The sequence below is a fragment of the Raoultibacter timonensis genome, from assembly GCF_900240215.1.
GTDB classification, from domain to species: Bacteria; Actinomycetota; Coriobacteriia; order Coriobacteriales; family Eggerthellaceae; genus Raoultibacter; species Raoultibacter timonensis.
The window spans coordinates 736741-794411 of sequence record NZ_LT964679.1 but is presented as its reverse complement, the minus strand read 5'-3'; the positions used below and the strand labels follow the sequence as shown (position 1 = coordinate 794411).

At 61.4% G+C, this 57671-nt stretch carries 45 protein-coding genes (1 of these 45 running past the window's edge); 12 read left to right on the top strand and 33 right to left on the bottom strand.

What is annotated here, in order from left to right; genetic code table 11:
* From C1722_RS03425 to C1722_RS03415, 3 genes are all read right to left on the bottom strand, one after another.
* On the bottom strand, nucleotides 1-702 hold the 5' end (the start) of the coding sequence (locus tag C1722_RS03425) for an AAA family ATPase (protein ID WP_102377998.1). 798 nt of this gene lie to the left of the window's left edge; only the first 702 of its 1500 coding nucleotides appear in the window; its start codon is at nucleotides 700-702; its stop codon lies beyond the left edge, outside the window.
* A gap of 61 nt (nucleotides 703-763) precedes the next feature.
* Nucleotides 764-2419 (bottom strand): vWA domain-containing protein, encoded by a 1656-nt coding sequence (locus C1722_RS03420; protein ID WP_180995019.1) that lies wholly within the window; start codon nucleotides 2417-2419, stop codon nucleotides 764-766.
* 5 nt (nucleotides 2420-2424) lie between these two features.
* Entirely contained in the window at nucleotides 2425-4323 is a 1899-nt protein-coding gene (locus tag C1722_RS03415) for a leucine-rich repeat domain-containing protein (RefSeq protein ID WP_425319362.1), read from the bottom strand.
* Nucleotides 4324-4573: 250 nt separating this feature from the next.
* Between C1722_RS03415 and C1722_RS17535 the strand changes: the two genes are divergently transcribed.
* Nucleotides 4574-6760, top strand: coding sequence for a sigma-54-dependent Fis family transcriptional regulator (locus tag C1722_RS17535; protein ID WP_180995018.1), 2187 nt, complete (start codon nucleotides 4574-4576; stop codon nucleotides 6758-6760).
* Between the two features lie 175 nt (nucleotides 6761-6935).
* On the opposite strand, the gene C1722_RS16665 is transcribed toward C1722_RS17535, so the two are convergent.
* The 8 genes from C1722_RS16665 to rpoN all read right to left on the bottom strand — a co-directional run bounded on the left by C1722_RS16665 (nucleotide 6936) and on the right by rpoN (nucleotide 15297).
* Entirely contained in the window at nucleotides 6936-7268 is a 333-nt protein-coding gene (locus tag C1722_RS16665) for a hypothetical protein (RefSeq protein WP_146040592.1), read from the bottom strand.
* A 54-nt stretch (nucleotides 7269-7322) separates the two neighbouring features.
* On the bottom strand, nucleotides 7323-7586 hold the full coding sequence (locus C1722_RS03405) for a hypothetical protein (protein WP_102377994.1): 264 nt from the start codon (nucleotides 7584-7586) through the stop codon (nucleotides 7323-7325).
* 75 nt (nucleotides 7587-7661) lie between these two features.
* Nucleotides 7662-8006, bottom strand: a complete 345-nt coding sequence (locus C1722_RS03400; protein ID WP_102377993.1) for a 4Fe-4S dicluster domain-containing protein — start codon at nucleotides 8004-8006, stop codon at nucleotides 7662-7664.
* A 1-nt stretch (nucleotide 8007) separates the two neighbouring features.
* Complete coding sequence (locus tag C1722_RS03395; RefSeq protein WP_102377992.1) at nucleotides 8008-10347, bottom strand: molybdopterin-dependent oxidoreductase; 2340 nt, start codon at nucleotides 10345-10347, stop codon at nucleotides 8008-8010.
* A gap of 43 nt (nucleotides 10348-10390) precedes the next feature.
* Nucleotides 10391-10561: a hypothetical protein gene (locus C1722_RS16840; RefSeq protein WP_180995017.1), complete on the bottom strand. Its 171-nt coding sequence runs from the start codon at nucleotides 10559-10561 to the stop codon at nucleotides 10391-10393.
* Nucleotides 10562-11012: 451 nt separating this feature from the next.
* A complete protein-coding gene (locus C1722_RS03385; protein WP_102377990.1) occupies nucleotides 11013-12242 on the bottom strand; it encodes an MFS transporter in 1230 nt (409 codons plus the stop codon).
* 43 nt (nucleotides 12243-12285) lie between these two features.
* Nucleotides 12286-13530, bottom strand: a complete 1245-nt coding sequence (locus C1722_RS03380; RefSeq protein ID WP_102377989.1) for an MFS transporter — start codon at nucleotides 13528-13530, stop codon at nucleotides 12286-12288.
* 381 nt (nucleotides 13531-13911) lie between these two features.
* Nucleotides 13912-15297 carry an RNA polymerase factor sigma-54 gene (gene rpoN / locus C1722_RS03375; protein WP_102377988.1) on the bottom strand — a complete coding sequence of 462 codons (1386 nt, stop codon included), beginning with the start codon at nucleotides 15295-15297 and terminating at the stop codon, nucleotides 13912-13914.
* A gap of 218 nt (nucleotides 15298-15515) precedes the next feature.
* Here rpoN and C1722_RS03370 point away from each other — a divergent pair, with 218 nt between their 5' ends.
* The 3 genes from C1722_RS03370 (at nucleotide 15516) to C1722_RS03360 (ending at nucleotide 18215) form a co-directional block, all read left to right on the top strand.
* On the top strand, nucleotides 15516-16775 hold the full coding sequence (locus C1722_RS03370) for a deoxyguanosinetriphosphate triphosphohydrolase family protein (protein WP_102377987.1): 1260 nt from the start codon (nucleotides 15516-15518) through the stop codon (nucleotides 16773-16775).
* A gap of 55 nt (nucleotides 16776-16830) precedes the next feature.
* Nucleotides 16831-17379, top strand: coding sequence for a phosphodiesterase (gene yfcE / locus C1722_RS03365; protein ID WP_102377986.1), 549 nt, complete (start codon nucleotides 16831-16833; stop codon nucleotides 17377-17379).
* Between the two features lie 131 nt (nucleotides 17380-17510).
* On the top strand, nucleotides 17511-18215 hold the full coding sequence (locus tag C1722_RS03360; protein WP_102377985.1) for an aquaporin: 705 nt from the start codon (nucleotides 17511-17513) through the stop codon (nucleotides 18213-18215).
* A gap of 252 nt (nucleotides 18216-18467) precedes the next feature.
* Here C1722_RS03360 and cydC read toward each other — a convergent pair whose 3' ends face one another.
* The 10 genes from cydC to C1722_RS03310 form a co-directional block, all read right to left on the bottom strand.
* A complete protein-coding gene (cydC, locus tag C1722_RS03355; protein WP_102377984.1) occupies nucleotides 18468-21983 on the bottom strand; it encodes a thiol reductant ABC exporter subunit CydC in 3516 nt (1171 codons plus the stop codon).
* 167 nt (nucleotides 21984-22150) lie between these two features.
* On the bottom strand, nucleotides 22151-22633 hold the full coding sequence (locus tag C1722_RS03350; protein ID WP_102377983.1) for a YbaN family protein: 483 nt from the start codon (nucleotides 22631-22633) through the stop codon (nucleotides 22151-22153).
* 264 nt (nucleotides 22634-22897) lie between these two features.
* Nucleotides 22898-24895 carry a heavy metal translocating P-type ATPase gene (locus C1722_RS03345; RefSeq protein ID WP_244902429.1) on the bottom strand — a complete coding sequence of 666 codons (1998 nt, stop codon included), beginning with the start codon at nucleotides 24893-24895 and terminating at the stop codon, nucleotides 22898-22900.
* An 87-nt stretch (nucleotides 24896-24982) separates the two neighbouring features.
* A complete protein-coding gene (locus C1722_RS03340; RefSeq protein WP_102377981.1) occupies nucleotides 24983-25282 on the bottom strand; it encodes a DUF6110 family protein in 300 nt (99 codons plus the stop codon).
* Nucleotides 25283-25638: 356 nt separating this feature from the next.
* Nucleotides 25639-27396, bottom strand: coding sequence for an ABC transporter ATP-binding protein (locus C1722_RS03335; protein WP_102377980.1), 1758 nt, complete (start codon nucleotides 27394-27396; stop codon nucleotides 25639-25641).
* A gap of 10 nt (nucleotides 27397-27406) precedes the next feature.
* Nucleotides 27407-29335, bottom strand: coding sequence for an ABC transporter ATP-binding protein (locus C1722_RS03330; protein ID WP_244902428.1), 1929 nt, complete (start codon nucleotides 29333-29335; stop codon nucleotides 27407-27409).
* Nucleotides 29336-30471: 1136 nt separating this feature from the next.
* Nucleotides 30472-31134, bottom strand: coding sequence for a TetR/AcrR family transcriptional regulator (locus tag C1722_RS03325; RefSeq protein WP_180995016.1), 663 nt, complete (start codon nucleotides 31132-31134; stop codon nucleotides 30472-30474).
* Between the two features lie 362 nt (nucleotides 31135-31496).
* On the bottom strand, nucleotides 31497-31718 hold the full coding sequence (locus C1722_RS03320) for a hypothetical protein (protein ID WP_102377978.1): 222 nt from the start codon (nucleotides 31716-31718) through the stop codon (nucleotides 31497-31499).
* Between the two features lie 166 nt (nucleotides 31719-31884).
* Nucleotides 31885-33297, bottom strand: coding sequence for a uracil-xanthine permease family protein (locus C1722_RS03315; RefSeq protein ID WP_102377977.1), 1413 nt, complete (start codon nucleotides 33295-33297; stop codon nucleotides 31885-31887).
* Between the two features lie 193 nt (nucleotides 33298-33490).
* Nucleotides 33491-34237: an HD-GYP domain-containing protein gene (locus tag C1722_RS03310; RefSeq protein ID WP_219724270.1), complete on the bottom strand. Its 747-nt coding sequence runs from the start codon at nucleotides 34235-34237 to the stop codon at nucleotides 33491-33493.
* Nucleotides 34238-34597: 360 nt separating this feature from the next.
* Between C1722_RS03310 and C1722_RS03305 the strand changes: the two genes are divergently transcribed.
* A complete protein-coding gene (locus C1722_RS03305) occupies nucleotides 34598-35251 on the top strand; it encodes a DUF3793 family protein (protein WP_102377976.1) in 654 nt (217 codons plus the stop codon).
* Nucleotides 35248-35670 (top strand): flavodoxin, encoded by a 423-nt coding sequence (locus C1722_RS03300; RefSeq protein ID WP_102377975.1) that lies wholly within the window; start codon nucleotides 35248-35250, stop codon nucleotides 35668-35670. Before C1722_RS03305 ends, C1722_RS03300 begins: the two co-directional genes overlap by 4 nt.
* 62 nt (nucleotides 35671-35732) lie before the next feature.
* Here the strand turns inward: C1722_RS03300 and C1722_RS03295 are convergent, their stop codons facing one another.
* From C1722_RS03295 to C1722_RS03275, 5 genes are all read right to left on the bottom strand, one after another.
* A complete protein-coding gene (locus tag C1722_RS03295) occupies nucleotides 35733-37466 on the bottom strand; it encodes an ABC transporter ATP-binding protein (protein WP_102377974.1) in 1734 nt (577 codons plus the stop codon).
* Nucleotides 37456-39264 carry an ABC transporter ATP-binding protein gene (locus tag C1722_RS03290; protein WP_102379508.1) on the bottom strand — a complete coding sequence of 603 codons (1809 nt, stop codon included), beginning with the start codon at nucleotides 39262-39264 and terminating at the stop codon, nucleotides 37456-37458. The genes C1722_RS03295 and C1722_RS03290 overlap by 11 nt, the downstream gene beginning before the upstream one ends.
* A gap of 298 nt (nucleotides 39265-39562) precedes the next feature.
* A complete protein-coding gene (locus C1722_RS03285; protein WP_102377973.1) occupies nucleotides 39563-40204 on the bottom strand; it encodes an MptD family putative ECF transporter S component in 642 nt (213 codons plus the stop codon).
* Nucleotides 40205-40258: 54 nt separating this feature from the next.
* Complete coding sequence (locus C1722_RS03280) at nucleotides 40259-41794, bottom strand: ABC transporter ATP-binding protein (protein ID WP_102377972.1); 1536 nt, start codon at nucleotides 41792-41794, stop codon at nucleotides 40259-40261.
* Complete coding sequence (locus tag C1722_RS03275; protein ID WP_102377971.1) at nucleotides 41791-42570, bottom strand: energy-coupling factor transporter transmembrane component T family protein; 780 nt, start codon at nucleotides 42568-42570, stop codon at nucleotides 41791-41793. The genes C1722_RS03280 and C1722_RS03275 overlap by 4 nt, the downstream gene beginning before the upstream one ends.
* Before the next feature lie 41 nt (nucleotides 42571-42611).
* On the opposite strand from C1722_RS03275, the gene C1722_RS03270 reads away from it, so the two are divergent.
* From C1722_RS03270 to C1722_RS17290, 3 genes are all read left to right on the top strand, one after another.
* Nucleotides 42612-43652, top strand: coding sequence for a helix-turn-helix domain-containing protein (locus C1722_RS03270; protein ID WP_102377970.1), 1041 nt, complete (start codon nucleotides 42612-42614; stop codon nucleotides 43650-43652).
* Between the two features lie 196 nt (nucleotides 43653-43848).
* Nucleotides 43849-44838 carry a helix-turn-helix domain-containing protein gene (locus C1722_RS03265; RefSeq protein ID WP_102377969.1) on the top strand — a complete coding sequence of 330 codons (990 nt, stop codon included), beginning with the start codon at nucleotides 43849-43851 and terminating at the stop codon, nucleotides 44836-44838.
* A gap of 168 nt (nucleotides 44839-45006) precedes the next feature.
* A complete protein-coding gene (locus C1722_RS17290) occupies nucleotides 45007-45810 on the top strand; it encodes a cysteine peptidase family C39 domain-containing protein (protein ID WP_244385800.1) in 804 nt (267 codons plus the stop codon).
* Nucleotides 45811-45926: 116 nt separating this feature from the next.
* Here C1722_RS17290 and C1722_RS03255 read toward each other — a convergent pair whose 3' ends face one another.
* Nucleotides 45927-46784 carry a type III pantothenate kinase gene (locus C1722_RS03255; RefSeq protein ID WP_102377968.1) on the bottom strand — a complete coding sequence of 286 codons (858 nt, stop codon included), beginning with the start codon at nucleotides 46782-46784 and terminating at the stop codon, nucleotides 45927-45929.
* 136 nt (nucleotides 46785-46920) lie between these two features.
* Here C1722_RS03255 and C1722_RS17285 point away from each other — a divergent pair, with 136 nt between their 5' ends.
* Nucleotides 46921-47820: an OPT/YSL family transporter gene (locus tag C1722_RS17285; protein ID WP_244902427.1), complete on the top strand. Its 900-nt coding sequence runs from the start codon at nucleotides 46921-46923 to the stop codon at nucleotides 47818-47820.
* Entirely contained in the window at nucleotides 47789-48652 is an 864-nt protein-coding gene (locus C1722_RS17280) for an OPT/YSL family transporter (RefSeq protein WP_425319361.1), read from the top strand. The genes C1722_RS17285 and C1722_RS17280 overlap by 32 nt, the downstream gene beginning before the upstream one ends.
* A 153-nt stretch (nucleotides 48653-48805) precedes the next feature.
* On the opposite strand, the gene C1722_RS03245 is transcribed toward C1722_RS17280, so the two are convergent.
* Complete coding sequence (locus C1722_RS03245) at nucleotides 48806-50905, bottom strand: sodium-translocating pyrophosphatase (protein ID WP_180995204.1); 2100 nt, start codon at nucleotides 50903-50905, stop codon at nucleotides 48806-48808.
* 330 nt (nucleotides 50906-51235) lie between these two features.
* On the opposite strand from C1722_RS03245, the gene C1722_RS03240 reads away from it, so the two are divergent.
* Nucleotides 51236-53293, top strand: a complete 2058-nt coding sequence (locus tag C1722_RS03240; RefSeq protein ID WP_102377966.1) for an LTA synthase family protein — start codon at nucleotides 51236-51238, stop codon at nucleotides 53291-53293.
* A 69-nt stretch (nucleotides 53294-53362) separates the two neighbouring features.
* On the opposite strand, the gene ribF is transcribed toward C1722_RS03240, so the two are convergent.
* The 5 genes from ribF to C1722_RS03215 form a co-directional block, all read right to left on the bottom strand.
* Nucleotides 53363-54286, bottom strand: coding sequence for a riboflavin biosynthesis protein RibF (gene ribF, locus C1722_RS03235; RefSeq protein WP_102377965.1), 924 nt, complete (start codon nucleotides 54284-54286; stop codon nucleotides 53363-53365).
* On the bottom strand, nucleotides 54270-55346 hold the full coding sequence (gene truB / locus C1722_RS03230) for a tRNA pseudouridine(55) synthase TruB (RefSeq protein WP_102377964.1): 1077 nt from the start codon (nucleotides 55344-55346) through the stop codon (nucleotides 54270-54272). The genes ribF and truB overlap by 17 nt, the downstream gene beginning before the upstream one ends.
* The gene (locus tag C1722_RS03225) at nucleotides 55319-56353 is read right to left on the bottom strand and encodes a DHH family phosphoesterase (RefSeq protein WP_102377963.1); all 1035 of its coding nucleotides are present in this window, start codon (nucleotides 56351-56353) and stop codon (nucleotides 55319-55321) included. Before C1722_RS03225 ends, truB begins: the two co-directional genes overlap by 28 nt.
* Before the next feature lies 1 nt (nucleotide 56354).
* Nucleotides 56355-56768 carry a 30S ribosome-binding factor RbfA gene (gene rbfA, locus C1722_RS03220; protein WP_102377962.1) on the bottom strand — a complete coding sequence of 138 codons (414 nt, stop codon included), beginning with the start codon at nucleotides 56766-56768 and terminating at the stop codon, nucleotides 56355-56357.
* Nucleotides 56769-56872: 104 nt separating this feature from the next.
* The coding region (locus tag C1722_RS03215; RefSeq protein WP_244902425.1) for a translation initiation factor IF-2 at nucleotides 56873-57671 on the bottom strand (799 nt) is incomplete at its 5' end.

Genomic DNA, 57671 nt, shown 5'->3' with positions numbered 1-57671 from the left:
GTCGTCCCAGCCGCGCGCGGTGACGAACGACTTCCCTTCGAGCGACGCCTCGATGGAGTAGAAGCGGTTCTTCTTGATCTCGAGGAACGTGAGGACGGCAGGATGCGTGCCCTTCGACACGGCATAGGTTTTCCATGCCCCGAAATCGGGCTCGACGCTGATCTTCTTGACGCGGTCGAGCGTGACGATGTCGAACTCGTGCACCGATTTGTTGTACTCGGGCGGATTGCCCGCGCAGGCGATGATCCACCCGTCAGGAACCGCATGGCGCCCGAACGTCTTGAACTGCAGGAACTGCAGCATGGAGGGATAGAGCGTCTCGGATACGCAGTTGATCTCGTCGAGGAACAGTATTCCCTGTTTGACCTGGGTATTTTTCATGTACGTATACACCGAGGCGATGATCTCGCTCATGGTGTACTCGGAGGCCTCGTATTCGGTGCCCTCGTACTCTTCGTGCACGATGAACGGCAGGCCGAGCGCGCTTTGGCGTGTATGGTGCGTCATGGAGTACGACACGAGCCCCATGCCGAGCTCCTGGGCGATCTGGGCCATGATGGCCGTTTTCCCGATGCCGGGTGCGCCGACGAGAAACACCGGGCGCTGCCGTGCGATGTCCAAAAGGGGCCGACCGTGCGCATCGGTGGCCAAATACGCCTCTATCGTATCTTTCACCTGCTGTTTAGCATCTGCAATGTTCATCGTCTGCTCCTCGTATCCGTCTGCCGTCGTTCTTGCCGCCCGCTGTTCGCACCGCCATCCGTCACGGCAGCCCCCTTTCGTCCAAGATGACCTTCAGCGCCCACGGGGGTACGACCGGATCGGAATAACCGTCGTCGAGGAATACGAACACCGCTTCGTAGGCCGGCTTTCTCGACGGGAACGTGCCCTGCCCGTCGGTGAAGTAGACGAGCCCCCGCAGATCGGAGAACACGCGTTTTTCCACCAGCAGGTTGACGTATTCGAACACCGGGCGAAAGTCGGTTCCGCCGAACCCCTTGAGCTCCATCGTGTCGATGTAGAGGTCAAGCTCGTCGAGCGAGGTGATCACCGTATCCTCCTGAACCCGCGCGTCGCACTGGATGATGTGGATGTTCACGCGGTCGGCGAAGCTCTCGACCTGCTTCAAGATGTTGTAGGTCTTGCGGATGAAAGCCTGCACCAGATCGCCCGAAACCGATTCGGAGGTGTCGATGGCGATGGCGAAATCGTGCACCGAACGCGTCTCCTTGTATTCGAGCGGCTCGATCAGCGGCATGTTGCCGTATCGGTTCAAGCCGTAGGTGTAGTAGATGTAGTCGAACTCGTCGGGGTTCACGCGCATGCGCTCGTGCAGCGTGGCGAAGCGCTTGAGGAACTCGGCGTAGTCGTAGCGTTCCCGATTGACCGCTTCGAGCGCGGCGGCGAAGCTTCCCGCGCCGTCGCCCTGCCGAAGCATATGCGCCTCGAGCTCTATCTGGATGCGCCGGCTGATATCCTCCCACGCCTCCATGAGCGCCTCGTCGGGTGCCGGTGCGTCCTCCGCGCCGCCCTCGTTTTCCGGGGCATCGCTTTGCTCCCGCTGGTCGGCGGCCTCGCTTTCGTCTTGCGGGTCGTCGGCCTTTTCGCCATCCCGATCCCCACCCCCCTCCCCTTGCGAGGAAGCATCGAACGCGTCGTCGAGGGATTCGCTCCCCTCGGTTGCGGGCAGCTCGCCGCCCTCGCGATCCTCCGGCATCTGGCGCGCGGCGCCCTGGGCGCCCCCCACCGCACCGTCTTGCCCCTCGCCGTACCAGAGGCCGTGGGAGTCGTGGTAGAACAGGGGCGCAAGCGAGCGCAGATCTATCTGGTTGCCCTCGTTCGCGAAGAAGCGGTACAGCCGCTCGGCTGTCACCACGCCGCCGAGCTGTGCTCCGATGACCTTGAGCGATTCTTTGGCGCGCCTGTCCATGTTGCAGGGAAAGGAGTCGCCCACCAGGTCGAGCAGCAGCGCCTCGATGGCTATGTCGCACGCGACGTCCCACGGCTGGCGCAGGACCGAGTACAGCATGAACGGGTGGCGGAATATGCAGTGGAACAGGCAGTGGATGACGTCGCGCACCACCTCGTTCGGCGAAATCTTGAACCGCGCCACCACGTACTCGGGATCGAAGTACAGCTTCGCGCCGTCGCTCGCAAGGCCGTAGATCTCGAAGCTCGGCACGAGCGGCATGCGCCACAGCGCGCGGTCGAGGAAGCGGAAGCGCACCGCAAGCGATGCGCGCGCTTCTTCCAGGATGTCGGCGGCCACCGGCAAGCAGCGCTCGTAGCGCTCGCGCTTCTCGGCCATGCGCTTCTCCGAAGACAGGCCGACCTTGGGCGCCGGGTCGCCTTGTGCGCGCCCGAGCTTTCGCTCTTTGAGCACCACGTCTCCCTCGGCTATGGGTGTCAGGTCTTTCATGCGTCTCACAAGCTGAAGTCCACGCCCGCGTTCGGCGTCGATCGGTGCCGAAGCTCGAGCAGGCATGCCGTAGCTTGCGTCCTCCCCTCTCGCATCGCCGCGTCCAGCTCGGCCCCGACGCTGTCGGCGTCGAGCAGCCCCCTGCCGTCCAGCCACAGCAACGATTCCAGATCGCCCCGCTCGGCGAAGTGGCGGCACACGGGTCGGTTCTTCCGCAGAATGATGCCCTCGTACAGCCCGCGCGTATGGTCTGCGAGGCGCATCGGATGCCTCAGACGTTCGAGGGCCGCCGAGGCGAACTGGCCGACGTCGGCCGCATGGGTCGCCCACGAATCGTAGTAGTCGAAGTCGAAGACGGTTCCCGCCGGGCCCGCATCGAACAGGTAGGACGGCGATCGGTACCGCGAAGAGAGGTCGGGGACCGGGAAATCGCCCGACGCGTAGCCGTCGACGGGCTCGGGAAACTCCACGTGCACGAGCGGAATGGTGCGCGCCGTCGAGAAGGCACCGATGCAAATGCTGCGCAGATGGCCGTGCAGGTAAAGCTCGTCTACGCCGGACGTACCGCAGAATGCGAGGCCGGCGATGTGCACCACTCGATCGGGAATCCTCACGACGGAATCGGGGCCCACGTACAGGATGCACGCGTCGCCGCCCGCCTTCGCCCCGCCCCGCTCGCAGAGAAGCCCGCTTTCCACATAGAACACGGGATTTTCCGCATCGAGGAGCAGCGATCCGAGGGGATCCCGCGGCATCAGCTGGTTCGAGCCCTGGACGAGCAGGGCACCGTCCCCGATGCGCCGCACGTTCTTCGAAAGGCGAAGCGATCGGATGGAGGTGTCGAGAAACGCGCCGTCACCGATGTGCGCAAGGCTTTCGGGCAACCCGACGTGCTGCAGCTGACGATTGCCCCGAAACGCCTCACGTCCGATTTCGAGCACGCCTTCGGGCAGCTCGACCGCGCGCACCTTCCCGTGGCGCTTGAACGCCTCGTCTGCGATCGCACGGGTGCCGGGGCGCACGCAGTAGCGCCCAACCGGCCCAATAAGCTCAAGGAACGTATCGCGGCGATACAGGCCGCCTTCACCGTCCAGCTCAAGCAAGGGATTGCCCGCGTCAACGCGCAGGCACCCATCGGCTACGCGCTCTTGCGCAGGCGTGTGGTCGAACGCGCGAAACCCCAAGCGCTCCAAGGCGCATGGCAGTTCGGCGCGCAAGACGGCGGTGAAAGCGAACGCCTCGGGGCCGATCTCCCTCAACCCGCTCGGCATCTCGACGTGCTCGAGCTTCGAACAGTGGAAGAACGCCTTGCTCCCGATCGACTCGAGCGAAGCGGGCAAGCGGACCTTCGCCAGGGACGTTTTCGCGAATGCCATCCTGCCGATGCGGGTCAGCGTATTCGGCAGGGTCACCTCCCTCAGTTCCGAAAGCGAATCGAAAGCGCGCTCGTCGATGACCTCGCATCCCTCGGGCACCTCGTAGGCCTCGCCCGCAACGACAAGGCGGTAGAGACGGCGGCGGTCTTTCGAGACGAGCGCCCGCCCATCGGTGACGAAACGCTTGTTTTCGGAGTCGACCCGTATCCTCTCGAGATGAGGCAGACCGAGAGGCTTCGCGTCGAGGGTCTCCACGAGCGGACCGAAGGCAACGGTTCTGACGGGAGCGCCGGAAAACGAGTTGCCCTCAAGGCGAACCACGGGGCTGGTCAGGGTGACCTCGACGAGCGCTGGGCAGTTGAGAAACATCGTGGGGTTCACATCCGCGAGCGCCGCCGACAGCCTGACGCTCTTCAGGTTGGTACAACCGTCGAACACGTGGTTGCCTGCATGTTCGATCGAATCGGGCAGCGAGACGCACTCGATCTCCTCGTGGTCTCTGAAGATGTTGGTCGCAAGCGAAACCACGCTCACGCCGTCGATGCGCTCCGGCACGTCCACGCTGGCAGCGCAACCGTCGTAGGCAAGCAGCCGGATTGCACCTGAACCGTTGATGCGGTAGCGGTACNGCCCGACGGCGCCGCGCAACGGCGACTCGCACGTCGGCGGGTTCTCGCCCTTGAGGCTTTTCTCAAAATGATCTTCTACTTTAGCTTGAACCACAATGATATCCTATAATGTCATGAAGCACTTTTATTGCCAGCGCACGGAGGCTCTTATGGACAACGCCGCAGGTACCGTGGACTCTGATTACGTGGAAGACCTCCAACTCATCAGATCCATTCGAGAAGACGATTCATTTTGGGACTGCATCTTCGAGGCTAAGCTCGACTTCCTCAACAACGATGCCGACCCCTTCCAAGCAAGCTGCGTGCGACCCGAAATAGCCGACTCGTGGGTTCGTTCGTACAGCAGCGGGCTCAAGCCCGACGACTCCGACCTCGGGGAGCACATCACCGAGGATGAGCTTCAGCGCGTTCTCGCCGAAAACGCCGAGATAGCGGATACTGCTCGCTCGCTCATCAAGAACGTCGAATCGCTGAACCTGCAGAACGATTACATTTTCGAACTGCTCGACGCAAGCGGCATAGCGCTCGTCCAGATCGGGAACCTCGACCAGCATCAGTTCGTCGGCCCGCTCTACCGCTGCGACGAAGGGAACGTGGGAACGAACGCGCATACCCTGTGCATGCGCTACAAGAAACCGTTCGTCGTCGTGGGACCCGAGCACTACTGCTTCGCCCTGCAGGGCCTCATAGCCTGCGCCGCGCCGGTTATCGACCAGTCCGATACGAGCATCGCAGCGCTCACGCTCACGCAATCCATACCGGAGGGTCCGCTTTCGCCATCCGACGAAAAGGTTCTCGTCCATGCCATGAGCCTCGTGTCGTCGCTCGCCATCGCCCTGAGCGACCAGCTGCGCATCAACCAGCAAGAGGTCAAGCTCGCCGAAACCGAGCAGAAGTACAGCCAGGCCTCCCTTGAGGCCCAGCGGTTCGAGAGCATCTCGCGCACCGTCATCAACGCGGTGAAGGACGGCGTTTTGATCTGCAACGCCGAAGGATCGATAACGCTTGCCACCCCCGAAGCCGCGCACCTGCTCAAGATACCGCCCGAGGATCTGATGGGAACCAACGCACGCTCGCTCGTGGGCGACGGACGCTCCTTCGAAGAGATAGTCGAACAGGGCGGTTCGACGACGGTCATCATCGACGAGGAGCTCCACGAAACCAAGATCTCGCAGATATTCGGCAGTAAGAGCGAACTCGAAGGCTTCATCATATCGCTCAAGGAAGCCAAGCGTACGACGCTCGGAGCCTCGCGCGGCAAAGTCGGCGACACCGCCGACATCCTATTCAAAGATATACTCGGGGAAAGCACCCAGATCAACAAGGCGAAAGCCCTTGCCTCGCGATTCGCCCGATCGACCGAGAACATCCTTCTCATGGGCGAGAGCGGCACGGGTAAAGAGTTGTTCGCCCAGGCCATTCACAATCAAGCATGCCCGAACGGCCCCTTCATGTCGATCAACTGCGCGGCCATTCCCCCCCGCCTCATAGAAAGCGAGCTGTTCGGCTACGAGAGCGGAAGTTTTACGGGTGCCGAGAAGGGTGGCAAGCCAGGCAAGATAGAGCTTGCCGAGGGCGGCACGCTTTTCTTGGACGAAATAGGCGACATGCCCCTCGAACTCCAGGCCACGCTGCTGCGCGTCCTGGAGAACAAGCGCGTCATCCGCGTCGGCGGGAAAACGTACAAGCAGATAGATTTCCGCCTGATAGCCGCAACGAACCAGAACCTTCCGAAGCTCGTGAGCGAGCACCGGTTTCGCGAAGACCTGCTCTACCGCATATCGGTGCTCACCGTCAATCTCCCCCCGCTGCGCGACCGAATCGGCGACGCGCTCTACTTCGCGAGGTTCTTCCTCAACGAATGCCAGATCAGAACCGGAAACGGCAGAGTCACGCTCTCCGACGAGGCCGCGCATTTCGTCAGCGTCTACGCATGGCCGGGAAACGTTCGCCAGCTCAAACACGCTATATATTCCGCGTACTACACCTGCGAGAACGGCGTGATCAACATAGACGATTTCCCCTTGTACATCGCGCAGAACCTCAATCACCGCGCCCCAGCGGAACATCTCGGCTCCGAACCTTCCGGGGCCTTGACCCAAAATGAATCGTCTTCTTCTGTCAAGGTACAGGACGGCTGCGCTCCCGCATCGAACACCGCGAGCGAACCGTTCTGCGTCGCGCAGGATTCACCTTTGCCGACGCTTTCCCTCAGCGACCTCGAGCGCATCGCCATCAACGAGGCGATCAGGCAGGCTGACGGCAACATCGCCGCAGCTGCAGCCATCCTCGACATCAGCAAGGCGACGCTCTACCGTAAGCTCAAAGACTCGTAAACGTCTTCCCGCCTGCGGCGATCGCCGCAAAATCCCAGAACGGCAAAGGGCTGGAAACATGTGGCAACCACGTCCCAGCCCGATAAACCTTTTCAGCGCGGTTCTACGCGCCCTGCCCCGCTTCGATATCAGGCTGCGCCTCGACGCCGTTCGAGCTTACGCCCAGCAGATCGCCTCAGAATGCATGCCCGCATTTCTTGCATACGGTCCGCGTTCCCAACACGTAGCTGCCGCATTCCGGGCAGACTTTCGTGCGCCCCTTCTCAACGCATTCGTTGCACAAGGGCCTCTCGAACGGCGTACAGAAGAAGCAGGATTTCTTCACCTCGGCGTTGAGGTGGGTTACCGCCTTCCCTTCGTTGTGGGGGACCGGTGAGCCGCACTTCTTGCACGTTTCCCGTTCGTAGGGGTTGTACCACCCGCATTCCGGACACTCGACGGGGAACTTGTACTCCGCCTTTTTATGGCAACGACTGCACCACGGACTGCATGTCCTGCAATTAGGCATGGCTGCTTCGCCTCATCCTGAAACATCCGGCGTACGCCGTCGAACCCGACGACCCTACGGCGTCGGCGGTTTCGGGGCGCCGGGTGCTTTTGGGGCCGAGGGAGCTCCCGGTGCCTTGGGGGCGCCATCGAGGCCCTGCGGCGTGAGGGAAATCTCTTTGGGCTTGCCCGCGGGGGGAGCCACGGCCTCGTCTGCCGCCTTGCGGGACTCGTTCAGATCGGCTCCGCATTTCGAGCACGTCTCGTTCGTGGGTTTGTTGAACGCACCGCACTCGAGGCATTTGACGATAGTGACGGTGTTGGCTGGTCTGTAACACATGGCAATCTCCTTACTGATACGAATTCTCAGATTCGGCGCTCCGCTGAAACACGGAGCGCCGATGAGACTCGATGCTTACTGCTCGGGTACGTAGACCCAGGTACGGGGCATTTCCTTGGCCATCTCAGCCAACTCGTCCACGGTACCGTACTTCATGCAAGCCGACTGGCAATGATGCACGCAGGTCGGAAGCTTGCCCGCTGCGGTGCGGTCCGCGCACAGGTCGCACAGCGACGTCATAACGGGCAGGTAATTGTACTCGAACTTGCCGTTCGGCATCTTGCGCGGGCCGTCCTCGAACAGCTGGATGCCGTTGGCTTCGCCAGCTTCCCAGCCATGTTCGACCTTGCAGGCCATCTCGCAGGAGTGGCAGCCGGTGCACCACGTATAGTCGATCAAAAGACCGTATTTCTCCGCCATCTTAGAAACCTCCCTTGCGAGTCACGATCTCGCTGGGCGAGCAGTCGTTCTCCTTCGTGACCGGATATATCTTGCAAATCTGGTTGGCGTACGGAGCGCCGTACAGCGTAGGCCCGGTAACGCCCTGAACCGTCAGGTTGTTGATGTTCGAATCGAATACGCCGAACAGGTTGGGCTCTGCGCCGTCCGTCTCGGGGAACCACCAGCCGTGCTCGGAGCGCACGGTGTCGGGCTTGAGCGACGCGTTGAAGCGCACGCGCTGCTTGCACTTGCCGCGCATGTTCTCAACCCAGATCCAGTCGCCCTCGCACACGCCGATCTTGGCGGCGGTGTCGGGATGCAGGTCGGTCAGCGGATCGGGATGCGACTCGCGCAGACGTGCGACCTGGCGCTCCTCCGAGTGGAAGTACTCCCACGTACGGGCGCCGGTAGTCAGAACGTACGGGTACTCGGCGAACAGCTCTGGCGTGGAGATCGGGCTCTCCGGCGGCTCCTCGTAGTACGGCAGCGGATCGAATCCCCATGCGTCGAACAGGGTGTTGAACAGCTCGCACTTGCCGGTGTTCGTGTTGAAGCCGGGCTGTCCGTCGTCGCGCAGCCATCCGAGCTCGTGCTTGCGGTACGCCCAGTCGTCCGGCCAATCAATGACCTTCTCGGTCAGGTCGAGGAACGTCTGGTCGGTCTTGTGCGGCCAACCGGCATGGAAGCGGTTGCCGGACTGGATCCACCACGTCATGAGCTCGACGTCGGTCTCCCACGGGAACAGCCGGGGATTGAGCCTCTTGCCGAGCTCGAGGATGATCTGCTCGTCGGACTTGGCCTCGTAGTAGTCGGCGACCTTGACGATGGAGCGCAGCGGCCACCACCACACGCGGGCGGAGTTGCGCTCGCAACTCATGCCGCAGGGCAGCACGATGTCGGCGCAGGCAACGGCCGTCGGGGTCATGAACACGTCGACGACGACGTTGTAATCCACCGAGCGCATGGCGCGGTACACGCGGGGAGCGTCGGAAGCCATGTTGGCGATCGGGTTGGTGGACTGGATGAACAGCATGCGGATCGGATAGGGCTCGCCGGTCTCGATGGCCTGGAGCACGGTATCGCCGTTCGCCGTCGGGTCGAATCCGAGCGCGTGGAGCGGCGAGGTGTCGACGCCGAGCATCTTGCCGAGCATCTCATCGGAGAGGTTCCACATGCCGCAACCGTACGAGTCGGGAATGTCGTAGGCGCAGCGCGGGATCATCATGCCTCCGGGAACGTCGATGTCGCCGCAGATGGCACCCAGGGAAAGCAACGCCTGGGCCAACGGGATGCCGCAGACGGTCTGGTCGACCTTGAGGCCCCACTGGATGGTGGAGGGATTGCCGCTCGCATAGGCGCGGGCAGCGGCGCGGATGGCTTCGGCGTCGACTCCGGCGATCTCAGCCGCCTTCTCGGGCGGGTATTCCCTGCAGCGCTCGGCCAGCTCGTCGAAACCGTAGCACCAGTTCTCGACGAAGTCGTGATCGTAGAGATCCTCTTCGATGACGACGCCCAGCATGGAGATGACGACTGCAGCATCGGTGCCGGGGCGAACCTGCAGCCAGTGCTCGGCCTTCGAAGCGAGCCAGGTGCACGAGGGATCGAGCACGATCAGCTTCGTGCCGCCTTCCTTCATGACGTCGACGATCCAGTGGCCGAAGAATCCGTCGCCGTTGGAGATGAGAGCGTTGTTGCCGCAAATCAACATGTAATCGGGGAACACGTACTCGGGGTCGGCGAAGCGCTTCTCAAGGTGCTGCGAGCAGTCGGCTACGAAGAAGTCGCCCATGAAGCAGTGGCCGATGGTGGTACGGGGCAGGTAGCAGGCATCGCCCGAGAGGAAGCCGAGAACGAAGTTCGGGCTGCCGAACGCGGCGTAGCTCAGATACGGGGTCTGCCAGCAGATGTTACGGCCGGTGCCCTGCATGGAAACGATGCTCTCCGGGCCGTACTCGTCCCAGATCGCACGAACGTGCTCGGCGATGTCGTCGTACGCTTCGTCCCACGTGATGCGCTCCCACTGGTTGTCGCCGCGCTCGCCTACGCGACGCAGGGGGTACTTCAGGCGGTCGGGATGGTAGAACGTCTCGACGACGTCGAGGCAGCGCATGCAAAGACGGCCCTGGTTGTAGGGCGAAAGCGGGTCGCCTTCGATCTTCTCGACCTTGCCGTCTTTGGTGTAATACAGAACGGAACAACCGTTATGGCAGCCGGGGGCGGTCCACATGTTCGTACGCGTGACCGTGTACTCGCCTTCCTGCCACTGCCAATCGGTTTTGTAGACGTCTTTGTTGACGCCTTCGAGTTCATTGGTAAGCATAGCTTGCTATCCCTCTCTCTCAAATTCTCCTCGTCTGGCCGATCTACACTTCCCCGTCTTTCAGCGTCGGACGCCGAGGCTTCGTCCAATCGCGTCCAGAGGCGTCTTGGGCTTTCTGCTCCCAAGCCTCTTTGTTCTTGTTCGGATCAGCCATGTGCTTGGCTTTCCTGTCCTGCTGGAAATCCTTGTCCAAGTCCTTTCTTTCATCTGCCATACCAAAGTCCTCCTTCCGAAAAACCTGCGCCATGTTCTATGGCATACAATGAAGTTCAAAGCTCGTTCGACTTCGACTCAGCCGTTCGGGCCTTTCGCTATAGGTAGTTGCATGCACCGTGCCAACTTCAAGGAACATGGTGGTAAATTTACTGTTCTACCTGATAGATTGATTAATTTTTCTTTTTTGCGAATTTGCCTCCAGCGGTTGGGAACCGTTGGCGCGGTCTTTCTCGCACCGCTTCTCGGTTCGGCTCTTCTCGATATGCGAATGACTCGCATATTGAGAACGCTCGGTAAAGCGCAGGCGCTTCAGGATGCGAAACGCTTCCCGGCGGATACAATACGCCGCATCGGAAAGGCAAAGCGGGCACCCGTGCTCGGATGCCCGCCATACCCTCGGGATTCGGCGCATGCGACGTCTGGAAGCGCTGTCGCCGTAAACGATTTCGCTAAAGCGCCGAAGGAACCGTTCGCTCGGCCCCTTCGTGCTCGGACGCGCCGTCGGCGCTGTAGAGCTTCGTGAACAGCAGGACCACCGCGCCGAGTACGCAAGAGGCGCAGATGGCGATGGCGCCCGCATGCCAACCGGCAGCCTCGACGATGGCTCCGATGATCGGGGGGCCCAGCAGCACGCCCACGTTGAACCCGATCGACACGACGCCGAGCGCCACGCCCGCAAGCTCCGGCTTCTTGACCGTCTGGGCCGCCATCGTCCACAGAACGCACGGAAAGCCCGCATCGACGAAACCGTAGACGATCACGAAGCCGATAAGGAAGCTCGGGTTGTCCATGAACATGCCGAACACCGAAGCCGCGCCGTAGGCGATGAGCATCACGACGCCGAACAGCTTGCGGTTCTTCACGCGGTTGAGCAGCGCGCCGATGATCACGGCGGCCACCACGCCGAAGATGGAGAAGTAACCGACCCACATGTTCGCCTCGCCCTCCCCCCAGCTGAACGTCTGCGCCCAGCAGGTGGCGATCCAGTTGACGAATCCGAAGCAACCGATGCAGAACAGCATGGTAGCGAGCGATAGAATCCAAGCCGACGGCGATTTTATGCCCTCGGCAATGGATACATCGTCGCTCTCGACGTCCGCGTAGCTGTCTTCGGGCCGCGGACTCTTCACGCACAGGATATAGAATACAAGAGCGACAACGCACGCAGCGAGCCCGAACCACCAGACGCCCTGCCAGCCGAAGCTCGACGTGAGCATTGCGCCCAAGAAGAACATGACCGCCTGCGCGCCCATCTGATACGCTGCCCAGATGCTCATGGGCAGGCCCCGCTTGGCCTCGGGAAACCACATCGCGATAAGCGACGGGCCGATGACCGACATCAGGCCGACGCCCATTCCCTCGATCACGCGGCTCGCCATGAGGATCGCGACGCTGCCGCCGGAGAGCACGCCGATAAGGGAGCCGACAACGGCGCACGCTAAGGCGATGATGCCGCCCTTCTTCGGACCCACCTTGTTGAGAATGACTGCCGTGGGGATGGCGATCACGATGCCCACAAGCGAAAAAAGCGAACTCAACCAGCCGGCCGTAGCCATATCGATGCTAAAGGCATCCATCAAGGTGGTCATGCTGGGTGCTACTTTGTTCTGCACGAGCGCCAACGACACTCCGGCAAAGATGGTCGCAAACGCGACGATCCAGGCCCGTTTCGTTTTCATAAATCCCAATCCTTCCGATTACATTGACGATTCAGGGCTATCGCTAGCCGTTGCCCTGCCCGACGCGAGCGTCCGCCTTGCTCGAATCGTGGTCGTACGTTTTAACGAAAATGAACAGCACTGCGCCGATGACGGACGCTACAGCCAGCGGTACCGTAGCGGTCGCCCATCCGTAGTACTCGATAAAATACCCGGTCACCGGGGGTCCGAGCAGCGTTCCGATATTCAATCCAACGTTCAGGATGCCGATAGCGGTACCCGAGTACTCGGGCTTCTTGGCCGTCGAGGGGCACAGCGTCCAGTACACGGTCGGGATGGAGCCCTCGAGGAACGGATAGACGAGTATGAACGGAATCAGCAGGCCGGGTTCGTTGAGCCTGAAGCAGATGAACAGGATGAACGTGTACAGTGCAAACCCCACCGTGCCGACGAAGCGGCGGTGGTTGAGCTTGATGTGGTTCAAGAACCAGCCGATCAGGATGACGACCGGAATCTCGATGGCGTACATGATCGATACCCACCAGTTGGATTGGTTCATGTCCCCGTTGAAGAACGTCTGCGCCCAGTACAGCGAGATGTAGGTGGCGAACCCGAAGCAGCAGAACGTGAAGATGGTGCCGGCCAACGTGAGGATCCAGGTCGAAGACGACTTGAATCCGTCGCCGAACCTGAACTCCTCCTCGTCTTCGCCCTCGGCGTAGTTCGGCGTGCCCGCGGGCGGCGCGTCGACCTTCCACATGTACAGGATTAAAACGACGACGCAGAACGCCACGCAGAACCACCAGACGCCCTGCCAGCCGAACGCGGTGGTCAGGCCTCCCGCAATGAAGAACAGCAACGTCTGCGAGCACATCATCCACGAGCCCCACAGGCCCATGGGCAGACCGCGCTTCTCCGCCGGGAACCACATCGAGATCACGGCGGGCCCGACGACGGCTATCATGCCGACGCCCACGCCTTCGAGAACGCGCGTCGCCATGAGCACGGTGAGATCGGTAGCAAAAGCCCCGATGATACCGCCGATGGCGGCGCATGCGAGCGAAATGGCGCCGATTTTCTTCGGGCCCAGCTTGCGCATGAGCATCGATGCGGGAATGGCTGTAACCATACCCATGATAGTGAAAACGGACGTGAGCCAACCTGCGTCCGTTTCGCCGATGTTGAAGTACAGCATGATAACGTCGAGGCACGGTGGAGTCTTGTTTTGAACGTTGGCAAGTGCAAAGCCGCCGAAGAACGCGATGATCACAACGACCCATGCGGCCGCCGTCTTCTGTTTTTTAGTCAATCCGATTCCTCCTTATTCCGGCAATACCCGTCTATGCATGAAACCGGTTCCTAAAACGCTCTCGCTTAGAACGGATGCAGGGATAACAGCTTCGCGATTCCCCCGAGAAGCTGCGCGCCCGTTCGTGCGGCTGGTCCCTTCCAGCCAAGCCAAAGACGCCTCGTATGTATCGATGCAAGAACCATGCCACTTTCCCGCTTCACGAATAGGGCAGGTCAGGAAGGATTCCTTCGAAACGGATGAAAGCAGTCCGTCACAATATGAGAATGTATGAGAATGATTGAGACGCGGGGATCAGTCCGCGCTCAGGCAAAGCGGATCATGCGAAAATCCGCTCGGCGCCTTTGGGCGAAGAGCGGCCGCTTCGCTCGAAAGCAAGATCTAGCAGCGCCGACGGGCGGCGCGGGCGGGAATGCCCAGTTCGTCTCGGTACTTGTTGACCGTTCTGCGAGAAACGGAAACGCCTTCACGCGCAAGCAGGTCGGATACCGCTTGATCGCTGAGCGGCGCCGAAGCGTCCTCGTTCGCAATGAGCTCGCTTATGCGGTGTTTGACGCTCACCGACGACACCACGCGATCGGCCGCCCGATAGGCCGATGAGTGAAAGAAAAACCTCAGCTCGAATACGCCGCGGGGGGTTTGCATGTAGTTGCCGCGGACGATGCGGCTCACCGTTGACTCGGACACGTCGGAAGCGTTGGCCACCTGGGCCATAGTGAGGGGCCTCAGGCAATCGTAGCCCCTCACAAAGAACTCGATCTGCATCTGCACGATGCAGCATGCGATCTTATACAGCGTAGCATGCCTGAAGTTGATGCCGTCGATAAGGCTTTCGGCTTCTTTGAGCTTCTCGGTAAGATACGCCTTCGCTTCGCTTTCCTTCGCAGTCGAGGCCAACGTGCGGTATGTGGGGTTGATTTTCATATGGGGAAGGTAAAAATCCTGAAGGCTCACCGTATATTCACCGTCCGCGCCCAGCTCCACGACCACTTCGGGCCAAATGGGGCGCGACGGCTGGCCGAACTGCGCGGCGGGACGCGGGTTGCACGTCCGAATCACATCGAGCGCCTCGTTCAGCTCCGCAAGCGTGACTCCCATGTCCCGGGCAATCGAAGCGGGGGTTCGCGTTTCGAAATCAGCGAGATAGTTTTTTATCAGACGCTCGAGCATCGGAGTCAAATCGCCGCTCTTCCTCAGCTGCAGCTCGAGGCATTCGGCAAGATTTCGTGCGGCCACCCCGGTCGGCTCGAACTGCTGGACAAGGGACAACACCCGTCCGACCTCCCCCTCGGAGATTCCCAAGGCGGCTGCCACCTGATCAACGGACATGCAAAGATAGCCGTTCGAATCGAGGTTGCCGATAAGGTACTTGCCGACAACCATCGTCCTCGTACAATCGGACTGAATGCGCAGCTGATCGCTCAAGAACGCATCGAGCGAATCCGTCTCTGTCAGGTAGCGGTCGATCGAGAAGGATCGCTGCGACATGTCGCTTCGCTCTCTGTCGAAACTCTCCGGACTGCCGTGCCCCCGCTTTTCGAAGAGCGCATCGGCGCTCACGTCCTGCATATAGCGCTCGGGGATGGCCGGATGACGCGGTTCGACCCAATCGTCCTCGTCGAGAAACGGGTTTTCCTCAACGCACTGCCGCACGTACTCGCACAACTCTGCCGCCGACATGCGCAGGATGGATATGCCCTGCTTGAGCTCGGTGGTGAGATGCAGATGCTGATTGAGGGATAGATCCGGTCTTTGGTCGAACTTCATGCGGCTACCTCGTTTGTCGGATAGAAACTCGCCACGCAGGCCATCGTGCGGCAATCTGGTGCGCAGCGCCTATAGTACCACGACAAAGCGACGCGGCGTCAAAGCCAAACATCCGAAGAAACCCGCATGCTGCCGTATAGAAGGGCCCGATGCGATACAATAGCGCTGAACAGCAAGCGCCGAGAGCGCATCGCCACCGCACAGTAGGAGCACACGACATGAGCAGCGCATCGAACGACCCCGGGCGGGAAGCCCGCAGCCCCATCCCCTACCTTTCGCTCGATCCCGATATTGCCGATGCGATACGCAGCGATCGGGCGAACGGTGTCGGCAACCCCTATCGATTCGACGACGAGCACGTCGTTCGCCGTCAGGCAAACGAGCACGACGAAGCGACGCTCACCCGTCCCGCTTTCGGACGCGATATCGAGAAGATCATCAACGTTCCCGCCTACAACCGCTATGCGGACAAAACGCAGGTGTTCTCGTTCATACAGAACGACGACATCTCGAGGCGCGGCCTGCACGTGCAGCTCGTGAGCCGCATCGCCCGCAACATCGGCGGAATACTCGGTCTCAACATCGATCTCATCGAAGCGATCGCCCTCGGCCACGATGTGGGACACACCCCGTTCGGCCACGCCGGCGAGAAGTTCCTCGGCAAGCTCTACCACGCCAACACCGGCCGCTTCTTCAACCATAACGTCCACTCGGTACGCGTGCTCGACAAGCTCTTCAGGCGCAACATCAGCCTGCAAACGCTCGACGGCGTGCTCTGCCACAACGGAGAGTTCGCCCAGCAAGTGCTTTCCATGAGCGACCTTCCCGATTTCGATACGTTCGACGCCATCGTGGAACGCTGCTACACCGACGAAACGACGATCAAGACCCTGCGGCCCTCGACGCTCGAAGGATGCGTGGTGCGTGTGAGCGATATGATCGCCTACCTCGGCAAAGACCGCCAAGACGCCATCGACATGGGCGTGCTCGGTTCGCTTTCGAGCTTCGACTCCCAGGTGATCGGCCGAGGGAACGCCCAGATCATCAACAACCTCACCGTCGATATCGTGAACAACAGCTACGGCAAGGACCGCATCGCCATGAGCAAGGCCGTATTCGACGACCTCAAGCGCGCAAAGACGCAGAACTACGAGCAGATCTACTTCAACGAAGGCGTGATCTCGGGTTACGGCAACATCGTCGAAGAGATGTTCGCCGAGATGTACGGAAAGCTGCGCGCCCAGCTCGTCGCACGCGACGAGGGCTCGCCGATATTCCGCCACCACATAGCGAACCTCGTCACGAAATCGCGAACGGTCCGCGCCGACGAGTACCTTGCCGAGAATCCCGATCAGATCGTCGTCGACTACATGGCCTCGATGACCGACAGCTACTTCACGACCCTCTACGAGTTCCTCTTCCCGAAAAGCGACAAGCACATCATCACGCAGGATTATTGCGCCGACCTGCGAGGCTGAGCACCCCGAGCGCACAGCCTCAAACCGATGAAACCGCCAAGCGAACAGGACCACCATGAAGATTCTCATAGCTTCCGACATACACGGCTCCGCCCGTTTCTGCAGCACGCTCGCCGACCGCATCGACGAGGAAGCGCCCGATCGCATCCTCCTCTTGGGGGATCTGCTCTACCATGGGCCGCGCAACGCCCTGCCCGACGGATACGATCCGAAAACCGTCGCCCGCATCCTCAACGATCTCAAAGACCGCATCGTTGCCGTGCGCGGCAATTGTGAAGCCGAGGTCGATCAAATGGTGCTCGAATTCCCCTGCATGGCCGACTACACCGAGCTCGTCGACGATCGGGGCAGGATGCTGTTCGCCACCCATGGCCACCTCTGGAACCCCGAAAACCTTCCCTACCTCGCCTTCGGCAGTGCGTTTCTTTACGGGCACACGCACAAAAAGCAGCTCGAGCGTGAAAACGCTGCCGGCATCCTGCTCGTGAATCCCGGCAGCGTCTCGATCCCGAAGGACGGAAGCCGCAGCTTCGCCCTGTTCGAAGACGGGGTCTTCTCGCTCAAGGCTCTTTCGGGCGAACCGATCGCCGAAGCCGCGCTTTAGCCCTGCGATCCGCCCCGCGATCTGGGGTCGCCTGTCCGCCGCAACCGTTAGATGAACCAGAAAAAAGCCGCCTTCCTTGGTGGTAGCATGGGCGCTTGCACAAACACCCACCATTGCAAGGAGGACAAAGCATGGAATCATCTTCCATCAAAAAGTACGCCGCAGAAGCTTTCGGCACCTGCGTGCTCACCCTGTTCGGCTGCGGAAGCGCAGCGGTAGCGGGATCGGTGCTCGGCACGCTCGGTATCGCGCTCGCGTTCGGCCTGTCGATCGTCGCCATGGCGTTCGTAATCGGGGGGACGTCGGGCTGCCACATCAACCCCGCCGTCTCATTCGGCCTGTTCCTCGACAAGCGCTTGTCGGGCAAAGATCTGATCGGGTACTGGGTCGCGCAGTTCGTCGGCGGCATCGTCGGCGCGGCGCTCCTCTACTTCATCATCGCGAACTGCGCGAGCCTCGGCGGCGTGGCCGCAACGGGCCTCGGATGCGACGGCTACGAAGCCGCGTCTTCGGTGGGCATAAGCCTGATCGGCGCATTGGTCGTCGAGGTTATCCTCACCTGCATCTTCGTTCTTTCGGTGCTCGGATCGACCGCGAACGAGAAGACGGCCCCCTACGCGGGCATCATCATCGGCCTCACGCTCGCCTTCGTCCACATCATGGGCATTCCGCTGACGGGAACTTCGGTGAACCCCGCACGCAGCTTCGGCCCCGCGCTGCTCATGGCCCCGATCGATCCGACCGCGATCTCCCAGGTATGGGTGTTCGTTGTCGCGCCGCTCGTCGGAGCAGCTCTTGCCGCCGTTATCTGGAAGGCTTTCAAAACCGCGAAGTAATCCGCTTCGCACGAATCCCCAAAGCCCCCGCGTCATCGCCCGGCGATCGAATCGGGGGCTTTCCCTTGCCGCGCACCCGATGTCCACCAACCGCCTTCGTGCGAGGCCTTTCGGCGTCTATTATCGGAATCGTTATCCACGACCTGCGACGATGCGGCCGAATAATGCTATGGTGCCCCGAGATTCATCGCACGAAGGCGGTTGGCGGACATCGCGGATCCGAAACGAAGGGCGGCGAGGTCAAAGAGCCCGTCAGCTGACCCGTCCGCTTTCCACCGAGTACGTCGCGTCGGCGAACATACAGGTCGATGCTCGATGGCTCACGAGCACGATGGTCTTGTCGGCCTTGCTCGCCTCGAGCGCCGAAAGCACCGACGCTTCGTTGAGGCTGTCGAGGTTCGAGGTGGGTTCGTCGAGGAGCACGAACGGGGCATCGTAGAGGAACACGCGCGCAAGCCCGATACGCTGGCGCTCGCCCCCCGACAGCGTATCGCCGAGCTCGCCGACCGGCGTGTCAAAGCCCTGCGGCAGCCGTTCGATCAGGTCGAGGATCGCCGCTTTTCGGCAGGCCTCGTCGAGTTCCGCATCGCTCGCTTGGGGCTTCACCAGCGCGATGTTCTCACGCACGGTTCCTGCGAACAGATGGGTTTCCTGGGTCATGTAGCTCTCGTTTTCGCGCAGGCTCTCGGTGTTGACGCTGCGTACGTCGATACCGGAAAGCGCGATGGATCCGCTCGTCACATCCCAGAACCGCATGAGCAGCTTAAGGAAGGTCGACTTGCCCGACCCGCTGCGTCCTGCGATGTTCACGACGGTACCCGGTCGAATTACCAGGCTCACATCGTCGAGGATAGGTTCGCTTCCGTACGAGAAACCGACGCCGTTCGCCCGAGCGCCCGAGAAGGCGATGTCGGCGCCGTCGGCCACATCCTCGACTTCCGGGTTTTCATCGAGCACGTCGAGCACGCGCGCGCCCGAAGCAAACGTCTGCTGCAGCGTCGAGCCGAGGTTGGCAACCGCAATCACCGGGCCGAACGAGGACATGAAGGCCATCGAGCAGATAAGCGCGCCCGGGAATCCGACCTCCCCCGCCGCGTACAGACCGAAGGCTAGCGCAACCATGAGGACATCGAAGGCGAGCACAAGGGCGCCCGTGAGCGCCATGAAGCGGCCCGTCCTGCGCTTGAGCACGGCCTCGACCGTCGCAAGCCCGTCGGTGCGCTCTTCGAGCTCGACCGAGCGCTTCTTTTCGCGCCCGTACTGGAGCGTCTCGCGCAATCCGCGCAGGCTGTCGAGCACGAACGTGTTCATATCGCCCACCTGATCGCGGAACGCCCGCCCGCCTTTGCCCGCCATACGCGAAGCAACAAGGGGTACGGCAAGCCCGATCACCAGGTAAGCGCCCAGAGCCAACAAAGCGAGCGGCAGCGAGAACGTTCCGATGAACACGGTCATGATCAGCGATACGATGATCGCAATGGCGATAGGCGATATGGTATGAGCGTAAAATACCTCGAGCAGTTCGATATCGGAGGTCAAAAGCGATATGAGGTTGCCTTTGTCGCGACCCTCGAGCTTCGCCGGCGCAAGGCGGCGCAAGGCGCCGAACACCTTATCGCGAATGAGCGCGAGAAGCTTGAACGCAATGAAATGGTTGCAGAGCTGCTCGCCGTAGCGCAGGGGTCCGCGCACGATGCCGCATACCGCAACGAGCACGCACGCTGCGGTAAAGCCGATGCCGGCAGGCATCCCCGCTGCGTCGACGATGCCGTAAGCACCGAACGTGGTGAGGAAGATCGCCGCCAGAAAGCCCGCTGCGCCAAGCACGATGGCGAGGACCATGTACGGCAGCAAGGGGCCGACGAGCGCAATGAGCCGAAGCATGACGGAGAGGTTCGAGCGCCTCTTCTCCGGCGCCGTCGATATCCCCCCCGCATCGGTCGGCCCGTCTGCGCCTTGCCCGCCGACCCACGACGCGTCGGCCGCATCCATCGGCACCGCGGTCGAGGGCGCTGCTTCGGCAGGCTCGCATACGGCATGCTCGCGGGCGGCGTACGCCTCGAGTTTTGCCTGCTGGTTCCACAGCTGCGCATACACCGAATCGTTCGCGAGAAGCTCGTCATGGGTTCCCGCTTCGGCAATGCGCCCGTCCGCCATCGCGTAGATGCGATCGGCGCCCTTGATGGCCGCAAGGCGGTGCGAGATCATGATGACGGTCTTCGTGCGCGCAAGCTCGCCGATCGTCTCGATGAGCGCCGCTTCGCTCTCCGCATCGATGTTCGAGGTGGCCTCGTCGAAAACGTAGATGTCGGCGTCGTGCAGCAGAGCGCGCGCCATGGCGAGACGCTGGCGCTGGCCGCCCGAAAGATTCGCCGCCTGTTCCGCAAGCGGCATGTCGAGACCGCCCGCCGCGCGAACGAAATCGCCGAGACGACAGCGGTCGAGCGCGTGCCAAAGCTCATCGTCAGAGGCGGTCGGCTTACCCATGAGCAGGTTCGACTTCACGCTCCCCTTGAACAGGTAGCTCGAAAAGGACACGGTCACGAGCGATCGCATGAGCGATTCGCGGGAAATCTCCAACGCATCGGTCCCGCCGATCGTAACCGAACCGGCGTAGGCGGCGTTTCGGCCCGAGAGGATGCCGGCAAGCGTCGACTTGCCCGAGCCGCTCTCCCCCACGATTGCCGTGAAACGGTTTTGCCCCGCATCGAAGTCGACGTCACGGAGCACGGTGCGCACGCCGTCGTACGAGTACGTGAGACCGCGGCACTCGATCGAGCAGTTGGCGGGATCGATGCGCTCGCTCCCGCGCTCGGGTTCAGGCGCGTCGATGAGATCGAACATCTTTTCAGCCGCCGCAATGCCGTTCATGGCGGTATGGAAAAACGAGCCCAACGTGCGCATGGGGATGAAGAACTCAGCGGAAAGGAACACGATGACGAACGCCGCCGCCAGCGACGCCGCTTGCCCCGCAAACTGGAACAGCACGACGATGATGCCCACCGCCGCGCCGCCGTATGCAAGCAGGTCCATGACGTTGATCGAGTTGAGCTGCATCGAGAGCAGCTTCATGGTGGCCTGCCTGAAGCCTTCGGCCTCTTCGTTCATGCGCTTATGGCGCGCACCGTCGGCACGGTATATCTTCAGCGTCGTAAGACCCTGCAGGTTCTCGAGAAACGTTCCCCCGAGATCGGCGTATTTGCCCCAATAGGAGCGCACGACCCGCTTGGCGATCCGCTGTATGGCCATGATGGAAACGGGGATGAGCGGCACACACACGAACAGCACGATAGCGGCGGGAAGGCTCCACGGCGCCAAAAAGCAGAACAGCGTAATGGGCGCGACGATCGCATAGAACAGCTGCGGCAGATACGAACCGAAGTACACCTCGAGCTGTTCGGCGCCCTCGACGCTCATCTGCACGGCTTCGCTCGTCGGCACCTTCTCGGCATAGGCGGGACCGAGCCGCGCGAGCTTATCGTACACCGCCTGGCGCATCGTCTTCTTGGCGATGGAGGCGGCTTTGCAGCTCATCGACTGGGCCGCCGTCGTGCAGATTGCGCGGACGGCGATGGCGGCCGCGGCAACGAGAAGCACGGTGCCGAGGGTAACGCCTCCCGATGTCGCAGCAAGCGTGTCGTAGATGAAAAGCCCGATAGTCACCATCATCGCGATGTTGGCGATAAGGGACACCCATTGGAACACAACGTTGGCCAGAATATAGCGCATGGCCGTCGGCACCATGGCCAAAAGCCGTTTATTGAACATCGAACCTCGCCTTTGCAGTCGCATCTAAGTAGTTATCCTAGACTAACACAATACGGTTAGATTTGGTCAACTTTTCGCCGAGAGACTGCCGAGTACGCCGACGAGAGACCGACGGGATAGACGCCGAGGGATCGCGGCGAGACAGTGCGCTGAAAGCCGGGCGGCCGTTAGCCCGCCTTGTCGGTTTTCACGATGAAACCGAAGTAGACGATGTGTCCGATCCATACGGCGGCGAGCACCACACGCCCGATCGGCACGTTCGCCATAAGGGCGAACCCGATGGCAAGCAGAATCGTCACCGGTACGAGTATGGAGAGCTTCGCCTTCACCGTCATGGAGCGCTTCGTGGCGTAGCCTTCGAGAACCCGCTTGTAGAGCTTGGTCGATCTGAACCAACTATTGAGTCTGTCGGAGCTGCGGGCAAAAAAGAACGCGGCAGCGAGCAGAAACGGCGTGGTCGGAATGACTGGAAGCACTGCTCCGACGACCCCGAGCCCGAAACACGCGAAGCCGCCCGCCGCCCAAAGCGCCTTGGCATAGCCCTTGCGCTCCTTGGCTTTGGCAGCGTGAGGCGATTGCGCCGCATCTGTCGGGACGGTTTCGACCGCCACGCCCTCGACTGCATCGCCGACCAGCTCGAATTTTTTCATGCGTGCACCCGCCTCCTTGCAGTTCCGTCTCGGCCTCGCATTTTAGTTTGCTTAAGTTAACTTATAGGGACATGGTACCCAAAGATCGATAAAATGTAAACCATATCTAATTTTTGGGTGACAGAACCCTATGCCCCGTTGCAACGCATCCCGCCGCAACGGGACGCGCAATCGATGCAGGGCTATCGCGCGCAACCGCCCGCACCCAAGCCGCTGGGCGGGCTTGCACCTACGTTTTCGGCACGTCGCGAACCCGCCCTTGCCTTATCTCAAGCGATATGCCGAACCGTTGCGCGCGCTCAACGTAACGGTTGTCGCATTATGGAGAAGCGACGAAGTCTGCGGCTGCAGGAGGCCCCCGATGCCCGCTGCCAGCAAAACGCTGTTCACAACCATAACGCCCCCATACGAACCGTTCATGCGAGACATGAGCGCGCTGCCGAGCTTGCGAAGCTCTACGAGCGCCTCGAGCGATCCGCCCGAAAGCGTCACATCGGCCACTTCTTTGGCGATGGCAGTTCCCTGCCCCATCGCTATTCCGACATCGGCCGCAGAGAGAGCGGGCGAATCGTTCACGCCGTCGCCCACCATGACCACGCAACTTCCCTCGGCACGCAGGGCCTCCACAAACGCATGCTTGTCTGCCGGCAGCATGCTGGCGTGAAATTCGACGATGCCCGCGTCCTCGGCGATGCGCGCCGCAGTCCGCTCGTTGTCGCCGGTCAACATCACGACACGGTTGAACCCGAGCCGGCGAAGCTCGTCGATCGATTCCGCCACACCCGCCTTCAGCGGGTCCTCGATGCCGAGCACGCCGATCAACTCGCCATCAACCGCAAGGTAGAGCGGCGAGAGGCCTTCTGTTTCGCAGGCGATCTTCTGTTTCTGCTCGTCGCTTATGGGAACACCCTCGTCTTCCACGACGAAATGCTCCGATCCGATCACGACGCGCTTTCCCTCGAGCGACGAGGCGATACCATGTGCGACGATGTATTCGACGGCAGCATGGCGCTCGCGGTGCTTGAGGTTCTTTTCCGCCGCAGCGCGCACGACCGCACGAGCGACGGGATGGGGAAAGTGCTCTTCGAGGCAGGCAGCGAAACGCAAGACCTCGCGGCGGTTCCATCCGTCGAGAGCAAGCACGCAGGCGACCTTCGGCAACGCCTCGGTAAGCGTACCCGTTTTATCGAACACGATCGTATCGGCTGCAGCCATGGTTTCGAAATGCTTCGACCCCTTTACCGTTATGCCCGCCTTCGCGCTTTGGCTCATCGCCGAAAGCACGGCGATCGAACCGGTCAGCTTAAGCGCACACGAGTAATCAACCATAAGGGCGGCCGATGTCTTAAGCAGGCTGCGCGTCGCAAGCGCGACGACTCCCGCAAGCAGGAAATTCCACGGCACGATGCTATCGGCAAGCGCCTCCATACGCGATTGGCTCCCCGATTTGCATGCCTCCGATTGCTCCACGAGCGAAACGATCGAGCGCAGCTTCGTGTCGCCCGTATTCGCTTTCACCCGCACGAAGATCTCGCCATCCTCGACAGCGGTGCCTGCAAACACGTCGTCGCCAACCGTACGCTCGACGGCGAGCGGCTCACCGGTCAGCGTGGCCTGGTTCACCATGGCGACGCCTCTCTCGACAACGCCGTCGATGCCGATGGACATACCCGTTCTCACCACCACGAGATCTCCCTCGCACAGCGAGCTCGACGAAACCGCCGCCTCTTGCCCGCCCTTGACGAGCTGGGCGGTTTCGGGCATATCGAGGAGCGTGTAGATGAGCTCGCTTTCGGAGCGCGCTCGCGTGTACTCCTCGAGCGTTTCGCCGAGGTCGAGCAGGAACATCGTCTGGCCCGCTGTCCGGGGATCGCGCTTGATAAACGACATGCCGATGGCCGCCGCGTCGAGAACGGGAACGTCGAGCCGCGATCTTCCGAGCGAGCGAATCGCCGCACGGAGGAATGTGCGGTAGCGCCATAGGGTGACAACCGCCGCAATCGGCTTGGGAAGAAACCACCGGCGCGCAAAATAAGATCCGACAAGCGCTGCGATGTCCATGAGAAGCGAATGGGTTCGCGGAACAAGAGCCAGGGCGCAATCGTCGCGCGCATGCTCGATCTCGGCCGCGTCGAGCGACGAAAGCCTCTCGAGAACCCGAGCACGGCCGCCCACCCCCGCATACTCGATAGCTACAGACCCGGCACGGGGGTATACCACAACCTTTTTAGCCGCGTCGCATCGGCAGAGCGTTCTTGTCAAAGGGTCGATATCCCGATCAGGGATGCTGCCAGGCAACCGGACCCGTATGCGACCCGGTATTTCGTGCTCTATCGCGTAATGCATGCGTTACTTCTTCGCGGAAGATTTAGCCTGTGCCTTCGCCTTGCCGTCCTCGGCAGCCACCTGCGTTTCCGCAGCGTCGTCACCCGACGCCACGCTGATGTACTGCGCTTCGGCTACGATGTCGTCGACTTGGGCTTTCGCTTGCTCGACAATGTTCTCGTAGCAGTTTTTGGCTTGAATCCCCTTCGCAACGCCCTGCACATAGGCTTTTTTCGCCGTACTGCTTGTAAGGGCTTTCACGCCCACGGTTCCCAGAAGGAAACCTGCACCAACCAGCAAACCGCCCTTCGTTTTCGTTTTCATGAAACCGCCTTCCAGTCTTCCTGAACGTTTCTCCTTTAATGCAAATAAGTTGCATTAACCTAACTTTTTATACGATAATACGGACAGAATAATTAGTCAACGGTGGTTAACTTTACATTTGCCGCCAGAAAAACCAGAAAGAGAGGTGCCCATCCATGAAGCAGCATCGTTTTTGGGCTTGGGCGGGCGTGGTATGCGCCGCCATGACGCTCTATACGGGGTATAAGAGAAAATAGACCTCGCAGCAGCCGCCACCGCAGAGCGCAAGCAAGTCGGGACGCTTTGCGCGCCCAGACGGGTGCCGCGCCCTCGCACGGCACCCGAGCCGCACCCCGCAACAGCTGCAGCGCTCGGCCCTACCCTGCCGCCGCTACCGTGCGGCCGGCGAGCTTCCACCCGATGGTGCGCTCGCGCATGCTCACGAAGTCGGCGTAGATGCCCGTCTCGCCCATGAGCTCGTCGTGCGTGCCGCGCTGCACGATGCGTCCCCGATCGAGTACGATGATCTGGTCGGCATTGCGCACGGTCTTCAGGCGATGGGCGATCATGATGACGGTCTTCTCCCGCGTGAGCTCGGCGACCGCCCGCTGCAGATCGCGTTCGTTTTCAGGATCGACGTTGGCCGTCGCCTCGTCGAGGATGATGATCGGCGCATCCTTGAGGATGGCGCGCGCAATCGAGATGCGCTGGCGCTCGCCGCCCGAAAGCGCCGCACCGCCCTCTCCGATGCGCGTTTCGTAGCCGGCAGGCAAGCTCTCGATGAACTCGGTGCAGCACGCGCGCTTCGCCGCATCGACCACCTCGGCATGGGTCGCGCTCGGCCGTCCGAACTTGATGTTGTTCTCGATCGTGTCGTCGAACAAATACACTCCCTGAAACACCATCGAGAAGTTCGCGAGCAGAGCGTCCACCTCGAAATCGCGGATGTCGGTGCCGCCGAGCGTGATCCTGCCCGCATCCACGTCCCAGAACCGAGCCATGAGCTGCGTGAGCGTAGTCTTGCCCGACCCGGAGGGGCCGACGATCGCGCACGTGGTCTTCTCGGGAATGGACAGCGATACGCGGTCGACGACCACACGCTCGCCGTAGCCGAACGACGCATCTTCCACGACGAGGTCGAAGTTTTCGGGGCTAGCAGCACACGCTCCCCCGTCCATCACGGGCGTCGTTATCATCGCGTTCACCTTGTCCATGCTGATGTCGATCATGCGCAGCAAACTTGCGAATACGCCCGACATCTCGATCTTACCGTACACCATGAACGAGGCGACGATCATAACGAGGCAAACGCCCGCCTCCATCGTGCCTGCAATCCAACACCATATCGCAACGAGGCACATCGCCACGCTCGAGGCCTTGGTGAGCAGCGTCTGCGCGATCGCGTATTTGATGAACTTGAGTTCGAGACGGACGTTCATGCGCTCGCACTCGTCGATGGCACCTTTGAGTTTCTGCTCCGCGTCGCCGACGAGCGAGAACGCGCGCACCACCCCGATGCCCTGCACGTACTCGAGCACGGCGCCGACGATGGCGCTCTGTGCTGCGACGCGACGCCCGGTCACCTTCTTGGACGCACGCTGCATGAGCGCGTTGATGCCGAGGAACAGCGCGATCGTCGCCACGACGATGAGCCCGATGCGCCAATCGAAGAACAGCAGCATGATAGCCATAATCGAGGAGAACACGAAACCGGAGATCACGTTGGTGTACACCATGCCGCCCGCGTTCTGCACGTCGTCGAGCGTATTGGTCATGGTGCCCGAAATGCTCCCGAGGCTGTTTTCGTTGAAGTAACCCATCGGCAGGTACCGCATGCGGTCGCCGATCTGCGTGCGCTTCTCGCCGGTCATCGAGAAGTTCCCCTTGCAGAAGTTCTCGCTCTTGAAGTGCGCCGTGACGAAGCAGCCGAGGATGCTCGCGAGCATGATGGCGAGCGAGGTCAACAGGGTCGTTTGGGTAACGGCGCCCCTCGCAAGGGCAAAGAGCACGACGGCGAACGCCATCATCTGCCAGGCCTCGAAGAACGAGTTGAGCACCGAGAACGCCATGCCCCGCTTGAGGTATTTCGCATAGCTGCCGCCGAAGGCGAAGTATTTTTTGAACGTTGAGAACAACTTAACCTCCTTACGCAGCGTCTTTGGCATCGATGTGGGCTTCGTACATGTGCGCGTAGAGCGGACACGTCGCCAGCAGTTCGCCGTGGGTCCCCTGCGCCTCGATGCGGCCGTCCGCCACCACGACAATCGAATCGGCGTCGGTGATGGTCGAAAGGCGATGGGCGATCACGATGAGCGTCTTGCCGGCGACGAGCTTGCCGACCGCCGCCTCGATGACCGCCTCGTTCTCGGGGTCGGTGTAGGCCGTCGCCTCGTCGAGGATCACGATCGGCGCGCTTTTGAGCATGGCGCGTGCGATGGCGATGCGCTGGCGCTCGCCTCCCGAGAGATGTCCGCCCGAGCCGCCGACCACGGTTTCGAAACCGTGTTCGAGGCTCTCTATGAACTCGTAGCACCCGCTTTGCTTCGCCACCTCGATAACCTCGCTGTCAGAGGCGCCGGGTTTGCCCATGCGAATGTTTTCCATAACCGTATCGTCGAACAGGTAGTTGTCTTGCTCGACGAACGAGACGAGATCCATAAGCTGGCCGGGCGGCATATCGTTGACCGAGACGCCGCCGATGCGCACCGCGCCCGAACTCGCGTCCCAGAAACCCGCGATGAGCCGCGCGAGCGTCGACTTGCCCGAGCCGGACGGCCCCACGAACGCCGTCACCGAATTCGGCTCGATTGTCAGATCGATACCGTGGACGACCTCCTCGCGGCCGTAGGAGAAACGCACGTTCTCAAGTTCGATGCGCGTGCCGTCCGTTGCAGCGGGCGAGGTTGCGCGGCGTTGCTCGGGCACATCGAGGATACCCGTGATCTGCTCGACGACGGTCCCGATCTGGGCGAGCGAATCGATGAAGTTCATCGCGGCGTAAAGGGGCGGGAAGATGCCGAGCGAGAGCACGGCGACCATGACGAACGTAGCAGGATCAAGCGTGCCTTCCATGACGAAGAAGCACCCCGCCGGCAGTACGGTGACGAGCGTCGCCGGCCAGATGGCAAGGCCGCCGTCCTGGAATATCTGGCAGTGGTGCATCCAATCGATGAACGAGCGGGCGTATCGTGTGACCGCATTCGAGAACTTTTCGTACGAGCTTGCCGACTGGCCGAACGCCTTGATCACCTCGATGCCGCCCACGTACTCGACCGATGCCGCGCTCATCTCCTCACCGGCCTGGACGGTCTTCTCGTACCACGACGCATAGTCGCGCATCATGCCCATGTAGCAGATGAACCCGATGGGCAGTGTGACGAGGGCAATAAGCGCCATGCGCCAATCGAGCGTGAACATGAACACGATCACGGCGATGGGCACGAGCAGGTTCGAGGTCATCTCGGGCACAACGTGCGCGAGGGTGGTCTCGATGCTGTCCACCTTTTCTACCATGATGTTCTTGAGCTTACCCGACGGCGTATCGAGCACGTATCCCATCGGCACGCGCGTGAGCTTGTCCGCCAGGCGGCGACGCACCTTCGAGATGGTGGCGAACGTGGCCTTGTGGGATAGGGTCGTCGAAGCGTTGTGGCAGATGATAGAGATGAGGTAGCCCGCCGCAGCGATCCCGCACCATCCGAGGTAGAACGCGAAATCGCGCGTTTGGGCGAGCACACCTGCGATCATCTGACCCACCGCGAAGTACGGCACGATGCTCCCCGCCACCCCGATAACGGCGAGCAGCACGGAGGCAACGCACCACGACCTTTTCTCACCCGACCACGAGAGCAGCAAGGCAACCGGGTTTGCGGGCCGGCCCCTTCCCTCTTCCACAGCAGTTTCGGGCACATCCCCCGCTTCGGGCTCGGCAGCCGCTACGGGTGCACCTGTCCTTTCAGGCGTACCCGCCGCTTCAGATCTGGCAACTGTCCCGGTTGCGCCTACCGGTTCAAGACTCACTCCCTCTTCGGTCGCACCCGCCACGTCGGCCGAGACCGTGTTTCCAACATCCATACGCTCGTCCTTTCACGCGTATTGAAAGTTATCTATGGCTTACATTGGGAAGTATAACACTGTTATGTTAGATAGTGATAACTTTTTCTTCCGTACCCGCATCCGATGCGCTTGCGTACCTGCATCCAACGCGCCCCATGAGTCCAGCCCTGCGCCTAACAGCGAAGAAGTCCGAAAACAACAGAAAGCAAAAGCTTTTCGTCGCCGCTCCGTGCTTCTCCTTCGATCGATTTCTTTGGCTCTTCGCTGATCCGGAAATAAGGAAACGGCAAGCCGATACCGCGTATTTTTCGCCGATTCTTCTACATGGATGCCCGCTGCGACGAAAACTTCCGTTTTCCGCCTCGAGCCTAAGGTCCGACGCCGAGCCGAAGGCAGGCTCTCGGGCAGTAAAAGGCGTCTCTGCGTGCAGAAATGTTCGGTTTGGACGCACGGACGGCGATGATCGGTGTCCTGTCCAACTGCAGGCTACCGCTCACCAGGGATAACGCAGCTGAAGATGCGCAAGAGGCCTCGAGATGATGTTCGAACTTACAGAAATCCGCGCTTTACCTCTCCCAAACCGAACATTTCTGTCGCCGGGACACGTTTTTGGCACCCAAGACATGCCACGCTGAATTTTCGCATGAAAACGGCCTCGGCGGTTGATAACCGCCGTCTTGGAAAACCCTATGACTTGAAGACGGCCAAAGGGTTTTCCGTTGCCCGCGCAAATGCTGCGGGATCCGGCGAGATCGAACGTTGCGCCGCTTTGCGCTCGAAACGCCGTGCCACCGAAAGGAAGATCCGCTCAAACAAGCTGTCCTTTCGCCATGGCGCATCGGCACATCTCATTTCAGTAAGGCATTTCAGTTGCTTAAAACGCCATCTCGATACAAGAAACTGCCGTTGTGCGCTCATCGAAGGTTCGCCCAGAACCAAAATAGGCCAGCGCATTAAGCGCCATCTGCGAAAACGAAAACGCGCTATACGCGCAATCAACCGGTAATGGCGAGTGTCGACCGTTCGAGGCCGTCCCAGAACGCAAAACCGCAATTTCTTGCACCGAACCCCCGCTTCGCCTGCGCGGTCGCACCTAGCAGGCGCGTCAGTGCCCCGTCAAGCGCCCGCATCGCTCCGCCCCTGGAACACGCGCCCTACTGCGCGTCTTTCGAATCCTCGCTTTGCTGCGGCTCCATGAGCGCGACGTAGCCCGCATGGAAGAACCGCTCGTAGTCGGCGATGAAACCATGCGCCTCCCCACGCGGCATGCCGGCGAGCAGCGGCTCGAAGTAGCCGCGGAAGAACATGCTCGACAGGATGCGGGCCGTCGCAGGAGACATCGCGGCCAGCTCGACGCCCCGCTCGCGCATCTCGCGCGTGTAGCGGTGGGTGCTCTCCTCCTCGACGTCGACGAAGCGCTCCATGTAGGTCTCCCACGACGTACCGGCCGACTTGGCGAAGATCAGCAGGAACTCCCCGCGATGGTCGTACACGAAATCGAGCATCTCGTGCACGACCCCCCTCTCGAAGTCCTGCATGCCCTCGAAAGTCTGATCTTCGAACGGCAGCGCGTAGAACCGTTCCTGGGAGGCGATGTAGCGCGCGAGGAGCTCGTCGCCGGCAGGCGCGACGATAGCGTCGAACAGCGCTTCTTTGCTGGGGAAATACCCGTATATGGCACCAGTCGTCACCTCGGCGGCAGCGGCGATCGTTCTGAGCGAGGCCCCGTTGAAGCCCTTGTCCATGAACTCCCGCACCGCACACGACATGACGCGCTCGCGCGCGCCCGCCCCGTTCCGCGCGTCGTCTCGTTGCATGGTCCTCCGATCCCCGGCTCGTATTCGCTGCAGTACCGCCATGATACCGCAATCGGAGCCGGGCGGGCAGTGCGCTTCAGACGAAGCGCCCGCNCCCGGTATATGGCACCGGCCGTCCCCTGGGCGGCAGGGGCGACCGTTCTGAGCGGGGCCCCGTTGAGGCCCTTGTCCATGACCTCCCGCACCGCACCCGACATGCCGCGCTCGCGCGCGCCCGCCCCGTTCCGCGCGTCGTCTCGTTGCATGGTCCTCCGATCCCCGGCTCGTATTCGCTGCAGTACCGCCATGATACCGCAATCGGAGCCGGGCGGGCAGTGCGCTTCAGACGAAGCGCCCGCTGCCGTCGCCGCCGAAGCGCGGCGCTAGGCCTCCCAACGCACGCGGTGCTCGAACGGGATGCACGTCACGACGGTCGCCCCGTCGAGACAGACGGATTCGAACAGCTTCGGCTTCAGGCAGCCGCGGTCGATCAGATAGTCGAGGATCTGCTCGAACTCCGCTTTGCGCAAACCGAACCGCTCGCTGAGATCCGCATAGGAATACGTCCGCCCCTCTTCAAGCGACTTGCAAACGCCAACCACCATGAAAACCGCCTTTCGCCAACCTGTACCGAAACCATGATACCATAAGTTAGCTATTGTTAACTTATGGGCACCAATAGCACGATTTCCTCACAGCACCTTCGCCCAAACAAAGGAAGCGCCCGAAGGCGCTTCCTTGACTGCTTGATCGCCATGCGCGATGCAAACGCTATTTCTCTGCGTTCGCCAGCCCCTCATACGATCCCTCGAGCGGCAATCGATCCAACTCGTCGTATTCTTCGAGCGCCTGGGGTTCTTGACCCGGTATGTCCTCGTGTCCCGGCAGGATCATATTGAGCAGGATGCCCACGATCGAGCCCACTGCCAAACCGGACAGCGAGATGGTGATCTCCCCGACGGGAACCACGATGGCACCTGCAGCGCTGTAGGCGATGCCGAGCGAAAGCACGAGGATGAGCGCGGTGATGATGACGTTGCGGCTCTTCATGAAGTCGACGTGGTTCTCCACGAGGTTGCGGATGCCGACCGCCGAGATCATGCCGTACAGCACGAGCGAGACGCCGCCGATGACGCAGGCGGGCATGACCGAGATGACCGCCGCGAACTTCGGGCAGAACGAGAACACGATAGCGAAAACGGCAGCGATGCGTATAACGCGCGGATCGAACACGCGCGTGAGCGCAAGCACGCCGGTGTTCTCGCCGTAGGTCGTATTGGCGGGCGCGCCGAACAGCGACGCGAGAATGGTGGCCAGGCCGTCGCCCAGAAGCGTGCGGTGCAGACCGGGTTCGGCGATGTAGTTGCGGTTAACCGTCGACGAGATGGCCGAAACATCGCCGATGTGCTCGATCATGGTAGCGAACGCGAGCGGCATGATGGTGATGATGGCCGTGATCGCAAGGCCCGCGTTGAAATCGGCTCCGAAGATGGAGAACACCGTATCGCTCCACTGGAAGGGAGCGCCGATCCATGCGGCCTCGGCCACCGGCGTGAAGTCGACCACGCCCGCAACCGCCGCCACGACGTAGGACACGATAACGCCGAGGAGGATGGGGATGATCTTGATCATGCCCTTGCCCCAGATGTTGCACACCACGATGACCGCAATGGCAACGATGGCGATGGCCCAGTTGGTCGAAGCGTTGCCGATCGCCGAGCTTGCAAGGATGAGGCCGATCGCAATGACGATGGGGCCGGTGACGACGGGCGGGAAGAACCGCATGACGCGCGTGGGGCCGAATATCCTGAACAGCGCCGACAGCACGAGGTACAGAAGACCCGCGCAGGCAACGCCCAGGCAAGCGTACGGAAGCAGGTCGGCCTCGCCGTTCGGCGCGATAGCGGCATAACCCGCAATGAACGCAAACGACGAACCGAGAAATGCCGGCACCTTGCCCTTGGCCAGCAGGTGGAACAGAAGCGTTCCCACGCCGGCGAACAGGAGCGTTGCCGACACGGACAACCCCGTCAACGTTGGCACGAGGATCGTCGCGCCGAACATGGCAAACATGTGCTGTAAACCGAACAATGCCATTTTCGGCGCACCGAGCGTACGCGCATCGTATACCGCATCCGGGCTGTCTTGGGCCCCCATAGTGGGCGTTGGCTTGTTTTTGCTCACGTGTCATCTCCCCTTCTTACGAAACGCCGCGCACGGCGGCTGTTCGGTTCCGTCCGAACCCAATCTTCCAAATTGTGCCACAAAGGGAAGGTCTTGGTGACGTCAAAGGAAAAAACGTGCGAGCGATACGGTGGAAGTCGCTGACCGTCGAGCGAGAAAAACCCAACCGTCCTCGCGTGCGGCAGAAACCGGATCAAGCGATGAGGTCGAGCGCTTTGGGAGCGGGGACGCTGCAGCACAGCGCATGATAGGCCCCCGGTTCGGCAACGATGAAATCCCTGAACTCGACGCGGCCGACGATGGCATCCCAGTGCTTGAGCACAAACCAGGCGATGTCGGGATCGTACATCGAACCCGCATTGAGGAATATTTCCTGTACGCACTCGCGCGGCGCCATCGATTTCTTGCACAGCCGCTTTCCCAGCATGGCATCGATCGAGTCGCACACCGCAACGATGCGGGCACCGAGGGGAATGCGCTCGCCCGCCAGCCCGTCGGGATAGCCCGAGCCGTCCCAGCGTTCGTGATGATGCAGAACGATCTCGGCGACGCCGTCGAGGCTCTCGCATCCCGAAAGGATGTCGTAGCCGATTCTCGGGTGGTTGCGCAGTAGCGCGTGCTCGGCAGGCGTCAGACGGGCGTTTCTCAGAAGGATTCTGTCGGGAATGCCGATCTTACCGATATCGTGTACGTGGGCCGCCATGTGGATGGTCGCCGTAACGTCGTCCGGCAAACCTATGAGAGAGCATGTCCTCTCAGCCATATCGCCCACACGCAACGAGTGCTCGGCGGTATGCGGGTCACGCGCTTCAAGAGCCGAAACAATGCTCTGGATCAGATCATGCAACAGCTTTGACGTCTGCTTCGTCGTGCAGGTTTCGCACGTGAAGCCCAACGCCCCGTTGGCGTCCGCCGCCCCGAACTCCATCATGACACCCATGCCCCTTTCAATTGTTAGCTATAGATAACTTTATAGCACAGCAGCGCAACCGAGGCAATGGCCGCAGCGCGCCACACGCCGAAAGAACGGTTGCGGTTTCGGAACGGGAACCGCCGTCCGCGTCAGCCCCGCCAACGCGCCCGCAGCTTTCGCACGCACGCCTGCCGACGGAAGAAACCAACGGTTTCGGAATGCGTGCGTTTTCTTCCCCTACCGCTTTTTTCCTTGACTTGATCCCCCTTCTCGCCTATATGTTAACCAAAGTTTACTTTGTTCGACCGCCAGCTGGTCAAACTTACCCAAGCGCAGCGCGCGACATCCCTCCGTGAGATTCGCCCGTCTACGTGGATAAGGAGCGTTATGGAAGAAAAGACCACGCCGATCCGCTCGCTCGAGCGAAAGATCGTGCGCCACTGCACGCCGACCCTTGCCTGCCTTAAGCCGGCGAATCTCTTTACCGTCCCCCGCAAAGCGGCGAGACTCGAATGCGAGCCGAGCCTGCTCAACACCTGTCGAGCGCGGCTCGAGCCGCGTGGCGTACGTCTCGAGGTTCTCGCACGGCGGGAATCGGGAGCGTTGCTGCTCGTCTACCGCCCCGCCATCCTCTGCGAAAGCATCCGGCAACCCAACGTGGCATCCTATCTCAGAAAAGCGGGGTACGACCCCGATTGCCTCGCCGGCTGCATCGAGCGTTTGCACCATCGCATCTGCGGGACCGATCTCGAAAGCAGGCTGCGCGGAACGTGCGAGTTCCCCCACGAGATCGGTTTCTTCCTCGGATACCCCTTCGAAGACGTCGTCGGGTTCATCGAGCATCGAGGCGAGAACAGCCTGTGCAGCGGCTGCTGGAAGGTGTACGCGAACGCGCACGACGCACAAGCCTGCTTCTGTCGATTCAGGAACTGCACGAACCTCTACCAGAACCTCTTCGACGGGGGCGCAACCCTCGAAAGCCTCACCGCATGCGACAGGACCGTCTCGGTAACCGACTCAGTAAAGGAGTTTGCACTATGAAAAACGTAGCAATCGTCTATTGGAGCGGCACGGGCAACACCGAAGCCATGGCTCAGCTCGTCGCCGAAGGCGTACGGGGCAAGGGAGCGCACGCCGAGCTCATCTGCGCAAGCGATTTTGGCCCCAACAGACTCGACGCGTTCGATGCCTACGCGTTCGGCTGCCCTGCCATGGGCGACGAGGAGCTCGAGGATTCTGAGTTTTTACCCATGTACGACGAGGTGGAGCCGCTGCTCGCAGGCAAACCCGTCGCGTTGTTCGGGTCATACGACTGGAACGACGGAGAGTGGATGGAGCTATGGGAAGATCGCGCCGTCAGCGCAGGCCTCGAACTCGTCGACTCGGTCATTGCGAAGGACTATCCCGACGATGAAGCGACCTCCGAATGCGTGCGCCTCGGGGCGCTGCTCGCAGCGTAGCCCCCGTCCAAAGCGCCTTAGGCCGCAGGGCTTCGTTCTCACAACGAAGCCCTGCGCCGTTTCTATATCGCCCAGCTCGCACTCTCGCTTTGAAGTTCGACCATGCGCCGGTACACGCCGCCGGGCTGCGCCATCAATTCTTCGGGCGAGCCTTGTTCGGCCACCGAGCCTTCCTTGAGAACGACGATCTTGTCGGCATTGGCCACCGTGCGCATGCGATGAGCGATCACGAGCACCGTTTTGCCGGCCAGCAGGCGCGAGAGCGCCGCCTGCACCTGGCTCTCGTTTTCCACGTCGAGCGATGCGGTCGCCTCGTCCAAGAGCACGATCGGCGCATCCTTCAAAAGAGCGCGCGCAATTGAAATGCGCTGGCGCTCGCCGCCCGAAAGACGCGTGCCGTTCTCTCCGATAAGCGTATCGTAGCCTTGCGGCATACGACTGACGAACTCATCGCAGTTTGCAGCCCGAGCAGCGGCAAGAACCTCCTCGTCGGTCGCACCCCGTCTTCCCAGGCGAATGTTCTCCCTTACGGTATCGTCGAACAGCACCACGTCTTGGAACACTTCGGCGTAATCCGACAGCAGCGTTTCAGGATCAACCCCCGACACATCCACGCCCCCCACGAGCACGCGGCCCGAATCGACGTCCCAAAACCGCGCCGCGAGCTTCGCGACGGTCGACTTCCCCGAGCCGGACGGCCCCACAAGCGCCGTCACTTCGCCTTCCTTCGCGCAGAAGCTCACACCTTCGAGCACGCGCTCGCCCGTCTTGTACGAGAACGTCACATCGTCGAATACGAGATCGTGGCCCGAAGGCGCAAACGTCGACGAACCGCGCATGGCCTCTTCGGCGGCGATGTCCTGCGTGCGGCGGATCGAAAGCCTCATGGCCAGAAGTTCGCCGATCGATTGCAGGATGATGTTGACCGGGTCGTACATGCGCGTAACCACGAGCAGAAACGCAAAGTACGTCATGAAATCGACCTGGCCCGAGACGAGCAGCGCAGCACCGACGAAAACGGTCGTACCGATGCCGAGCTTGAGCAGCGCTTGAGCGGAGGTCACGCACGCCCCCGTCGTCAGCTCCGAGACCACCTGGCCGCGCTCGAACGCATCGAGCTTACCCGACAGCTCGGCGAGGAAATCGCCCGAGCGGTTGGTCGCGCGGATCTCCTGAGCGCACTCGAGAAATTCCTGCACGCCGTCGCTCATAGCGAGACGTGCATCCTCCATGACCTTGGCCTTGCGTTGCTGATGCTTTCCCGATACCGCCATGATGCCGATGGCCGCGGGCACAACCCAGAACGCCGCGAGCGCCAGCCTCCAATCATAGAAGAAAATGCCTACGATGACGATCGCCGTCGATATACCGGTGCCGAACAGCTGCGGCATGACGTGCATGAACATACGCTCCTGATCGGCGCAATCCTTCATGATCGTGTTCGTCAGATCCGATAGGTCGCGCCTGCCGAAAAACGAAAGGGGCAGTTCGCGCAAATGTTCGGCCAGATCGGTGCGCTTGCGAGCGCTCTCGTCGTATACCACGAGGTAGGTGTTCGCATACTCGGCCCATTGGGTGAGGGCCATGGCCACGAGGATGGCAACGCAGCCCGCTAGATAAAGCCAGGGATCGGGCAGCGGAGCGTTCCCCGTCAGATGGTTCATGAAATCGTTGACCAGCATGAACAGAATGCCTATGGGAGCCATGAGCACGAGGTTTGCGAGCGTACAGAAAAAAACGCCGCGTTTGAAGTTTTTCGCACCCTGCTCGGTGAGGCCGAATACCCTATGCAGCATGGCCGTCCCCCCTTCCTTCGATGCGCCATGAAGCCGACGTTTGATAATCGGCCCACATGCGGGCGTACAGCCCCCGAGATTCCAGCAATCCGTCATGGGTACCCGATTCGACGAGCTTGCCGCCATCGAGCACGTAGATGCAATCGGCGCCGACGATCGTCGAAAGCCGATGCGCAATCATAAGCACGGTCTTTCCCTCGGTAAGCGTCCCAAGAGCCTTTTGAATGAGCGCTTCGTTCTCGGGATCGGCGAACGCCGTCGCCTCATCGAGCACGATGATCGGCGCATCCTTCAGAATCGCGCGGGCAAGTGCGATGCGCTGGCATTCTCCCCCTGAAAGGTAGATGCCCTTGGTTCCCACCACCGTATCGAGCCCTTGGGGCATCTTCTCGATGATGTCGTCGCACTGCGCCGCATGCGCTGCACGCTCCACCTCGGCACGCGTTGCAGTCGGCTTTGCCGCACGGATGTTGTCGGCGAGGCTCTGTTTGAAAAGATGATCGTTCTGAAACACGAAGGCCACGCGCTCCATAAGCAGGTCACTCGATATGTCGCGCACATCGACGCCGCCCACGAGCACACGGCCCGCACAAGCGTCCCAGAAGCGCGGCACCAAGCTTGCGGCCGTGGTCTTCCCCCCGCCCGAGGGGCCGACCAGCGCGACCGTGGCTCCTGCCGGTATGCGCAAGGTTACGCCGTCGAGCGCCCATGCGTCGTTTCCGGGATAGCGAAAGCCTACGCGATCGAATTCAATCGAATCGTCAGCAGGAACTTTGGCTCCCTCGACGGGAACCTCCGCCATGAGCGGCGCCCCGAGGATCCCCTCGATTCTGCCGACGGCGTCCTGCGCTTCGGTAACCGCCTGCGAAGCGTACATGACCTTGCTCATCATCATTGTTGTGAGCGCCGAGAAGATGACGTAGAACAGGAAATTCGTGAGAAACACCCCGAAATCGCCCGCCGCATAGGCGAGAAGGATACCCGTCGGAACGAGCACGAAGAACGTCGCGTTGATGGCTACGAGCTGGGCGACCTGGGGTGCCTCGCACATCTTCACATACGCGGTCGCAAAATCTCGGTAGGCTGCGATCGATTCTCGGAACGCCCGAAACGAGTTCACGGTCTGCTGGAACACCTTTACGACGGGGATGCCGCGCACGTACTCGACCGCCGCTTTGTTCATCCGATCGAGTGCGTTTTGATAGTTCATCATAAACGACATGGCATTCGAGTTGCCCTCGCCGTCCTTGTCTTTCATGCCGCCGCCCATCATGAGGAACATGCAAAAAGCCGAAGCGGCTATGGGGATGAGACAGACGAGCCCCATCACCCAGTCGAACACGAACAGTACCGCCAAATACGCGATCGGCGTCACAAGCGCACCCACGAAATCGGGGATGCGGTGCGCAAGCACGCCCTCGGTAAGCCCCGTCGACCCCTCGATGATGCGGCGCAGCTCGCCGGTCGAACGCGCGCTGTAGAACCCGAGCGGCACCTTCGCAAGATGCTCGAGCGCCGCCTTGCGCATGTTCGTGGCAGTGCGAAACGCTGCAAGGTGCGTGCACATAAGCGCGCAGAAGTACACGATAAGCCCCGCAAGCGCGCATCCGAGCGCCCCAGCGCCGTATAGCGGGGCGCTTTGGGCGGCGGCCCAATCGGGGGCGACGGCCACAAGGTCGCGCACGACGAACCACACGCACACGAGCATTGCGATGGACAGAAGCGCGTTTACCGCCGAAAGCACGCAGCCCAAAATCGTCAGCCGTTTATGCGGTCCCGCAAAATCGAGCAACCGCATAAGGGGGTTTTTCCGGTGAGATGCTTCGGAACCTGAAACGCCAAAAGCTGCGCCCGGGCCCCGGGATGGATGGGATTGCGGCGTCGAGCCCGCATCGTCGGCCATAAGATTTCCTTTCTCTTGCTGCAACGCGCCTGCGGGCCGCATCGGATGAAACCTGCGATGCGGCCCGCATAGAGCGAGTCCTATTTGTTAGATTAGGCAAACTATAGAACGACCAAGCTGAAATAGAGCACCGCTTTGCGCCGAATTGACGATGAAGCCGAAATATCGGCGCATCATTCCGAAAGCCATGCCCTCACGCGGCGATGCGGGCGAAGTGCTTGCAAAAAAGCCTCGAGCCGATCCAGCCGCCGATAAGCGGACACACCGCCGTCGCAACCAAGGCAACCAAAGCAAGCGGGCTTTTCGTGAAATCGACCAACGTCTGGCCGTACTCGGCGCTCATGCCCATTTCCACCACCATATCCACGTAGGATTGCCCCGCCATAATCACCATGGATTCCTGCCCGACCCAAAAGCAAAGCGTGAACGCCGCAAAGGCGGCGATGCTGCGCGTTGCGGTCCTCTTGTCCCCTGCCCCGGCAATGGCTTCGGCTGCGAGACCGCCCACCACAATGCCAGCGGGGCCCGTCCACACCATGCCGAGCAGCAGCGCGACAACCGCTACGAGCACCGCCATAACGGCGAATGCGCCGCGCTTGGGCACCTTGGCGGCTACGTACATCCAGACGATACCCGCAACGAGCGACCCTGCCGCATGGGTGAACCAGAACGCGTTCGCGTTCATGCCGAGCACCATCGAGAAGGCGAAGAAAACCAAAAACATGAGCAGGCCGAACACGGCTATCGTAATGTAGTCTTTTCCAACGAGTTTTCCCGAGGCGTTCCCAGCCCCCACTACCGTACTTGGCTTTTTTGCTTGCGCAGCGCTTCCCATAATGCGTACTCCTTTTCTCTTGCTACCGGATTTCAGGCTTTCGAGCCTGTTGGTTCAACCGCCGAATCCGAGAATGCTTCTGATTCGAGGCAATGTTGATGTGTTGACGGGGAAGGTTTCCCCGATGACGCCGTCAGAGAGGTGCAGGACCGACTGGCACGCCGTTTCGATGAATTCGAAATCATGCGTTATGACGATGGCGCACGTACCCGATTCGCACGCGAGCCGCAGCTCGCGTGCGACCCGCTTCATGTTCTCGCAATCGAGTCCGCTTGTCGGCTCGTCCAAGACGAGCAGTTCGGCACCCTGGGAAGTCCCCGCCGCGATGGCAAGCCGTTGGCGCTGCCCGCCCGAAAGCGAAAGGGGATGGCGATCGGCGAGATGAGCAAGCCCGAACCGTTCGAGCGCTCCGTCAACCGTATCGTCGATTTCACCAGGTTCCCGCTTCGAACCCCCTTGCCCAAGCGCGCTTTCGAGCTCGCCGCGAACGCTGGAGGCGAAAAGCTGGTATCCCGGTTCCTGCATAACAAGAAAAGCGTGCTCGGGGCGCGCACGGCGCTTCGGTACGGTCGCTCCAAATCTTACGGTTCCCGCCGACTCTCGGTGAAGGCCGACCAAGCAGCGCGCAAACGTCGTCTTGCCTCCGCCGTTTCTCCCGACCAAAGCAACGATAGCGCCCCGCTCCACCGATGCTTCGACGCCCTTGAGAACCTCGGGGCCCGTCCGATAGGAGGCGCGGAGATTCTCGACCTCGAGCCCCACACCGCCCGCATCGCCTCCGAGGAAAGCAGGCGGCAAGCCCGTCTGCTCGATATTCCAAGCGCGCAGCCCGAGCCGCGCGAGCTCCCCCGCATCCAAGCGGGAGAACGACGACGCATCGCAATCGAGGTCGATTCGGCCTTCCCGCATAACCACCACCCTATCGGCAACTTCCGCAAGCCACCACAGTCGGTGCTCGGCTACAATCACCGTTTTCCCAAGCGCCTTCAGTCGCGCGATGGTGCGGGCGAGCAGGCGCATCGAGGCGACGTCGAGGGAAGCGGTCGGCTCGTCGAATACGAGGATGTCGGGCCCCATGGCACACGCGGAGGCGATGGCGACCATCTGCCTCTGGCCTCCCGAAAGGGCAAAGATGTCGCGGTCTTTCAGATGCCCGATCCCGAACATCCGAAACGCCTCGTCGACACGGCGGCGGATATCGTCGCGCCGCAGTCCGAGGTTCTCGCATCCGAACGCAACCTCAGACGTGGTATCAAGGTTGAAGAACTGGCTGCGTGGATTCTGAAACACCGAGCCGACCCGACGGCACAGCTTGTCGGCGGACCAGTCGGTAAGCGACGTGCCCGCTATGCCCACCCCGCCCTCGAGCACTCCGCCGTAAGCAGCGGGGATAAGCCCGTTCACCAATCGCGTCACCGTTGTTTTCCCGCAGCCCGACGATCCCGTAAGCACGATGCATTGCCCCCAGGGAACCCGAAGCGTCACGCCGTCGAGAGCGCGAACCCCCGGATCCGAAGCATACGAGAAGCAGACGTTTTCTATATCGACGGCGAATTCGGCTCTCCCTGCCGCCTGCTCTGGCGCGCTCATGCGACCACCCCGGTCTTCGCGAGGGCAACGGAGGCGGCGATTGCGCAGAACAGGAGCAAGAATACGGCATCGATGCCCGAAAAGCGCAAATCGTAATACGACGTTCGCGGCTCGTCCGAGTCGATCCCGCGCACTATGGCCGCGTTCGAAAGCTCATCGGCCACGATCGCAAGCCTGCTCATAACGGGAATCAAAAGGTTTTCCACCGTTGCCGCAGGACGACGCAGGATCGAAGCCGGCGTAAGGGCGAATCCGCGAACCTTCATAGCCTCAACAACCGATACGAACTCCTTTCCCATCGTGGGGAAAAAGCGCAATGCAACGCACAGCCCGCATATCATGCCGCGCGGAACACGGATGCGCTGCAAAGCCGAGGCCATCTCGCCCACACGCGTCGTTGCGATCATGTTCGAAGCGAACATTCCCACACAGAACACCCGACGAAATGTGATGATCATGGCGGCAAACGATGCTGTTACGTCATTGGGAAACTGCACGATAGCGTACCCTGCCGCAAAGATAACCGCGTAAGCAGCAAGCCATCTGAACATGGCAGAGCGTCGGCCGCACCACCCCATGACCGCGGCGCACACGACAACGGCGCTTATCTCGACCAGGCGATTCGTCGGCGCAAACGCGATCAGGTTGAGTAAGACGAGAATCGAAAGAGACACGCGCGGATCAAGTCGGCGAGCGGTCCTTGGGGATTCGGTGCCTTCGTGCAGCCATGTGCTTGCCGCAACGGCCGCATCTGATGTATGCTTAAAGTTAGTCATGGCTAATAATTTAGCGAATCGCCCGAAAGGTATGCAGAACGATGACAGAACGCGACGTTTCAGACGAAATACCCAACGATCATGCCGAAATGAAACGCACCTTTCCCAAGGCTCGCTTCGATACGAAATTCGATGCGCTTTTCGTGCCCCAGGCTACCGCCTTACACGGCATTCCCATCGAACCGCCTCTGCGGGGACGGGTCGGAAGGCTATGGGAGATCGACGAATCATTCGGCAACGGAACCTACTGGTTCTATGCCATCGACGACATAATGGGTGTCGCGGTGTACGACTTCATCTTCAAAACACCGCTCGAGTTTTCCTGCGAAACGCCCGATTTCTTCTGTTTCGGATCCTACGGCAAAAACATGGTGCCCTACTTTGGAAAGAACACCGACCCCGCCGATAGGACGCTGCTCGGCTACGCATGGGCAGGCCAGCCCTACGTTCAGACAACTAAGGCAGACGAACAGTACGATGTAACGAGCATCGTGCTTTTACCCAAAGCAATGCAGCTCATGAGCATGCGCTGCCACTGCGATCCGCTCGTTCTCTCCCGCGCGATAGCTTCACTCGACGGAAACCGCGACGTGCTGGGGCTCAACCAAGTCTTTGACGAAATACGCCAAGCTCGGCCGAGCGCCGTGACGGCGCACGCGTTTTACGAGGCGAAGATCACCGAAGCGGTCTCGCTTTTGCTCGACTGGAACCTGCTGCGCGCCCAGGAACCCCGCAATGCGCTGCGCCCGTCCGACCGCAGCGCGCTCAACCGAGCGCGCACGCATATCGAAAACAACGTCGAACGACATGTATCAACCGATGAAATCTGCAGGATAGCCTGTGCGAGTCCAAGCAAGCTCACGCGCCTCTTCAAGCAGGCCGAAGGCATGACGCCCCAAGAGTACGCTCGGTCGGTTCGCATGGATCGGGCATGCCGGATGCTCGAAGAAACCGACATTCCCCTTTCGGATGTAGCGGAAAAGCTCGGTTTCGCGCGTCAGGGCAGTTTTTCGGAAGCTTTCAAAGAACGTTTCGGCGTAACCCCGAGAGAATTCAGAGCAAGACGACGAGCGAACGCCTAGGCGCACAACGTGTTCGCTTTCGATCGGCATCCGGCAAAGGCGCAGCGAATCTGCATCCCGAAACAGACGGCTTTGCCGTCGCACCGCCCCGATCCTTTGCTATACTCGTCCTGTTTGTTAGCCATTGGTTACTATTCGACGCGACAAGCAAGCAGACGGTACCGCATACCAGCCTTCAACCAGCGAGGAGACATCGGTGAATCAGCAGGATTCACGCATACGCCCAACCGCATCATCGTTGATCGAGCATCTCGCGCTCGTAATCCACGCCGAGCCGATCGCCGACCCCCTCGGCTGCGGGGGCGCGACCGTTTCATGGCACATCACTGCACCCTACGGCCATGGAACGCTCTGGTGTTTTTCCATCGACGACGCAACCGCCCTCTTTTCGTGCGACTTTGCGGTTGCCCAGGCCGTCAGAACCTCAGCCCGCGCCCTCGACTGCTTTCTTTTCGGCACCTGCACCCGGCTGCCCGGCCCCCGCACCGCTACGTCGAACCGCGTAAACCGTGCTCCCGTCGGTCGAGTTCAGCAAGCTTGCGCGCCTCCCCCCATGATCGACATCGCGGCAAACGAGACCGTCGAAACGTACGGCATAGCGCTGCTACCCCCCGCCGTGCGCAAGCTCAGCCTTGCATGCCACTGCGATCCACTCGTACTCACTTCGGCGATCGCCGCACTCGATGGCACGCACGCCATTCCCCCGCTCGTCAAATCTCTCGACGAAATAAGGATTGCACGGCCGGGAGCGGTTGCTGCTCCGGCTTTCTTCGGGGGCAAAGTCTTAGAGTGCACAGCGCTTCTCGTCGACTGGCAGGTAGCACGCACGCACTATCCGAATGCCGCGATGAGCAAAGCCGACCGCGCTGCGCTCGCCCGCGTATTCGACCACATGAAGGTCAACCTCGATCGACCCGTTTCAACCGAAGAGCTCTGCCGCATCGCCTGCATGAGCGCAACGAAGCTCACCGGGATATTCAGGCGGGCCGAAGGTAAAACGCCCCAAGAGCACCTGCGCGACCTTCGCATGGACCGAGCGTGCAAACTGCTCGCGACTACCGATTTGACGATGGCCGAAATCGCCGCATCGATCGGATACACGAGACAAAGCAGCTTTTCCGAAGCCTTCAAGAGCTGTCAGGGCATCAGTCCACGCGAGTATCGCACCCTCAAAGGGCCGCAGTAACCGTTGCCGAACCGTTATGTTGGTTTCATGCAGCACTTGTGGCGCTTCGCTGCAAGATTCGTCCAAGCTGCTGCGTTCCCATTCCGTTTCGGATAGCATACTGCCCGTTCTCGTGACCGGAATCACACCACTTATTCGCCTACCCGGTCCAGAAAGGCAGGAACCGACTTGCTGGAACGTCGTTTTCCCGGAGCAGCCATCGCACTTGCGACGGCCATCGCGTGCTCCCTTCCCCTCAACTCCGCATCCGCCGATTCGATCGCCGACCCGAATGCGCTGCCACCCGCCGTGCTCGCAATCTCCGAAAAAGCCAAAGAGCCAGTCGGCCCCGTCAGCACCGATAAGCCCATCGATGCCGAAAAGGCTTACGAAGCGGCCTTATCCCCTTCGACCGCAATTCCGCTTTCGTCGTTCGATATCGATCAAGCCGCTCCGCTCGACGAGATGAAGGCCGATTACGAGCAGAGACTCGCCGAAGAAGAGCAGAAGGCCGCGCGGCTTGCCGCGCTCGAAGCAAGCGATAAGCTACTCGCCTACGACCCCGAGGCCATCGCTGCCATCGGCAACCAGGCTTCAAGCGGGCACACCATCTGCTGCCCCGGCTACGCTTGCGCGTACGGCGACGCGATCGTACAGGGAACGGCAACCGATCATGCGGCTTACGGATGCGGCATGTGCACCTGGCCCGGCTGGGGCGGCGGCAACTCGTCGTTTCGCTCCCTCGGCTCGAACGAGGCGCTTCTCCGTGAGGCTTACGACCAGATAGCAGCAGGCAAACCGACCGTCATCCACGTCGCAGGCGCCTACGGCGAGCACTGGATAACCCTCATCGGCTACCACGATGCGAGCGATCCCGACAACCTCGAGCTCGGCAACTTCACCGCGCTCGATCCCTACGACGGAACCGAGATCAACGCCGGGGAAGCGTATGCGCTCTACGGCGATTTCTGCGAACACGTATCCTCGCTGTAGCTGCGCGGAGCGGTGCGGCTCGGGGCACGAACCCGGTCGCGTTGCCGAACTTCGAACAACGCGCCCGCTCAGAAAGCCGTGCGGCATGCCGGGCCCTCGGTAGGGGACCCAGGGGCTCAACGCTTGCTGTTCAGCGCGAACAGCATTCCGAGCCCGCGCAGCACCAGCGATTCGTCGGCGCGCTCGATTCGTTCCGACAGCGCGGCAACCGCAGCCGCATGTGCGCCGGTTGCGATGACGCGCGCCTTGCAACCGAGTTCTTCCTCGATCGCATCGACGAGTCCGTCGATGCGCGCCGCTTCACCGAGAACGACGCCCGCCTGCATCGCCTCCCGCGTGCTTTTCCCGATTACCGACGAAGGTACCTGGATTTCGATAACGGGCAGGCGGGCGGCGGCTTGAGCGAGCGCGTAGGCCGAAAGCGCAAGGCCGGGGGCTATGACGCCGCCGGCGAACGCACCGTGCTCGTCGAGCACATCGAAGTTCGTCGTCGTTCCCAAATCGACCACGACAAGGGGATATCCGTAGGCCTCGCGCGCAGCGACCAACGTAGCCACCCGGTCGGGCCCCACTTCCGAAGGATCGTTGTAATGCATCTTCAAGCCGGTTTTCAGCCCCGGGCCTACGACGAACGGCCTGCGGGCGCATTCTATCGTAAGCGCGCTGACCCACACGTCCGTCAGATCGGGGACGACCGATGACAGAATGGCATCGGCAGGCCCCGCGGCGATCCCGCCCCCGCTTTCAGGTGCGAACCCTGGGCAATCGACGATGCCTCTTGCGCAATCGCGCTCGAGCATAGTGAGGAAATTGGCTATTTCCAGACGGGCCTCATCGGCGGTCATGCGGCTTCGCGTGGCAAACTCCCACGATGCCGCCAACTCGAGCCCGTCGAGCAGGCCGAACCGCGTAGCCGTGTTCCCCACATCGACCGCCAGCACAAACGCTGCGCTTTCGCCCGTGTTCGCCTCCATAGCGCTACCACCCGCCTTCTCGCATTTCCTTCGCCGATGTTCGGCTCGATTGCCTTCTGAAGGGATTATACTGTACGAGTCCGTTCAGTAACCCGACTTCCGAAGGAAGCGGATATACAAGAAGGAGCTTTTGATCATGAAACCTACGAAAGGTCAGTTGACTGCGCGCGGCGTCGCCATAGGCTGCGTTGGCTGCGCAATCATCACAGCGGCTTCGGCGTACACGGCCCTCAAAATGGGGGCGCTTCCCTGGCCCATCATCTTTGCCGCAATCACCTCTCTCTTCTTCCTCAAAGCACTCGGCAACACGAACCTGCACGAAGCGAACGTCACGCACACGATCATGTCGGCGGGAGCGATGGTCGCAGGCGGCCTCGCGTTCACCATCCCCGGCATCTGGATCATCACCAAAGCGAATACCGTCGATTGGTGGGAAATGCTCATCGTGGCGCTCGCGGGCGTCACCCTGGGCCTCGTCTGCACCGTTTTCATGCGACGGTACTTCATCGAAGATGCCGAACTCGAGTTTCCCATCGGCATGGCGGCTGCCCAGACGCTCAAAGCGGGCGATGCGGGCGGCAAGGTCGGCAAGCAGCTCTTCGGTTCGATGGGCATTGCCGGCATCTACACGGCGCTGCGCGATTGGTTCGGCGTGATCCCCGCGATGTTCTTCGGCAACGTGCCGATCCCCGGAGTCGCCTTCGGCATCTACAACTCCCCCATGCTGCTCGCGGTCGGATTCCTCGTGGGGACCGCATCGGTCGTCGTGTGGTTCGCCGGGGCGATCATCGGCAACTTCGGCATCATCGTCGGCGGATCGGGTCTCGGTCTGTGGGATGCGGCCACCGGACAGGGGCTCGCCTCGAGCCTCGGCATGGGCGTCATGATGGGCTGCGGCGTAGGCGTCATCCTCAAGCACATCCTCCCGAAAGCCCTCTCGATGATTAGAAGCGGCGCAGGCGCGGCTACGTTCGGATCGACCCCAAGCGGCACATCCCGCACCGATACGGCACCGANTTCTTTTATCCCCATCTAGGGGTGTAAAGGGGCCGGGCAGGAGACTGCCCGCCGGCATCATCGCGTGCGCGGCGGCCGCCGTGGCGCTCTTGCTCTGCATCGGGCTCGGGCTCGATCCGCTTGCGAGCATCATCGTCGTGCTGCTCGCCTGGGTGACCACCGCCATGAGCGCGCAGAGCGTCGGGCAGACCGGCATCGACCCCATGGAGATCTTCGGCCTCATCGTGCTTCTGATCGTTGCAGCGGTATCCAACGTAGCGCAGGCGCAGCTCTTCTTCGTTGCCGGCATCATCGCCGTCGCATGCGGTCTCGCAGGCGATGTCATGAACGACTTCAAGGCGGGACACGTGCTCGGCACCGATCCGAAGGCCCAATGGATCGGCCAGGCAATCGGCGGCGTTCTCGGCGCGTTCGTGGCCGTGGCCGTCATGTTCGTGCTTGTAGCAGCCTACGGTGCCGACGCCTTCGGGTTGGGCGGTTCGTTCGTTGCCGCACAGGCGTCGGTGGTCGCCACCATGGTGTCGGGCATCCCGTCGGTTCCCGCTTTCGCCGTCGGCCTTGCGGTCGGGTGCGTGCTTTACTTGCTGGGACTCCCGGTCATGATGCTCGGTCTGGGCATCTACCTGCCCTTCTACATGTCGTTCACCGCGTTTCTCGGCGCGATGGCGAAGGTCGCCTACGATCTGGCGTGCAAACGCCGCCGCGCAAAGCTCTCGCCTGAACAAGCGGAAGCCAAGCGGAAGGCCCAAGACGAATCGGGACTCGTGATCGCGTCGGGACTGCTCGGCGGCGAGTCGGTCGTCGGCGTGCTCGTGGCGTTCGCCTCGGTAGCCATGGGGCTCGCGCTGTAGCAACGGCTCCCGCGCTTGCCCCGACACCGCTTTCCGGCCATGCGGCCCTCCGGACGCACGGCTAGAGGTCGAAAAAAACTCGGCCCCGACGCGATCGCCGGGGCCGAGCCGATGCTCGGCGCTACCGTCCGAGCCCGAATGCGCTTTACCTGCTTACAGCATAGCCTGGATGGCGATGAAGAGCGGGGTGAACGTCAACGACACGATGGTCATGAGGTTGATGAGGATGTTCATCGACGGGCCCGAGGTGTCCTTGAACGGATCGCCCACGGTATCGCCGACGACGGCGGCCTTATGGGCTTCGGAGCCCTTGCCGCCGTGGGCACCGCCCTCGATGTACTTCTTCGCGTTGTCCCAGGCACCGCCCGCGTTCGACATGAAGATGGCGAGCAGCATACCCGTCGCCACGGCACCGGCCAAAAAGCCGCCGAGCATAGCCGGGTTGAAGCAGCCGATGACCACGGGGATCACGATGGCGAGAATGCCCGGAAGCATCATCTCGCGCAGTGCCGAGTTGGTGGAGATGGCCACGCACTTGTCGTACTCGGGTTCGGCCTTGAACTCCATGATGCCCTTGATCTCGCGGAACTGGCGGCGAACCTCTTCGACCATCGCGTGGGCGGCACGGGAAACAGCGCCCATGGTAAGCGCGGCGAACATGAACGGAATCATGGCGCCGATGAAGATGCCCGCGATGATGAGCGGATCGGTGAGCGTGAGCTCGAAGTTCGGGATCGAGTGGTGCATGGTCGCCTGATAGGACACGAACAGCGAGATGGCCGAGAGGCCCGCGCTCGCGATGGCGAAGCCCTTGGCGATAGCGGCTGTGGTGTTGCCAACCGCGTCGAGAGAGTCGGTGCGCTCGCGCACTTCCTCGGGAAGCCCCGCCATCTCGGCGATGCCGCCCGCGTTGTCGGCCACAGGGCCGTACGCGTCGACGCCGATGGTGATGGCGGTGTTGGAGAGCATGCCCGTCGCAGCGAGCGCAACGCCGAACAGCCCGACGGCGATGCCGCCTTCAGGCGTGACGATGTTCGGGAACGCCATGTTGCCGCACGCGTACGCGCCGATGATGGCGAACGCCACGAGCAGGATCGGGATGATCGTGGAGAGCATGCCCGTGGAGAGGCCTTGGATGATGTTGGTGGCAGGGCCCGTCTCGGACGCCTCGGCGATTTGATGGACGGGCTTGTAGTGATCGGAGCAGAAGTACTCGGTCGTCTTACCGATGAGCAGGCCGGCAACCAGACCGCACAGCACCGACCCGAGCAGCCAGATGGGCTGGTTGTCGCTCTGGCCGTTCCACATGAAGAAGATCACAAAGATGGCGATGATCTCGATGCCCGCAGCCAGATAGGTGCCGCGGTTGAGCGCCTTATGGAGCTCGGAGCCCTCCTTGGTGCGCACTGCGAACAAACCGATGATCGAGGTGATGATGCCGCAGGCCGCGATCATGACGGGAACGACGATCGCCCACGTCGCATCGACGGTGCCGACGCCCCCGAAGTACCCGAGCGCGCCGAACGTGACGGCGAGGATGGTCGGAGCCAGGATGGAGCCGGTGTAGGATTCGAACAGGTCGGCACCCATGCCGGCTACGTCGCCCACGTTGTCGCCCACGTTGTCGGCGATGGTTGCGGGATTGCGGGGGTCATCTTCGGGGATGCCCGCCTCGACTTTCCCCACGAGGTCGGCGCCCACGTCGGCAGCCTTCGTGTAGATGCCGCCGCCCACACGGGCGAAGAGCGCCACGGCGGAAGCACCGGTGGCGAAGCCTTCGACCATGCCGACGTGCTCGTGCATGAGTTCGAACGTATCAACGCCGAACACGAGCATGATGAGCCACAGCGACAGGCCCAGAAGCGCGAACGAAGCCACGGAAAGACCCATGGTGAGACCCGATTTGAACGAGATGTTCAGGGCCTTCGCCACGCTCTCCTCGGCCGCGTAGGCGGTACGGGTGTTGGCGCGCGTCGCCACATGCATGCCGATGTAGCCGGCAAGAGCTGAAAGGATGCCGCCCGTAACGAAAGCGACGGCGGTTATCGGCGAAAGGGCAACGGCCATAACGATGGCTACGATCACCATGAATATGACGAGCAGCTTGTACTCGCTCATCAGAAACGCTTTTGCACCTTGCTGGATCTTCAGCGAGATGTTGTTCATCTTTTCGGGACCCGGATCCTGTTTCAGGACCCATGAACCGAGGTAGCCCGCCATGCAAATGCCTATGAGAGCGCAGATGGGAGCCATCCATGCGACTTGGACGGTCACTTGTTTCCTCCTTGATTTGTCTTACAGTTCCGTGGATTCTTCGAGCCGGGCATCGAGGCCGGAAGAATGCACGCTGCCCATTCTAGGATATTTGCCCCCGCTCGTGAACTGCGAATGCGGCATTTTTCGCCAGCCTAGCCGCTCGGCGCGGCGAATAGCCCTACTCCCACAGGATGACATTGCGCCGCCTTTGCGGCGATCGAGCGAGGAAACGGGCGGATCTGATACAATAACGATGAGCCATGTAAGAGATTACTACCGCGACTCGCCTACGCGAATCGCCACGAATACGTTGGAGCATCGCACATCATGCACGTTCTCAAGTCCCTCACGGCATCATGGGATAAGCCGACGGTTGCAAGCATCGTCTCGTTCGTTATCCTTCTTGCCGCATATTGCGCCTTCGAGGCCGCAGGTCTCGTCATGCACGACAACGCGTGGACGGCCCCGCTCGTCATCGCGGTTTTCGTGCTGCTCCTGGCCGCGCTCATGGTTCGACCTCGCCTCGCAAACCGCTTTGAAGACGGTTTTTCGAAGGCGAAGCCCTTCGTGCTCGTCGGACTCGTTTTTCTGGCGTTCTACCTCTTTGAAAAGCCCTACAACGCCGCCCTGTTCGATATCGGAACCTACTATGCCTTCGTAAACCTCTGCGTTATCGCGGCGCTCTTCGCCATCGTCTACTTCGCGGGCCAGCAAACCAAAACGGCAGCGATCGCCTTTCTCAGCTTGTGCTTCATAGCGGGCATTGCGAACTATTTCGTTATCACGTTCAAGGGACAGCCCGTCCTTCCCGCCGACCTGTTCGCTCTCAGCACGGCTGCTGCGGTGGGCGGCGGCTACACCTACGCCGTCAACGATAACGTCGCCGTGGCATTCTGCGCGCTCGCATGCGGGATCGCGCTCGTCATGTACCTCCCGAAAACGAAGTTCGCCGTCAAGCGCGGCGTCGCGAACACCGCCGTGGCCGCCCTCTGCGTCGCGTCGTTCGGCTTCTGGTTCTCGCACTTCGACATCGAAAAAGCCTACGGGATTCAAGTCGACGGCTGGGCAGCATCCGATTCGTACTCGCAGCAGGGCTCGGTGCTCTGCTTCCTCAAGCGCATGCAGGACCTCCAGCCAGCCGAACCGGCAGGATACTCCCCCGAAGCCGCCGCCGACATACTCGCACCGTACGCGAACGACACCGACGGGTTCGCCGATCTTTCCGGCGAGGAAAAACCCATCGTCATCGCCGTCATGAACGAAACGTTTTCGGATCTCTCGACCTACCCGAACCTCGCCGACATCTACGAAGGCCCCGCCTTCTTCAATTCGATTCAGGATGCCTACCTTAAAGGCACGGCATACGTTTCGGCACTCGGCGCCGGTACCTGCAACAGCGAGTTCGAGTTCCTGACGGGAACAACCATGGCAAACCTCGGGGAAGGCGTATACCCCTATATGCTCTACGACCTCGACGGCACCGAGAACCTCGCCACATATTTCAAAGCGCTCGGCTACGAGACGACCGCCATCCATCCCGCCGATGCGACCAATTGGAGGCGCGACACGGTGTACGAGCAGCTCGGCTTCGACACCTTCCTCGACGTCACCGATTTCGAAGGTGCCGATACCTTGCGCGGATTCACGACCGATCGGGAAACGTACGATGCCATACTGCAGATCATCGCCGACGCCGACGAGCCCCAGTTCATCTTCGACGTAACGCTGCAGAACCACGGCGGCTACGACACCGGGCTCATCCCCGATGGCATGGGGGTTTCGATACCGCTTGAATCGAGCCGTACGGCCGAACTCGAAGAATTCGCAAGCTGCATCGAGCAATCGGATCTCGATCTGCAATACCTGATCGAATCGCTCTCCGCGATCGATCGGCCGATCGTGCTCTGCCTGTTCGGCGACCACCAGCCGGGTTTCTCCGATTGGTTATCGAGCCTTGCCTTCGACAAGGAGCTTGCCGATTTCTCGATCGAAGAGGTTCAGGCGCGCTACGAGGTCCCGTATCTCATATGGACGAACTACGAAACCGATCGGGTCAGCGCCCTGGACGGCTCCTTCGTCGCCGAAACCCAGGAATCCGAGCTCGAGGCGCTCGAACGCCCCCTGTACCCCGATGCGACGGCCATGAGCCTCAACTACCTTGGCGCCCACATGCTCGCTGCGGCCGAGCTCCCGCTCGACCCCTACCATCGGCTCCTCCTCGATACGCAGAAAGACCTGCCCGTAGTGAACGTGAACGGCTACCTTGATGCGGGGGGTTCATGGCATTGGCTCAACGAACGCTACGACGGAAGCGAAACCGACGAGACGGCCGAGGCGCTCGCGCGATTGGAAATCGTACAGCACAGCCTGCTCTTCGGTTCCTGATCGAAGCCCGGTTGCACAGCGGGGCGCAAAAGACGCGCGATCGTCTGGTGCCGCGTACCCGCAGAACGGCTACATGTTCTCGCGCACCCAGGCGATGTTGCCGTTGACGGTGGCGATGAGCTCGTCGAGCGTTTCGAACTTGATCATGGGGCGCAGGAAATGGTGGAACTCGACTTTGATGGGCTTTCCGTACAGGTCCCCTTCGAAATCGAGCAGATGCGCCTCGCACGTTGCGTCGGTACGGTCTTCGAAAACGGGCGACACGCCCACCGACACAGCCGCCTTGTACCGCCGCCCGTTCACGTAGGCATACGCGCCGTACACCCCCGCGCCCAGCGCTTGCAGCTGCGAGGGCACTTTGAGGTTGGCCGTACGGAACCCGAACTCCTTGCCCTCGCCGCGACCCTGCTCAACGGTACCCACAACGTAGTACGGATGCCCGAGCAGCTTGTTCGCCTCGGCGATATCGTTTTCGCCGAGCAGAAGGCGAATGCGCGTCGCCGTGATGGGCGCGCCGTCTGCGCTCGCCAAATCGTGGGCACAGACCTCGGTTCCCGCGGCTTCCGCCCAATTCGAAAGCTCCCTGACCGTGCCCTTCGCCCGCGCACCGAACCTGAAATCGAATCCGACGTGCAGATACGACGGCGCATGGCCGTTGAAGGTGTTCAGGAGGAACTCTTCGGGCGTAGAGGCCGAAAACCGCTTGGTGAAGGGAAGTACGACTACGGCATCGACGCCGCTTTCGGAAAGCGCCTTGATGCGCTCCTCGTTGGTCATGAGCTTTTTGAGGCGTTCGGGATGAAACACCTCGTCGGGATCGATGTCGAAGGTGAGCGCTATGCTCGCTCCCCCGCTTTCGCAGGCCGTCTGCTGCGCGCACGACAGCAGGTATCGATGGCCGCAATGGACGCCGTCGAACACGCCGAATGCGCACGACGACCCGGAAAAGTACGTATGATCGAACGTCTCGTCACACTTAAGAATCTCTGCCACGTGAAACCCCCAGAGCGAACACGCAGCGCGGCATGAGCGCGCGGCGCGTTTCATCGTATTCGTACAGTGCAACCAGCTTGTTCTCGGCGATCACCGAGATACCCTCGCCGGACATTAACGGTTTATCGCTTTGGCGCACGCCGGCCGTGCAGGCGCAGAGCTCGGCGGCGACCGTTGCCCTCCTGCGCTCGAATACGGCGCATTCGCTGGCGCGAAGCGGCGATCCGTTCGAAACGGCGCATTCGCTGGCGCGAAGCGGCGATCCGTTCGAAACGGCGCGCGCCGTTGCCTCGTCGGCGAACACGAACCTGAACCCGAGCAGCCTCACGGGATCGAGTGCGGCGGCGATACCGCGCTCCTCGAGCGTTTCGAGCGTCACGCATTCGGCCAAGTCGAGAGAGCCCGCCTGCGTTCTCTCAAGCATGCTGACGTACGCAGGACACCCTATCATGTTGCCGATGTCGCGGGCAAGCGATCGGATGTAGGTTCCCTTCGAAACGGACACGGCCACATCCCATGCCGGCAAGCCGTCCTCGCCCTCGGCGATCACGGATTCGAGCCGAGCCTCGTATATCTCGATGTCGCGCGGAGCAAGATCGATGATCTTCCCCGCGCGGGCTGCTTTGTAGGAGCGCTGCCCGTCCACCTTGATGGCCGAATACACCGGCGGTATCTGCTTATGCTTGCCAACCAGATCTCCCACGAAGCGCTCGGCGTACTCCTCGTCGAGCACGCACACGGGTGCATCGCCGCGCTTGACGACCTCCCCCGCAGCATCGTCGGTATCGGTGCCGATGCCGAACGACACGCGAAACCGGTAGCGCTTATCGTGCTCGGTAAAGAACGGGTCGAGCCTCGTTGCCGGACCCACGCATACGAGCAGCGCTCCTTTGGCCAACGGGTCGAGCGTACCCGTGTGCCCGACGCGTTTCTCGCCGAATATGCGCCTGCAGCGGTTCACCACATCATGGGAGCTCATGCCTGCAGGCTTGTTGATTCCCACCACGAGGGAAAGTCCCGATGCTCCGCGCTTCACAGGCGAATATCCCCCGCTTTCCATCCGTCGGCCTCGCCATCGACTCCGAGCGCTGCGGCGACCGCCGCATCGACGCGTTCGATAGCCTGTTCGAGCGGCCCGTGAAGCGTGAAGCCGGCCGCCGCTTTATGGCCGCCGCCGCCCATGGTGTTCGCGATGGCCGCCACATCGGTATCGTCTTTCGCGCGGAAGCTGCCGCGGATGTGCTCGGGTTCCTCGCGCAGCATGCACGCTACGCGCACGCCTGAAATTGCCCTGATGGAATTGATCAGCGGCTCGGCATCGGCCTTGACGGCGCCGGTCTGCTCGAAATCGGCGCGCGTCAGATAGCTGGCAACGTAGGCCCCGTCGAAGCCGAAGCGCATACGGGAGAGCATGATGCGCTCGAGCTCGAGCGAAGCGATCGAGCGGTTCTGGAACACCTCGCGCGCTACGGCTGCCGGATCGGCTCCCGCGCTCACCATTTCGAACGCGGCGGCAAAAGCCGCCTTGTCGGTGTTCTGGAACTGGAAGCGCCCCGTATCGGTGACGAGGCCCGTATAGGCGCACAGGGCCATCTCGGGCGTGCGCTGCGCGCCGAGCAGTTCCGCCAGCTTCCAGACGAGCATCGTCGTTGCGGCCGCGTCAGGGTCCACGTAGGTGTAGACCGACATCGCCGTATCGCTCGCGTGGTGGTCTACCGTGACCGTGATGGGGCATTTCGCCTGCACGGCGGCTGCCGCATCGCCGATGCGCTCGACAGTCGGAACGTCGACGGCCACGAACGCCTCGGGCGTCCCGCTGAATTCAGCGGCGGGAACCATCGAGTCGATGCCGGGCAGAAACCTCAAGCCCGCTTCAACCGGATCGCTTTTCGCAAGCAGGCACGTGACGTTCTTGCCGAGATTCTCGAGAGCATGGTAGACGACGAGCTGCGAGCCGAGGCAATCCCCGTCGGGGCTCACATGCCCGCATACGGCAACGCTTTCGACCCCGCGAAGAATCTCGGCGATCGCTTCGAGGCTGGTGTTCGTCTGCGGCGTCGTTGCCACGTTATTCTTCCCCCTTGGATTCGCCCTGCGCGGCGTCGTCCTCGGCATCTTCGGCATCGCGTGCGCTCGCCTCGTTGCGCGCGGCATCGCGCTGCAAGGCCGTTGCGATACGCTCCGCCTCGTCAACGCTCTTGTCGAGCAGAAAGCGCAACTCGGGCGCCACACGCCACGAGAGGTCCTTGGCCATGAGCGAGCGGATGCGACCCGACGCCTTCGAGAACGCATCGGCCACCGCTTCGTAGCGCTCGGGCTCGGTCGTGTAGTACACGTTGCATACGCTGCGGTCGTAGCTTACTTCGCAGCCGGTGATGGTGACGAGCGTAAGCCGGGGATCGGAAATCTCGAACAAGAGGATGCTCGCGATCACTTCCCTCGCCTGCTCGTTCACCTTCCTGTTGGATGAGCTCTGTTTCATGGTGTCCGTCTCCTTTCAGAAGAAGAGGCGAATGGTAAACGCCGATGGCCCGGCACAACGTACTCCGAGCCATCGGCATATGGTAGCGCTTTTCGTATCCGTTGTTACTCGGTGCGCTCGACTTCCACGATCTTGTAACCTTCGATCGTGTCGCCGATCTTGATATCCTGGTAGCCGGTGATGCCGATGCCGCACTCGTAGCCGCTGCGGACCGATTTCACATCGTCCTTGAAACGGCGCAGCGAATCGATCGTGCCCTCGAATACAACGGTGCCGTCGCGGACCACGCGGACCTTGTCGTCGCGCGAAATCTCGCCCTCGATGATGTAGCAGCCGGCGATGGTGCCCGCTTTGGGAACCTTGAACGTCTCGCGGACCTCGGCGATGCCGGTGTCCTCTTCGACGATGTCGGGCGAGAGCAGACCCACGCGCGCGGCATTGATCTCTTCGATGGCCTGGTAGATGACGCGGTACAGGCGGATATCGACTTTTTCCTTCTCCGCCTGCAGTTTCGACTTGCCGGTCGGACGCACGTTGAAGCCGATGATGATGGCATCGGAAGCGCTCGCCAGCGTAACGTCGGTCTCGGTGATGCCGCCGACCGCCGAGTGCACGATGTTGATGCGCACCTCGGATTGGTCCATCTTCTCGAACGCATCGCGCAGCGCCTCGATGGAACCCTGCACGTCGGCCTTCACGATGAGGTTCAGGTCGGTCTGCTTGCCTTCTTCGATGCGGCTGAACAGATCGTCCAGGCTCATGTGCGACTTGGTCTCCTGCTCGGCCAAGCGGGCGCGCAGAGCGCGTTCCTCTGCGAGCTTGCGCGCGTCGCGCTCGTCCTCGAACACGCGGAACTCGTCGCCGGCGGTCGGCACGGAGTTCAAGCCGAGGATCTCGACCGGA

Excerpts from the sequence above, each read along its gene's own strand:
- C1722_RS17535 (WP_180995018.1), top strand. The coding sequence starts at position 4,574 with ATGGACAACGCCGCAGGTACCGTGGACTCTGATTACGTGGAAGACCTC.
- C1722_RS16840 (WP_180995017.1), bottom strand. The coding sequence starts at position 10,561 with ATGGCAGATGAAAGAAAGGACTTGGACAAGGATTTCCAGCAGGACAGG.
- rpoN (WP_102377988.1), bottom strand. The coding sequence starts at position 15,297 with ATGAAGTTCGACCAAAGACCGGATCTATCCCTCAATCAGCATCTGCAT.
- C1722_RS03285 (WP_102377973.1), bottom strand. The coding sequence starts at position 40,204 with ATGGGAAGCGCTGCGCAAGCAAAAAAGCCAAGTACGGTAGTGGGGGCT.
- C1722_RS03300 (WP_102377975.1), top strand. The coding sequence starts at position 35,248 with ATGAAAAACGTAGCAATCGTCTATTGGAGCGGCACGGGCAACACCGAA.
- C1722_RS03395 (WP_102377992.1), bottom strand. The coding sequence starts at position 10,347 with ATGCTTACCAATGAACTCGAAGGCGTCAACAAAGACGTCTACAAAACC.
- C1722_RS03240 (WP_102377966.1), top strand. The coding sequence starts at position 51,236 with ATGCACGTTCTCAAGTCCCTCACGGCATCATGGGATAAGCCGACGGTT.
- C1722_RS03295 (WP_102377974.1), bottom strand. The coding sequence starts at position 37,466 with ATGCTGCATAGGGTATTCGGCCTCACCGAGCAGGGTGCGAAAAACTTC.
- C1722_RS03280 (WP_102377972.1), bottom strand. The coding sequence starts at position 41,794 with ATGAGCGCGCCAGAGCAGGCGGCAGGGAGAGCCGAATTCGCCGTCGAT.
- cydC (WP_102377984.1), bottom strand. The coding sequence starts at position 21,983 with ATGTTCAATAAACGGCTTTTGGCCATGGTGCCGACGGCCATGCGCTAT.
- C1722_RS03370 (WP_102377987.1), top strand. The coding sequence starts at position 15,516 with ATGAGCAGCGCATCGAACGACCCCGGGCGGGAAGCCCGCAGCCCCATC.
- rbfA (WP_102377962.1), bottom strand. The coding sequence starts at position 56,768 with ATGAAACAGAGCTCATCCAACAGGAAGGTGAACGAGCAGGCGAGGGAA.
- C1722_RS03350 (WP_102377983.1), bottom strand. The coding sequence starts at position 22,633 with ATGAAAAAATTCGAGCTGGTCGGCGATGCAGTCGAGGGCGTGGCGGTC.
- C1722_RS03305 (WP_102377976.1), top strand. The coding sequence starts at position 34,598 with ATGGAAGAAAAGACCACGCCGATCCGCTCGCTCGAGCGAAAGATCGTG.
- C1722_RS03275 (WP_102377971.1), bottom strand. The coding sequence starts at position 42,570 with ATGACTAACTTTAAGCATACATCAGATGCGGCCGTTGCGGCAAGCACA.
- C1722_RS03320 (WP_102377978.1), bottom strand. The coding sequence starts at position 31,718 with ATGGTGGTTGGCGTTTGCAAGTCGCTTGAAGAGGGGCGGACGTATTCC.
- C1722_RS03405 (WP_102377994.1), bottom strand. The coding sequence starts at position 7,586 with ATGTGTTACAGACCAGCCAACACCGTCACTATCGTCAAATGCCTCGAG.
- C1722_RS03385 (WP_102377990.1), bottom strand. The coding sequence starts at position 12,242 with ATGAAAACGAAACGGGCCTGGATCGTCGCGTTTGCGACCATCTTTGCC.
- C1722_RS03310 (WP_219724270.1), bottom strand. The coding sequence starts at position 34,237 with ATGGGTGTCATGATGGAGTTCGGGGCGGCGGACGCCAACGGGGCGTTG.
- C1722_RS03290 (WP_102379508.1), bottom strand. The coding sequence starts at position 39,264 with ATGCGGTTGCTCGATTTTGCGGGACCGCATAAACGGCTGACGATTTTG.
- C1722_RS03245 (WP_180995204.1), bottom strand. The coding sequence starts at position 50,905 with ATGGCTCCCATCTGCGCTCTCATAGGCATTTGCATGGCGGGCTACCTC.
- C1722_RS03270 (WP_102377970.1), top strand. The coding sequence starts at position 42,612 with ATGACAGAACGCGACGTTTCAGACGAAATACCCAACGATCATGCCGAA.
- yfcE (WP_102377986.1), top strand. The coding sequence starts at position 16,831 with ATGAAGATTCTCATAGCTTCCGACATACACGGCTCCGCCCGTTTCTGC.
- truB (WP_102377964.1), bottom strand. The coding sequence starts at position 55,346 with ATGGAAAGCGGGGGATATTCGCCTGTGAAGCGCGGAGCATCGGGACTT.
- C1722_RS03420 (WP_180995019.1), bottom strand. The coding sequence starts at position 2,419 with ATGAAAGACCTGACACCCATAGCCGAGGGAGACGTGGTGCTCAAAGAG.
- C1722_RS03330 (WP_244902428.1), bottom strand. The coding sequence starts at position 29,335 with ATGGATGTTGGAAACACGGTCTCGGCCGACGTGGCGGGTGCGACCGAA.
- C1722_RS03325 (WP_180995016.1), bottom strand. The coding sequence starts at position 31,134 with ATGCAACGAGACGACGCGCGGAACGGGGCGGGCGCGCGCGAGCGCGTC.
- C1722_RS03340 (WP_102377981.1), bottom strand. The coding sequence starts at position 25,282 with ATGAAAACGAAAACGAAGGGCGGTTTGCTGGTTGGTGCAGGTTTCCTT.
- C1722_RS03255 (WP_102377968.1), bottom strand. The coding sequence starts at position 46,784 with ATGGAGGCGAACACGGGCGAAAGCGCAGCGTTTGTGCTGGCGGTCGAT.
- C1722_RS03400 (WP_102377993.1), bottom strand. The coding sequence starts at position 8,006 with ATGGCGGAGAAATACGGTCTTTTGATCGACTATACGTGGTGCACCGGC.
- C1722_RS03360 (WP_102377985.1), top strand. The coding sequence starts at position 17,511 with ATGGAATCATCTTCCATCAAAAAGTACGCCGCAGAAGCTTTCGGCACC.
- C1722_RS16665 (WP_146040592.1), bottom strand. The coding sequence starts at position 7,268 with ATGCCTAATTGCAGGACATGCAGTCCGTGGTGCAGTCGTTGCCATAAA.